The organism is Peribacillus asahii (assembly GCF_003570725.1).
GTDB lineage: Bacteria > Bacillota > Bacilli > Bacillales > DSM-1321 > Peribacillus > Peribacillus asahii.
This window is the reverse complement of the sequence record NZ_QWVS01000023.1, coordinates 57,672-115,342: the sequence shown is the minus strand read 5'-3', so window position 1 is coordinate 115,342 and position 57,671 is coordinate 57,672. Positions and strand designations below refer to the sequence as shown.

General features: G+C 38.6%; 52 protein-coding genes and 2 pseudogenes (2 of these 54 cut by a window edge). 13 read left to right on the top strand and 41 right to left on the bottom strand.

All coding sequences use genetic code 11. The annotated features are described in order from the left end of the window. Positions 1-1,097, bottom strand: the 5' end (the start) of a protein-coding gene (gene secA / locus D1953_RS13185) for a preprotein translocase subunit SecA (RefSeq protein ID WP_119117655.1). Its footprint begins 1,417 nt before the window's first position; 1,097 of the gene's 2,514 nt are visible here — the first part of the coding sequence; it begins with the start codon at positions 1,095-1,097; the stop codon falls past the left edge of the window. A gap of 264 nt (positions 1,098-1,361) precedes the next feature. On the opposite strand from secA, the gene D1953_RS13180 reads away from it, so the two are divergent. Continuing rightward, a complete protein-coding gene (locus D1953_RS13180) occupies positions 1,362-1,685 on the top strand; it encodes a helix-turn-helix domain-containing protein (RefSeq protein WP_119117703.1) in 324 nt (107 codons plus the stop codon). Between the two features lie 67 nt (positions 1,686-1,752). Here D1953_RS13180 and D1953_RS13175 read toward each other — a convergent pair whose 3' ends face one another. Further along, positions 1,753-1,878: an anti-repressor SinI family protein gene (locus D1953_RS13175; protein ID WP_119117654.1), complete on the bottom strand. Its 126-nt coding sequence runs from the start codon at positions 1,876-1,878 to the stop codon at positions 1,753-1,755. A gap of 408 nt (positions 1,879-2,286) precedes the next feature. Here D1953_RS13175 and D1953_RS13170 point away from each other — a divergent pair, with 408 nt between their 5' ends. Beyond that, positions 2,287-2,784 (top strand): L,D-transpeptidase family protein, encoded by a 498-nt coding sequence (locus tag D1953_RS13170; protein WP_119117653.1) that lies wholly within the window; start codon positions 2,287-2,289, stop codon positions 2,782-2,784. Positions 2,785-2,898: 114 nt separating this feature from the next. Here D1953_RS13170 and hpf read toward each other — a convergent pair whose 3' ends face one another. The 27 genes and pseudogenes from hpf to D1953_RS13025 all read right to left on the bottom strand — a co-directional run bounded on the left by hpf (position 2,899) and on the right by D1953_RS13025 (position 27,999). Continuing rightward, positions 2,899-3,444, bottom strand: coding sequence for a ribosome hibernation-promoting factor, HPF/YfiA family (hpf, locus tag D1953_RS13165; protein ID WP_119117652.1), 546 nt, complete (start codon positions 3,442-3,444; stop codon positions 2,899-2,901). A gap of 241 nt (positions 3,445-3,685) precedes the next feature. After that, positions 3,686-4,030 (bottom strand): flagellar protein FliT, encoded by a 345-nt coding sequence (gene fliT / locus D1953_RS13160; RefSeq protein WP_119117651.1) that lies wholly within the window; start codon positions 4,028-4,030, stop codon positions 3,686-3,688. Continuing rightward, a complete protein-coding gene (gene fliS / locus D1953_RS13155; RefSeq protein WP_119117650.1) occupies positions 4,030-4,431 on the bottom strand; it encodes a flagellar export chaperone FliS in 402 nt (133 codons plus the stop codon). The genes fliT and fliS (D1953_RS13155) overlap by 1 nt, the downstream gene beginning before the upstream one ends. 26 nt (positions 4,432-4,457) lie before the next feature. Further along, positions 4,458-6,005 carry a flagellar hook-associated protein 2 gene (locus tag D1953_RS13150; protein ID WP_119117649.1) on the bottom strand — a complete coding sequence of 516 codons (1,548 nt, stop codon included), beginning with the start codon at positions 6,003-6,005 and terminating at the stop codon, positions 4,458-4,460. Between the two features lie 12 nt (positions 6,006-6,017). Next, positions 6,018-6,374, bottom strand: a complete 357-nt coding sequence (flaG, locus tag D1953_RS13145) for a flagellar protein FlaG (RefSeq protein WP_119117648.1) — start codon at positions 6,372-6,374, stop codon at positions 6,018-6,020. A gap of 85 nt (positions 6,375-6,459) precedes the next feature. Beyond that, positions 6,460-6,897, bottom strand: coding sequence for a YaaR family protein (locus D1953_RS13140; protein WP_119117647.1), 438 nt, complete (start codon positions 6,895-6,897; stop codon positions 6,460-6,462). Between the two features lie 70 nt (positions 6,898-6,967). Then, positions 6,968-9,541, bottom strand: coding sequence for a flagellin N-terminal helical domain-containing protein (locus D1953_RS21975; protein ID WP_281271549.1), 2,574 nt, complete (start codon positions 9,539-9,541; stop codon positions 6,968-6,970). Between the two features lie 22 nt (positions 9,542-9,563). Beyond that, positions 9,564-9,986, bottom strand: coding sequence for a flagellar export chaperone FliS (gene fliS / locus D1953_RS13125; protein ID WP_119117646.1), 423 nt, complete (start codon positions 9,984-9,986; stop codon positions 9,564-9,566). A gap of 59 nt (positions 9,987-10,045) precedes the next feature. After that, a complete protein-coding gene (locus tag D1953_RS13120) occupies positions 10,046-10,345 on the bottom strand; it encodes an EscU/YscU/HrcU family type III secretion system export apparatus switch protein (protein WP_119117645.1) in 300 nt (99 codons plus the stop codon). After that, positions 10,342-14,916, bottom strand: coding sequence for a hypothetical protein (locus D1953_RS13115; RefSeq protein ID WP_119117644.1), 4,575 nt, complete (start codon positions 14,914-14,916; stop codon positions 10,342-10,344). The genes D1953_RS13120 and D1953_RS13115 overlap by 4 nt, the downstream gene beginning before the upstream one ends. Positions 14,917-15,526: 610 nt before the next feature. Further along, positions 15,527-15,727 carry a YjfB family protein gene (locus tag D1953_RS13110; protein ID WP_119117643.1) on the bottom strand — a complete coding sequence of 67 codons (201 nt, stop codon included), beginning with the start codon at positions 15,725-15,727 and terminating at the stop codon, positions 15,527-15,529. A gap of 20 nt (positions 15,728-15,747) precedes the next feature. Next, complete coding sequence (locus D1953_RS13105; protein ID WP_119117642.1) at positions 15,748-15,987, bottom strand: hypothetical protein; 240 nt, start codon at positions 15,985-15,987, stop codon at positions 15,748-15,750. 37 nt (positions 15,988-16,024) lie between these two features. Beyond that, positions 16,025-16,315, bottom strand: a complete 291-nt coding sequence (locus D1953_RS13100) for a hypothetical protein (RefSeq protein ID WP_119117641.1) — start codon at positions 16,313-16,315, stop codon at positions 16,025-16,027. 547 nt (positions 16,316-16,862) lie between these two features. Next, a complete protein-coding gene (locus D1953_RS13095; protein ID WP_119117640.1) occupies positions 16,863-17,528 on the bottom strand; it encodes an acyltransferase in 666 nt (221 codons plus the stop codon). A gap of 81 nt (positions 17,529-17,609) precedes the next feature. Next, positions 17,610-17,723: pseudogene (locus D1953_RS13090) on the bottom strand (flagellin); the annotation flags it as partial. 345 nt (positions 17,724-18,068) lie between these two features. Continuing rightward, the gene (locus D1953_RS21565) at positions 18,069-19,931 is read right to left on the bottom strand and encodes a flagellin N-terminal helical domain-containing protein (protein ID WP_281271547.1); all 1,863 of its coding nucleotides are present in this window, start codon (positions 19,929-19,931) and stop codon (positions 18,069-18,071) included. Between the two features lie 261 nt (positions 19,932-20,192). Beyond that, positions 20,193-20,420 carry a flagellin N-terminal helical domain-containing protein gene (locus D1953_RS13075; protein ID WP_119117639.1) on the bottom strand — a complete coding sequence of 76 codons (228 nt, stop codon included), beginning with the start codon at positions 20,418-20,420 and terminating at the stop codon, positions 20,193-20,195. 141 nt (positions 20,421-20,561) lie between these two features. Continuing rightward, positions 20,562-20,792, bottom strand: a complete 231-nt coding sequence (gene csrA / locus D1953_RS13070) for a carbon storage regulator CsrA (protein ID WP_119117638.1) — start codon at positions 20,790-20,792, stop codon at positions 20,562-20,564. Beyond that, positions 20,792-21,235, bottom strand: a complete 444-nt coding sequence (fliW, locus tag D1953_RS13065; protein WP_119117700.1) for a flagellar assembly protein FliW — start codon at positions 21,233-21,235, stop codon at positions 20,792-20,794. The genes csrA and fliW overlap by 1 nt, the downstream gene beginning before the upstream one ends. A gap of 16 nt (positions 21,236-21,251) precedes the next feature. Next, positions 21,252-21,803 (bottom strand): DUF6470 family protein, encoded by a 552-nt coding sequence (locus tag D1953_RS13060; protein ID WP_119117637.1) that lies wholly within the window; start codon positions 21,801-21,803, stop codon positions 21,252-21,254. 44 nt (positions 21,804-21,847) lie between these two features. Continuing rightward, positions 21,848-22,729, bottom strand: a complete 882-nt coding sequence (gene flgL / locus D1953_RS13055; protein WP_119117636.1) for a flagellar hook-associated protein FlgL — start codon at positions 22,727-22,729, stop codon at positions 21,848-21,850. 18 nt (positions 22,730-22,747) lie between these two features. Further along, positions 22,748-24,301 (bottom strand): flagellar hook-associated protein FlgK, encoded by a 1,554-nt coding sequence (gene flgK, locus D1953_RS13050; protein ID WP_119117635.1) that lies wholly within the window; start codon positions 24,299-24,301, stop codon positions 22,748-22,750. A 24-nt stretch (positions 24,302-24,325) separates the two neighbouring features. Then, complete coding sequence (locus D1953_RS13045; protein WP_182480604.1) at positions 24,326-24,796, bottom strand: flagellar protein FlgN; 471 nt, start codon at positions 24,794-24,796, stop codon at positions 24,326-24,328. A 76-nt stretch (positions 24,797-24,872) separates the two neighbouring features. After that, positions 24,873-25,136 (bottom strand): flagellar biosynthesis anti-sigma factor FlgM, encoded by a 264-nt coding sequence (gene flgM / locus D1953_RS13040; RefSeq protein WP_119117633.1) that lies wholly within the window; start codon positions 25,134-25,136, stop codon positions 24,873-24,875. Positions 25,137-25,337: 201 nt separating this feature from the next. Next, positions 25,338-25,748: a TIGR03826 family flagellar region protein gene (locus D1953_RS13035; RefSeq protein ID WP_425454276.1), complete on the bottom strand. Its 411-nt coding sequence runs from the start codon at positions 25,746-25,748 to the stop codon at positions 25,338-25,340. A gap of 99 nt (positions 25,749-25,847) precedes the next feature. Beyond that, a complete protein-coding gene (locus D1953_RS13030; RefSeq protein WP_119117631.1) occupies positions 25,848-26,540 on the bottom strand; it encodes a ComF family protein in 693 nt (230 codons plus the stop codon). Further along, positions 26,533-27,999: an ATP-dependent helicase ComFA gene (locus D1953_RS13025; RefSeq protein WP_119117630.1), complete on the bottom strand. Its 1,467-nt coding sequence runs from the start codon at positions 27,997-27,999 to the stop codon at positions 26,533-26,535. Before D1953_RS13025 ends, D1953_RS13030 begins: the two co-directional genes overlap by 8 nt. A gap of 39 nt (positions 28,000-28,038) precedes the next feature. Between D1953_RS13025 and D1953_RS13020 the strand changes: the two genes are divergently transcribed. Continuing rightward, positions 28,039-29,028 carry a nuclease-related domain-containing protein gene (locus D1953_RS13020; RefSeq protein WP_119117629.1) on the top strand — a complete coding sequence of 330 codons (990 nt, stop codon included), beginning with the start codon at positions 28,039-28,041 and terminating at the stop codon, positions 29,026-29,028. Between the two features lie 107 nt (positions 29,029-29,135). On the opposite strand, the gene D1953_RS13015 is transcribed toward D1953_RS13020, so the two are convergent. The 3 genes from D1953_RS13015 to D1953_RS13005 form a co-directional block, all read right to left on the bottom strand. Beyond that, positions 29,136-29,978 (bottom strand): DegV family protein, encoded by an 843-nt coding sequence (locus D1953_RS13015; protein ID WP_119117628.1) that lies wholly within the window; start codon positions 29,976-29,978, stop codon positions 29,136-29,138. Positions 29,979-30,108: 130 nt separating this feature from the next. Next, positions 30,109-30,792, bottom strand: coding sequence for a response regulator transcription factor (locus tag D1953_RS13010; protein WP_119117627.1), 684 nt, complete (start codon positions 30,790-30,792; stop codon positions 30,109-30,111). A 50-nt stretch (positions 30,793-30,842) separates the two neighbouring features. After that, on the bottom strand, positions 30,843-31,985 hold the full coding sequence (locus D1953_RS13005) for a sensor histidine kinase (protein WP_119117626.1): 1,143 nt from the start codon (positions 31,983-31,985) through the stop codon (positions 30,843-30,845). A 355-nt stretch (positions 31,986-32,340) separates the two neighbouring features. Here D1953_RS13005 and D1953_RS13000 point away from each other — a divergent pair, with 355 nt between their 5' ends. Together D1953_RS13000 and D1953_RS12995 are read left to right on the top strand one after the other, a co-directional pair. Then, entirely contained in the window at positions 32,341-32,982 is a 642-nt protein-coding gene (locus D1953_RS13000; protein ID WP_119117625.1) for a YigZ family protein, read from the top strand. A gap of 168 nt (positions 32,983-33,150) precedes the next feature. After that, positions 33,151-34,170 (top strand): LCP family protein, encoded by a 1,020-nt coding sequence (locus D1953_RS12995; protein ID WP_119117624.1) that lies wholly within the window; start codon positions 33,151-33,153, stop codon positions 34,168-34,170. Between the two features lie 243 nt (positions 34,171-34,413). Here the strand turns inward: D1953_RS12995 and D1953_RS12990 are convergent, their stop codons facing one another. The 6 genes and pseudogenes from D1953_RS12990 to D1953_RS12965 form a co-directional block, all read right to left on the bottom strand. After that, positions 34,414-35,469: a glycosyltransferase family 4 protein gene (locus D1953_RS12990; protein ID WP_119117623.1), complete on the bottom strand. Its 1,056-nt coding sequence runs from the start codon at positions 35,467-35,469 to the stop codon at positions 34,414-34,416. A gap of 182 nt (positions 35,470-35,651) precedes the next feature. Beyond that, entirely contained in the window at positions 35,652-36,380 is a 729-nt protein-coding gene (locus D1953_RS12985) for a WecB/TagA/CpsF family glycosyltransferase (protein WP_119117622.1), read from the bottom strand. Between the two features lie 313 nt (positions 36,381-36,693). Then, on the bottom strand, positions 36,694-37,491 hold the full coding sequence (tagH, locus tag D1953_RS12980; RefSeq protein WP_119117621.1) for a teichoic acids export ABC transporter ATP-binding subunit TagH: 798 nt from the start codon (positions 37,489-37,491) through the stop codon (positions 36,694-36,696). 16 nt (positions 37,492-37,507) lie between these two features. Continuing rightward, positions 37,508-38,317 (bottom strand): ABC transporter permease, encoded by an 810-nt coding sequence (locus tag D1953_RS12975; RefSeq protein WP_119117620.1) that lies wholly within the window; start codon positions 38,315-38,317, stop codon positions 37,508-37,510. 7 nt (positions 38,318-38,324) lie between these two features. After that, positions 38,325-39,581 (bottom strand): annotated as a pseudogene (locus D1953_RS12970) (CDP-glycerol glycerophosphotransferase family protein); the annotation flags it as partial. Positions 39,582-39,620: 39 nt separating this feature from the next. Continuing rightward, complete coding sequence (locus D1953_RS12965; protein WP_119117618.1) at positions 39,621-42,950, bottom strand: CDP-glycerol glycerophosphotransferase family protein; 3,330 nt, start codon at positions 42,948-42,950, stop codon at positions 39,621-39,623. 531 nt (positions 42,951-43,481) lie between these two features. On the opposite strand from D1953_RS12965, the gene D1953_RS12960 reads away from it, so the two are divergent. From D1953_RS12960 to D1953_RS12950, 3 genes are all read left to right on the top strand, one after another. After that, complete coding sequence (locus D1953_RS12960; protein WP_119117617.1) at positions 43,482-45,143, top strand: glucosaminidase domain-containing protein; 1,662 nt, start codon at positions 43,482-43,484, stop codon at positions 45,141-45,143. A gap of 287 nt (positions 45,144-45,430) precedes the next feature. Next, positions 45,431-45,823, top strand: a complete 393-nt coding sequence (gene tagD, locus D1953_RS12955; RefSeq protein ID WP_119117616.1) for a glycerol-3-phosphate cytidylyltransferase — start codon at positions 45,431-45,433, stop codon at positions 45,821-45,823. Beyond that, complete coding sequence (locus tag D1953_RS12950; protein WP_119117615.1) at positions 45,823-47,013, top strand: CDP-glycerol glycerophosphotransferase family protein; 1,191 nt, start codon at positions 45,823-45,825, stop codon at positions 47,011-47,013. The genes tagD and D1953_RS12950 overlap by 1 nt, the downstream gene beginning before the upstream one ends. A gap of 21 nt (positions 47,014-47,034) precedes the next feature. On the opposite strand, the gene D1953_RS12945 is transcribed toward D1953_RS12950, so the two are convergent. Continuing rightward, positions 47,035-49,257 (bottom strand): PA14 domain-containing protein, encoded by a 2,223-nt coding sequence (locus D1953_RS12945; RefSeq protein WP_119117614.1) that lies wholly within the window; start codon positions 49,255-49,257, stop codon positions 47,035-47,037. A 213-nt stretch (positions 49,258-49,470) separates the two neighbouring features. On the opposite strand from D1953_RS12945, the gene D1953_RS12940 reads away from it, so the two are divergent. The 5 genes from D1953_RS12940 (at position 49,471) to D1953_RS12920 (ending at position 55,614) form a co-directional block, all read left to right on the top strand. Further along, positions 49,471-50,928, top strand: coding sequence for a S8 family serine peptidase (locus tag D1953_RS12940; RefSeq protein WP_119117613.1), 1,458 nt, complete (start codon positions 49,471-49,473; stop codon positions 50,926-50,928). A gap of 334 nt (positions 50,929-51,262) precedes the next feature. After that, on the top strand, positions 51,263-52,108 hold the full coding sequence (locus tag D1953_RS12935; RefSeq protein ID WP_119117612.1) for a C40 family peptidase: 846 nt from the start codon (positions 51,263-51,265) through the stop codon (positions 52,106-52,108). Between the two features lie 71 nt (positions 52,109-52,179). Next, positions 52,180-53,946 (top strand): M14 family zinc carboxypeptidase, encoded by a 1,767-nt coding sequence (locus D1953_RS12930; RefSeq protein ID WP_119117611.1) that lies wholly within the window; start codon positions 52,180-52,182, stop codon positions 53,944-53,946. A gap of 96 nt (positions 53,947-54,042) precedes the next feature. Continuing rightward, complete coding sequence (locus tag D1953_RS12925; protein ID WP_119117610.1) at positions 54,043-54,972, top strand: LCP family glycopolymer transferase; 930 nt, start codon at positions 54,043-54,045, stop codon at positions 54,970-54,972. 234 nt (positions 54,973-55,206) lie between these two features. Continuing rightward, on the top strand, positions 55,207-55,614 hold the full coding sequence (locus tag D1953_RS12920; protein WP_119117609.1) for a hypothetical protein: 408 nt from the start codon (positions 55,207-55,209) through the stop codon (positions 55,612-55,614). Positions 55,615-55,684: 70 nt separating this feature from the next. Here the strand turns inward: D1953_RS12920 and D1953_RS12915 are convergent, their stop codons facing one another. Both D1953_RS12915 and secA2 read right to left on the bottom strand, forming a co-directional pair. Then, the gene (locus D1953_RS12915; protein ID WP_119117608.1) at positions 55,685-56,575 is read right to left on the bottom strand and encodes an accessory Sec system S-layer assembly protein; all 891 of its coding nucleotides are present in this window, start codon (positions 56,573-56,575) and stop codon (positions 55,685-55,687) included. Beyond that, positions 56,575-57,671 carry the final stretch of an accessory Sec system translocase SecA2 gene (gene secA2 / locus D1953_RS12910; protein WP_119117607.1) on the bottom strand. 1,291 nt of this gene lie beyond the right edge of the window, so 1,097 of the gene's 2,388 nt are visible here — the last part of the coding sequence; the start codon falls outside the window, past its right edge — the gene reads right to left on this strand; the stop codon is at positions 56,575-56,577. Before secA2 ends, D1953_RS12915 begins: the two co-directional genes overlap by 1 nt.

Genomic DNA, 57,671 nt, shown 5'->3' with positions numbered 1-57,671 from the left:
TTTTCATACATACGGAAGTAGTTTTGGAACGTAATCGTCGCAAGCGTCATGCTTTCATTTTGAATCTCCAGCCCTTCCTTCGCCTCAATCGCTTGGTGAAGTCCATCGCTATAACGACGCCCTTTCATTAAACGTCCTGTGAATTGGTCAACGATCACAACCTCACCATCTTGAACGACATAATCCACATCATTATGCATCGACGCATGGGCTTTTAACGCTTGATTAATATGGTGGTTCAGCGCTACATGGTTAATATCGAATAAGTTATCAATATTAAAGCCCTTTTCCGCACGGTTAATTCCTTCTTCCGTTAACTGAACACCTTTTGTTTTTTCATCGTATGTGTAATGTAAGTCCTTTTGCAGCGTTCGAACAAAGGCATTAGCTTGAATATATAATTGTGTCGATTTCTGAGCTGAACCTGAAATAATTAACGGTGTTCGCGCTTCATCAATTAAAATCGAATCGACCTCATCGATTACCGCATAATGCAATGGTCGCTGTACCATTTGTTCTTTATAAAGAACCATGTTATCTCGTAAATAATCAAAGCCTAATTCATTGTTCGTACTATACGTAATATCTGCCTCATAAGCAGCTCGTTTCTCTTCTTTAGATAGGCTATTTAAGTTCAAACCGACCGTTAAGCCCATAAATTCAAATAGCTTTCCCATTTCCGTCGCATCACGCTCTGCCAAGTATTCATTGACCGTGACAACATGAACACCTTTCCCTGTCAGCGCATTTAAGTAGACCGGCAATGTGGAGGTTAACGTTTTCCCTTCCCCTGTCTTCATCTCAGAGATGTTTCCATCATGAAGGGCCGCTCCCCCCATTAACTGAACGCGGAATGGAAACATACCTAAAGCTCGCTTCGCACCTTCACGAATGGCAGCAAAGGCTTCAACAAGCAAATCATCGACTGTTTCACCCTTTTGGTAACGCTCTTTAAATTCGTCCGTTTTTCCGCGCAATTGTTCATCCGTTAGGGCTGCCATCTGATCGGCTAACGCCTCAATTTGATCAGCTATTTTCTCTAAACGCTTCACTTCACGCTTATTCGGATCAAACACTTTATTTAATATATTAAGCATTCAAAAACGCTCCTCTTGTTATAAAAATATAATATATATAGTAGGAAGAAACTCATCATCAAAAAGAATATTCTCATTTATCTTACCACTTCTACCCTACTCGTACAACTTCATACCACTTATAACAAGGAACTCCCATATTTCTCATAAAAGCATTGGCGAAACGAACCATAACCTGTAAAATAGATACAACAATAAAATACATATTCAACTATGGCTATACTTACTAATAAAATAGAAAATGTCTCAGGATGTGGTTAAATGATAATCGGTGCACGAGTGAAAAAACTTCGTCAGGAAAAGAAAATATCAATGACTGAACTGGCAGAAAAGGCTGGGGTTGCAAAATCCTATTTAAGTTCGCTCGAAAGAAATTTACAAACGAATCCCTCTATTCAATTTCTTGAAAAAATCGCTGCCGTTCTCGATGTCCCCCTTGATGCGCTCCTTTTTGATAAGCCGAACAGAGAAAGCCTTGATTGCGAATGGCTCCAAATCGTCGAACAAGCGATGAGATCCGGTGTATCTAAACAACAATTTAGAGAATTTATTGAGTTTAATCAATGGAGAAGTAAACAAGAAAAATAACTTACTTTATAGAAAAAACCCGGAGCATAAATCGTTCATTTCCAACTCCATTTGCGTCCGGGTCCATTTATTCATTTGTTTCTTGTTCCTTATAACTCGTTAAAAAAAGGAGAATGTCTTCTTTCGTCATGCCTTTATTACGGGCCTCCACTATTAATTCCACCCATTCTGGATCTAGCTCTTGTTCGCTCACTCATAACACCCTCCTAAAGTACTTCTTGTATGTTAGGTTTTAGAATCTAACTTCTGAACTATATTGATTTTAATAAGCGGACCTTTTTAACTACTAAAGGATAGTTGGATAAGCCTATTATAATAGATTCATTCTTTTTCATCGAGCCATTTGCTGTCGCTAATCTGCGAAAATTACCACTTTTCCATCGACACTCTTTGCAACTATTCCTATTCTTTTACCAATTTCCGCGCCATTTATCATAAGGAAAAAAGGGAATATCTTCATTTTACGTAATAAAAAGGCGACTCTTGTTCTTTTTAAAGAATAAAAGTCGCCTTTTTCCTATTTTCACAGCATTAAAGACTTCCTACACAAATAGAAATTCTCTTTAATATATTATGATAAAAAAGGAAGGACTGAGCGATCATGTTCCATATCGTAAAATATGGTGAAACGCTGGCATCCATCGTCAGGGATTATCGTATTCCTTTTGCCCGGCTAGTGGCCGCTAATCCGCAAATCACAAATATAAACGTCCTCATGCCGGGACAGCGAATTCTTATCCCCGGCCTGCCAGATCCTAATACGATTCCTTTTCACTTAGTTGTGTCAAAAAATAAACGTACACTACAACTATTTCGTCAAAATCAACTCATCAAAACCTACCCGATTGCAGTTGGCAAAATGCTATCCCAAACACCCGTCGGCCAATTTGTCGTTGTAAACCGTGAGCCCAATCCAGGCGGCCCATATGGAGTCATGTGGCTTTCCTTGTCCAAAGCAGGCTATGGCATTCACGGTACCAATGATCCCTCCTCTATCGGAAAATCTGTATCAAAAGGGTGTATTCGTATGCATAACAAAGACGTAATCGAACTAGCCAGCCAAATCCCAAACGGAACTAGAGTGATGATTCAAGCTTAAGTTATACACAGGTTTATACACATGATATCCACAACCTGAAAAGTCGCTGTGACTTTTTTTAAAAACGACATAAAAAAACCGCTGAATGTCAGCGGCTTTTTTGGTCAATTCTATTTATTTCGTTTCAATCAATCCGTAACGGCCATCTTTACGGCGATACACAACATTTGTTGCATTTGTATCAGCGTTTGTATAGACGAAGAAATTGTGACCTAGCAAATTCATTTGCAAAATCGCTTCTTCACTGTCCATCGGTTTCAAATCAAAACGTTTATTACGTACAACTTCGATTTCTTCCTCTTCTGTTGCAACACTGGATTCAAGCCCTACAGCAAACAATTCTGCTGGTGATCCATTTGAACGGAATCTACGGTTTACTTTTGTTTTATGTTTACGAATTTGGCGTTCAAGCTTATCATTAATTAAATCAATAGCTGCATACATATCAGCATTTTCTTCTTCGGCCCGAAGAACCAAACTCGACATTGGAATTGTCACTTCTACTTTAGATGTATGATCTGGATTCACTCTTAAATTGACCGATACATTAGCATCTGGAGTATTATTAAAATAACGCTCTAGCTTGCCAACTTTCTTCTCTACGTATTCTCGAATTGCTGGAGTTACCTCAATGTTTTCACCGCGTACGTTGTAATTCATAAAGTGAGTCCTCCTTAAATTAAGACTATACATTAACATTCTATAGACCGTTTCCAAATTCCTCTAAAATTCGAGAAAAATTTACATCGAATGAGTGGAAAATGAATCGGAACCGGTAAGAAAGAGTTGTATCTTTCTATAGCTTTATTATAGCAGAATTTTCTGAAAAATAATAATGAAAAGACTGTGAACGATTACAAAAAATGACCGCCTGGAGTTCAAGCAGTCATAATCTACTTTATTAATTTCGTTTATCGTAAAACACGCCATCTGTTGCAAGAGATTCATAGGGATTCGTATATTTCTGATTCGATTTCTTCTGAAGACTAAGCTTCTTCATATCTTGTTGAATCTCTCGTTTCTGCTTTTGCAGCAACTGTTCTACTTGCCCATTCAATTGTACAAGTTGCCTACCTAATGTTTGTTCATGCTCAGAAAATGGCGGTTGAATAGACTTCAATAGCTCTTCTCGCTGATCAAGTAAAGCCTGTATCTGTTCAATCCGAACATCCCGATCGCTTTCACCTTGCTGTAACACTTGGATTAACTCATTTGTTGCTTCATAAAACGTTTGAAGAGCTTCCATTAAGCTTGTCCGCTCGTCGTAAATTGACTTTGACGATTCAATTGAATCGCTTCCTTCCATGTATCGCGAAACTCTGTGACAAAGCCTTCCACTTCCTCTAAAATAGCCAAATCACTTTTAATATTGGCTTCCACTAGTTGACGATGTAAGTAATCATACATGACCATTAGCTGCTTCGAAACGTTCACATCCATATTTAACGTAACCATCAGTTCATGAATAATATTTTGCGCCTTGATTAAATTTGTATTTTTCACTTCTACATTTCCATCACCGATTGCCTTTTTAGCCAATGTAATGAACTTTAAGCATCCATTATAAAGCATTAATGTCAGCTCTCCTGGGGATGCTGTGTTCACTGCATTTTGTTGATACGATTGATATGGGTTATTCATGACCATGATTCAATCATCCTTTCTATTGTTTCTTAACTAGAAAAATATGAAGATAAACTTGCACTTTGGCTATTAGCCTTATTAATAGCTGTTTCCATTGCTGTAAATTGTTTATAGTATCTTGTTTCAAGTGCAGTTAGACGATCATTAAAACTATCAATCTTCTTGTCATATTCATTCAACAATTTCCCTAATGTAAAAGAACTATTAACTGATGAAGCACTTCCGGCCTTTTCACTAATCGTTTTCATTCCAGCACTAAGTTCCGCTCTTAATCTTCTAGCTATTCCTTGTTTACCTTCTTTCGGATCACCATCCTGCATAAACAATTCATAGATGGCATTTGGATCCTCTGCAATCGCTGCTTTCAACTTTTCTTCATCAATCTCTAACTTTCCGCCCTCAAGATAGTTTTTCGTTGTGGTAATGCCGATTTTATCCAAAGTTCCTAAAGATGTACCTTCAACTTGTGTATAAAGAGACGTTCTCATTTTTGTAAGTAAACTTGTTAAATTAGAATCTCGACGCAATGTACCTTTCCGCGCCTGTTCCTCCCACTTTTTCACTTGATCTTCCGTCATTTCTTTCTTTTGCTCATCTGTAAGTGGTGGGTAACTAGAATTTTTCTTTTCGCTTGTTTTACTACTAATGGTAGCAATTAATCCATTATAGCTATCAACAAACTTCTTAACTGTATCAAAAATGGAGTCTACATCAGCTGTGGATGAGAACGTGACAGGCCCCGTCGTTTTTTCCTTAAGAGTAAATTCAGCACCGTTGATTCGGAATGTGTTAGAAGATCGTTCTATTGTTAGGCCATTATAAACCACTTCAGCATTTTCACCCACAGTTCCAGCCTTACCAACAACAATACCTGAATCATTTTTCAAATCGGCCGTGGCAGCCTCTGTACTTGTAGCGCTCATTTTTAATTTAGTGAAGAAATCACCACTACTAGACAACGCAATTTCATGTTCTGATACTGCTTTACCTGTATTTTTAGCAGTAATTGAAAACCGTCCCGACTTTTCATCAAAAAAAGCTGTAACCCCAGATTCTGCATTAATTTTAGAAATGATACTGTCTAATGTGTCATCTGATTTAACCTCATAAGTAAACACCTTATCTACTATATTTCCATCTTTATCTTTGACCTTATCAAAAGTACCATCTTTATTAATTGCCTTTATTGTAATTGTTTGCCCAGCAAATTTTGTTGCATTGGTTACATCCATTACTTTTTCAGTACTAACCATCGTCGCCGCAGTCGCAAGTTCTTTCACTTCAATCGTCCCTGAAAAATCAGTCGTTGAATTCACATTTTTAATAGACACAGCATTTGGATTCGAAACACTTACCGTCTTTTTAATAAAAGAGGCTTGCCGTCCAATTCCATCGCTAATCAATCTATCTAATTCCGATAATGCCGTATTTATCGTACGATAATCATCGCGTTGCCATTCTGTATACGTTTTCTTTTGATATAGCTTATCTAAAGGAACACGTTGAGCTGTCATTAGTTTTGATACAATATCATCAATGTCCATCCCGCTTGCTAACCCACTAACTCGCATTACCATACTATCACCTTCTTATATTTTCTTATCTACCATTAGTCCAACAAACTCCGTCATCGCTGCATAGAAATCTAATAGTTTCTTTGATGGTATTTCTCTTATTGTTTCTTCTGTTTTATCGTCGACTACTTTGACATAGTATTCATTTAACTGTTCATGATACTCAAAACGAATAGACGTATTGGTCGGTTGTAAAAATTGATTTAATTCATCTACTGCTTCTTGTACTTGTTCTTTACTTATTTTTTGTGGGCTGTATGCCGCTTCATTGATAACTCTTGCTTCATTTTGAAAATAATCGTTCATTCCTTCTAAGATAGCTGTTCTAAGTTGTGAGGAAAGAACATTTGTAGAAAGGTTCTCTAACATCATGTTCGCCTCCGATATGTGTCTCGTTATTATTTATATCGGAAAGAATACAATCGTTTTCAATTAATCGTTTGATTAAATTACAATGTCACGTATAAATATTGATTAACATCCCTTTAATTTCACCAACAATATTAAGGATATCTAATCCTTTTTTCTCTTTATCTAACACTTCGTTCGTTAAATCAATTAATTTCTTATCGACTTCTTTCACCAACTTATACACTTTCGTTGAACCACGTTGATTAAAACCGCGCTGCTCGGTTAATTCAAGGCCGTTCTTCACCGCATCTTCCATGAATTCCTTAACCATCTTTTTATATTTACGTAAGTTTTCAACCGAATGATTATCCGCTAGTTTCTTTCCTTGTTGTTCAATTTCAGCGACTTTCTTTGTTAAACGATCATACGTCGTCTCTTGGCGCTTTTTATCCATCATCGCTTGAAATTGAATCGTGTCTTTAGCTACTTCCCCTTTACCCTGTATACCGTTAAGAGTCGCTTTACTAATTCGTTGAACGTCCATTATCTATCACCTAATTTAGCAAGATATTGTAAAAAAGGAGAGGGATCTCCTCTCCTTTGACTTTATACTATTATTTTAATAATTGTAGCACGCCTTGAGGCATTTGATTCGCTTGTGCAAGCATTGCTTGAGCTGACTGAACAAGGATATTATTCTTTGTATAAGTTGTCATTTCAAGAGCCATATCTAAGTCACGAATACGAGACTCAGACGCTGTCACATTTTCACTCATATATTTTAAATTATCTATCGCATACTCTAAACGGTTTTGAACTGCCCCCATACGAGAACGTTCAGCAGATACTCTTTGAATCGCATCATCAAGAACAGTAATCGCCGCTGCGGCTTTTTCATTAGAAGAAATATCAAGCCCAAACTCAATAGCTTCTTTAGACATACCGTCATTGACTTGTTTTGTAGTTGTATACCAAACTTTTACTTTCTCACCATTTAGCAATTCAATCTCTTGCTCTCCGCCTTCTTCACTCGCACTTACACCAAGAGCCCCTGCACTCATATCTTTAATCTCAAGATTAACAGTTTGACCAGCATTTGCTCCAATTTGTAAAGTAGCAGAGTTATCTTCCTCAGCATTTTCGATTTCAAAGGTAGCAGAATCCGTAATGGCAGTTGATAAATTAGTTTGTACTTCAATACCTGATGTACCTAACGAAACTTTATCACCTAAGGTAAATGCTTGTTTATCTACTACAGTTGTTTCATAATTACCGTCACCATCAGTATCTTGTTTCAATGTCATTCTATAATCACTTGGAACAACATTCTCGATTTCAAATTCAATCTCGCCATTTTGAATAGTCAATCCGTCATAATCTAATTTTAGACCTGTACCCACTATGACACTCGATTCTTCACCGATTGAATTATCAAGAACAAACAAACTAGAAACTGAGTTACCGGAAGCATCTTTCAGTTGAACAGCTCGCTCCGTATTATTTGTTACATCAAAGCTCATTTTGACTTGCTCACTATCTGTCATGGATTCTAAGCCGTCACGTGTCAAGTCAACAAATACTCCATGTGCAGCCTCACCTAGTTGGACATTCGTAAGCTTAGATAAATCTGTAAGATCATTTTCTAATATTTCCTTCTCTGTCCCTAATAAATTATTAGATCCATCATATACGCCAACTGTATATTTATCATCCCAATGAATATCAGTAGTATACGAATTTCCTCCAACAAACTGGTTTGAATCATCAACTACATCTAACTTTAATTGCCCTTCTCCACCATTATTACTAAAATCAAATGCTAACTGATTTACGTTACTACCTTTAGCAAATGTTTGTGTAACGGTAACCCCAGTTTTTTCTTGTTTAACAGTCACTTCATTACCAATTGTTAAATTAAGGATTCCTCCATTATATGGTGAGTCAGCATTGCCATCGTCAAAAGTACTCCCTGATTTCAACTTATTTAAATCAATACTAATGCTCATGTCACCCAATTGAATAGTTAGAGGACCCGATGTACTAGTTATATCAACATTAATAGATGTATCATTTACTACACCATCGTGGGATAAAGCAAAAGTCCAAACTTCTTTTCCATCTGTAGCATCTGTATCAGATTGTGTTAACGTAATTTGATAATTATCATTTTCATAATCGGAGTCTTCAGCAATTGTTACCGCAGTAATGACACCATCAGCTTTTAATGTACTGCCAGTCGCATCGTTACCATTTACATTAACACTTGTTGTAATTTCGTATTTTCCCTCAGTTGCTGTGTCTAAATCTAAATTAGAAATGGAAGTATCACTAATAGAATCAATTGATTTGTCAATAGTCTTCTCTACATTAACATAGTAACCAGCCCCATTCAGACTAGAACCGGCATCAACTGTAATTGGTTTGTTTCCTGCAGTGGTTTCAAAAACATTAATATTAGCAGCAGATTGACCATTATCAACAGCTCCTAAATTAGCTGTGTTTTTTGCTTGTGTACTGGAAATTACAGCCTTATAAGAACCTGCAGCCAAGTCAATATCTGCTCCTGCTATTACTTGGCTAACCGTAGCGTTCGTACCTCCATCTACTTGGTTAGTATCTAAGTTTTGAATTGGGTTTAATGGGTCTGCTAAATCTGAAATTTCAACTTGGTATTTTCCTTCCGAGCTATTCATCCCGACTACTACTGAGTTACCTAATGTACCAGAGATTGAATCATTCTTTATTTGTTTTAAATCCCCAATAATCTCCAGATCCCCATTCAACAGCTTCTTCGTATTAAATTCCGTTGTATTAGTAATACGATTAATTTCATTTGTTAATTGATTCATTTCCTCTTGAATAGCTGCTCTATCAACATCTGTGTTTGAATCATTACCTGCTTGAACCGCTAATTCACGCATTCTTTGTAAAATAGAGTGCGTAGAAGATAATGCTCCCTCAGCTGTTTGAATAAATGAGATTCCATCCAGCGCATTTCGCTGAGCCATATCCAAACCTCGGATCTGTGAACGCATTTTTTCAGAGATAGCCAATCCTGCTGCATCATCTGAGGCGCGGTTAATACGTAATCCAGAGGAAAGCTTTTCTAAACTTTTTGCCGTAGTAGAGTTGTTTACCGATAAATTTCTATAAGCATTTAATGCTGTAATATTATGATTGATCTTCATGTATTTATCTCCTCTATGTAACTTATTGATTTATTCTCATAATGCTAGATTCATACGCTGCAACTTTTCGATTGATTTTTTGCGTTGGATTTGGAGTCTTTTTCAATGCGATACTCCAAGCACTTGCTATTTCTCCAACAATTTTGAGCACACCTTGAATTTTTTCCGTATCTTTTTTTAAGTTGGCTGAGACTAATTCATCCGCCATAAAGTTATACAGCCTATCCAATTGTTCGGCAATCGGACCTGCTTCATACTTTAAACCAACACCTAATCTATGGAGAATATCATTTGCTTTTTGTAGTTTTTTGTTTGATTCTATATAATCTTTCTTTTCAATTAAGGTCATAGCTTGTTCTAGGTTTTCGATTAACCCTTCATACAAAAACGCTGTTAGTTCTTGTGGTGTTTTTTGATAAATCATCTCTTCCGAAAGAAATTCCACTTTTGTATCTCCACCTTTTAACTTAGCTACTATAATTATCGGTAAAAGCTATCTAACTTTTAATAACTTTGATCGAGTTCTTCCAATAATATTAAAATCTCGGCCATCACCGCATATAATTGCGGCGGAATCGACTCCCCAAGATCAACGTTTAATAAGGCACCGACGAGCGATTCATCTTCTTGCATTTGAATGTTATTTTGCTTTGCTAGCTCCATAATTTTTTGAGCGACTTGACCGGACCCGTGAGCCACGACCGTCGGCACCGCTCCTTTGCTGTCATCGTATCGAATAACAGCCGCCGTCGGTCCACTCACCTTTTTTTTATTTTTTTGGTTAACATATAGTGAATTTCTCATATTGAAAAATCATATCCCTTCTCCGTAAAAGTCGGAGCTAATTGCGCTTTCTCCGTAACTCGTTCTTCTGTTGCCGCACTTGCCTGTGGTTCATTGAGAGGCTTCACATTCATCGTCTGTAACTGATAGCCAATTTCGCGGAACCGCTCTTGCGTTACTTCTGTAAAGTCCGCCAATTTCTCCGACAACTGTTCTTTATTACTGCGGAACGTAAGGCTCACATTTTTTTCAGAAGAAGATAGAAGAACTCCAATATCGCCTAAACGCTTCGTTTCCAACACAAAATAGATGCTGCAGTTCTCCCAATCTACCTTCTCGCCATCTTTTCGTGAATTCACATATATTTTGATGTTTTCTACTTGTTTTTCCATCATATATGGCAGCTGAAAAAATAAATTTTGCATCCCTGAAGAGTCTTGTTTATTCAAAAGCTGTTGACCGGTAATATTATTCACCGTTTGCTCTACTTGCTGCATAAGCTGCGGCTTCATCTCTTCATTTTTCATCATTTTCATTAATGCCGATTTTAAATTTTCTGTTTGCTGCGGATCAGCTGATGTTCCATCTTTGGAAACAAGTGAAAAACCGGCATCATTTTCATGCGTTAAGCCGAGTCTTCGAATCGTGTCATACATTTGACGTGCTGAAGGCTCATTGTTTGTAAAAGGTTGCACCGCTTGTTCAACGGTGCTAGCCATTTGACGCGCTGAAGAAAAGTTTTCTAAACCAAGCTTGTCTGAAACAAAATGCTTCACCTTTACATCCGAAGGCTTGAAGACAATGTTTTCGATATTTGCCTTCACTTCTTTCACAATTTTATTCGCTTCGCTAATTTCGCCTTTTGCTAGTAATTTTTTTGCTTCAGCCAGCTGAGAGCTTACGGCAAGCATTTTCTTTTCTGTCGACATATCTGTGTAAAGCAAATAGTCTCCCTTTAAAATCGCATTATCGAGCTTATGAATCGTCGACTCTAAAATTTGCTTTACATTGGCTTGTGGTAAAATATTTCGATTTTCAAGCATCCTTGAAATATTATCTAAATTTCTTGTAATCTCCCGCTTCAACGTTTTAAAATCAATCGCCATCTGTGACAGCTTCTTCGTAATTTCAGTCACCATGACATTTTGCGAATCCAATTTTAATGTTTGAACCGCCTCATTAATCTCATATTGTTCTGCTTGCGATAATGTATTTTCTTGAGAAGTAGATTGCTGAATGCCGAGATTCCGTTCGACTTTCGAAAGAGCAGTTGAAAGTTCGCGTCTGGCTGCTAATTCACGCCCATTTTCTTGAAGCTGTTGCGCTTTGTCATGTGCTTGTTTTAATTCATTCAATTCTTCATTTGTGCCCTGTTCAGCGAGCAATGCCGCTGTTTTATCAAGTACTTTCGCTAATGACGGATCTTTTTGTATATCTTTTACTAGATTACGTATTGTCTCTGCTATATTTGTATCTTTAGAGGCCACAGAAGGACTTTGTTGCTCATTCGCAGTTGTAGCACTAGCTTCAGTTGTTCCTACAGATTGCAACAACTGATTCAGGTGACCAGTTAGTTGAATTTTCGCTTGAGCATCTCGACCAATCGAGTGAAGTTTCGTTGCTTCCTGAACTGCTTGTTCAAGCTTCTGAATCACTTGCGTTGGCATTCCTGGTGTTTTTATAGCTTCTTTCGTTTGTTCAATCGCTTTAGAGATATTCGGTTCTTGCATGATTTTGTCTTTTAATTGATTTAGAGCCGCCGTTGACTTTGGTGATTCCTCGACTTGTAAATTTTGCTCGAGTTGATGTAACGTTTGTATTAACTGTGCTTTCGCTTGGATAGTTTGACCCGTTTGTGCGAGGCGTGTGGCTTCTTGCATCACCTTGTCTAGTTGTTCTAGTTCTATTGCTTTTGTTGGTAGGTTCGACGTTTTTACTACTTCTTTCACTTGTTCAAGCGCTCGAGCTATACTCGATTCTTGCGCCACTTTTTCTTTTACTTGACGAATTGCTTCACTTGGTTTCATTTCAGCTACGTGTAGCTCTTGTTCCAGTTGATTCAAAGCCTGGGTTAACTGCACTTTCGCTTGGACGCTTTGGCCTGGTTGCGCAAGACGTGCAGCTTCTTGTATTACTTTGTCTAGTTTTTCCGCTGCTTGCAATGGCAGGTTCGGAGTTTTCGCGACTTCTCTTACTTGTTCTAGAGCTCGAGCTATATTCGGTTCTTGCGCTACCTTTTCTTTCACCTGGCGAATGGCCTCGCTTGACTTTGTTTCAGCTATTTGTAAGTCTTGCTCCAATTGTACAAGAGATTGCGTTAATTGGACTTTCGCTTGGACGCTTTGACCTGTTTGGGCCAAACGGGTGGCTTCTTGTATCACTTTGTCTAGTTTTTCTACCGCTTTTACTGGTAAGTTCGTCGTTTTTACTGCTTCTTTTACTTGATCTAACGCTCTGGCTATATTTGGTTCTTGCGTGACTTTTTCTTTTACTTGGCGAATTACTTCGCTTGGTTTTATTTCGGCTACTTGTAACTCTTGTTCCAATTGATTTAAAGCTTGCTTTAACTGCGCTTTCGCTTGAACACTTTGACCTGTTTGAGCAAGTCGGTTCACTTCCTGCATCACTTTATCTAGCTTTTCTATCACCTTTGTTGGCAGGTTTGCACTTTTCGTTACTTCTTTTACTTGTTCGAGTGCTCTAGCCACATTCGGCTCTTGGGCTACTTTTTCTTTTACCTGATAGATTGCTTCGCTTGGTTTTGTTTCGGCTACTTGTAGTTCTTGTCCCAGTTGCGATAAGGCTTGTGTTAACTGCGCTTTCGCTTGGACACTTTGACCTGTTTCCACAAGCCGGATCGCTTCTCGCATCGCTTTGTCTAGCTGTTCTGCTACTTTTGCTGGTAAATCCACAGTTTTTACCAGTTCTTTTACTTGTTCAAGTGCTCTGGCCACATTCGGCTCTTGTGCTACTTTTTCTTTGACCTGACGGACTGCTTCGCTTGGGTTTATTTCGGCCATTTGCAACTGTTGTTCTAGTTGCGATAAGGCTCGTGTTAACTGCACTTTTGCTTGGACACTTTGACCTGTTTGGACAAGGCGTGCCGCTTCCTGTATCACTTTATCTAGCTTTTCTACCGCTTGTGCTGGTAGGTTTGCTGCCTTCGCTACTTCCTTTACGTGTTCGAGCACTCTGGATATATTTGGTTCCTGTGCTGCTTTCTCTTTTACCTGACGAATCACTTCGCTCGGTTTCATTTCTTCTACTTGCAACTCTTGTTCCAGTTGTTTTAAAGACTGCGTTAATTGCGTTTTCGCTTGAATGCTTTGACCTGTTTGGACAAGGCGTGCCGCTTCCTGTATCACTTTATCCAACTTTTTCACTGCTTTCACTGGCAGATTCTCCGCCTTAGCTACCTCTCTTACTTGTTCTAGCGCTCGGGCTACATTCGGCTCTTGCGCTACTTTTTCTTTCACCTGGCGAATCACTTCGCTTGGTTGCGCTTCCTCTACTCGTAGCTCTTGCTCCAGTTGACTTAAAGACTGCGTTAACTGAGCTTTCGCTTGAACACTTTGACCTGTTTGGACTAAACGTGTGACTTCCTCTATGACTTTATCTAGCTTTTCCATTGCTTTCACTGGCAGATTCTCCGTCTTAGCTACTTCTCTTACTTGTTCTAGTGCTCGGGCTACATTTGATTCTTGTGCTACCTTTTCTTTTACCTGAAGGATTGCTTCACTAGCACTTTTAGAAGCAGACATCTCCGCAGTGGTATTAGCCTTATCAGCATTCACTTGCTTCTCGACTGCTACTAAATGTTGAATCAACTGCACTTTCGCCTGAACGGTTTGTCCTGCTTGCGAGAGTTTCTTCGCTTCTGAAACGCTTTGTTCTAATTTCTTTTTGCTTGCTTCATTCAAATTCGTACTTTTTAAAAAATCTTCTACCATTTGGATAGACTTTGCTACATTCGGTTCTCGTTGTGCTTCTGTTCGCACTGTTGCTATACTTTTAGCCGGCGTAGAAGTATTTCTCGATTGAAGTTGTACACCTAATTCATCTAACACTGACATTAACGATGCTGATAACGTTTTACCATTTAACGCTTCATGCACCGCCTTGACCGTATGATTCGTAACGCCAATTTGCTTTTGAGCCATTACACGTAACGTCTCTGCTTTTTGTTCAGCTGTTCCTGGCCCTTTAGCGATAAACTCCTTCATCACATTCATTTGATCTTTCGTCAGTGACACTCCACGTGATGAAAAAGCTTTCACAATCTCAGTTAATTCGGAATCCGCACTATGCGACATATTAGTCTGAGCAGCAGGCATACTCGGAGTTTTATCAGACCTTTTAACCGTATAATATCCTTCCGCTGTTTTTCCTGTAATTTCAACAAACACTTGATCTTGCTTCGGAACATTGCCTTCAAATTGAACTTTTGTGGTCGTTCCCCTGATCGAAACAAAGGCTTCTTGATTACTCACTCGTTCCTTTACAGATACTTGAAGCAAATCCCCAACATCCGGCTGCGAAGAAGGAACTGCTGTTTGTGAAATTGATCTATAGTTATTTTGAATAATTTGCATTCAAGTTACACCCCGTTCTAATTAACCTACCTTTTGTATCGGTTAGAAACAAAGGATTTTCATTGGAAATCCTAGGGATATTTTCACAAAAACAAAGAAAAACCATAAACCCTAAGTAATACATAGGATTTATGGTTTTCCCACAAAGTTATACACAGGATATCCACAATTCAAAAAATCACAAAAAGTCACTGTGACACAACATCAATTTTTGAAAAGCGTCTCTAATCTTATTTCTCTCAATCTTTTCTTTTGAATGGATTGTTGGCTGATTGACCCTTTCTTTCATTTCGTCTAGAGAAATACTAACAATAGGTGGATTTTGGGCAATTGCTTTTAACAATAGATGATAACTATTTGCATCCTGCCCATTTTCTAACTGGTATTCCCTCCTTTTTTGCCCTCGTGTAGATGGTCCAGATACCTATTCGTTTACCACTTCCTAGAAAGTTAAATTAATAGTGGTAAAACGATAACTTTCCTTTTATACAGTCTTAAGTTCCAAAAATTAGTAGAGTGGGGGACAGGAACCGAAATTCAGTAGAACCGACATTGTGACTTATTCGTTAAAAAAGAGCAACCTCAGCTTGGCTACTCTAAAATGGTTCTTCTACAATTTCAAATCAATGTTTCCACCTAAATGTGGCTGAACAGCATGTTGAATTGCTGTTGCATCAGTCGTACTCATTAACTTCTGAAGAGCTTCATCCTGTTGTTCTGCATTTCCCATTGCCACCTTCATTACTGACATCGAAGCTTGTTGTTGAATTTGTCCTTGACTCAATGCCATTGACATTAATGCAATATCCATAAAACACCACCTTTCTCTTTCTAATGGACAACAGAGTGTAGTTGCTTTTCTAGAAAATGAACCTCAACTTTCAATTCGTTTAATTGAGCATTGAATTGTTCAATTTCTATTGCAGTAAGTTCATGATTGAGAGCGTATTGAGCTATTTTTTTCATTTCATGAAGCTTTATTTCTATCTCTGCTAAGACACAGTCTTGTTCTTTACACCATTGAAGCTGTTCTTCAAGAAACTCTTTATGTGCTTGTTCATCCTTATCCATCTAGTTACCTCCTGTCAAACAGCTTTTTTTATAACGACTACGAGGTTTGACCACTAGCCACGAGGTCCAAAAAATCATTGTTTGCAAAAAGTTCTATATCATCATGATTTAAAACTCCCCTATGATTTTTGTTAGCGCTGGAACAAAACACAACTGTACACTTACTAAAATCAATATTTTTCAAAGCGTTTTTTATAGCTTCTACTGCTTCAAATAAGGTCTCTTTCAACTCAAAATCTGAAATACCTGAAACAGCAAATGAACCGATAACATTAATAGAAGGTTCATAAGAGCCATCTATATAATCTATTTCTATAATAATATCCATAGTTCCCCTCCATTATCTTACAGAAACAATAATGTAAAAGAGACCCTAGCAAACCTAGAGTCTCCTGTATAAAATCTAAAATTAACGAAGAAGTTGTAAAACTCCTTGTGGTTGTTGATTGGCTTGCTTTGCCGCTATGTCTTTCGATCATAGAATAGACTATATCTTCATCCATGTTTTTCATGGAGCTGGGCGCTTCGAACAGACTAGCTGCCCTACGAGATTCATAGCCATAGCTTTTTACCTTAGACCGTGTTCTCTAGTCGTTGAACCTTCTCCACAGTTTCCTCACAGGAGCTTGGCTGCTGATTATCCATTGTTTCATCTTCATCATTTTCACACCTTCACGCTGACCGTTTCCAGTTACGTTGTGGTTGATGAAGCTTTAGGAAGTTCCAGCAATTCACTCAGTTATCCTCCAATGATATTCCCATTATGTACTAAAATAAAAGGCCGTGGATAAATTCCATGACCTCTGACTTTATTCTTAACGAAGAAGTTGCAGAACTTTCTATGGTCGTTGGTTTGCTTGCTTTACGACTGTATCTTACAGAATAGAACTATTCTTGATTTTTTCTAACTCTTTTTTGAGACTTGCTAAAATATAATCATCATTATATCCTTCAAAATTCCCTCGTTGTTGAAGAATCTCTAAAATCTCTTCGTCTGAATGAGGTTGTACCCATTCTCTCTTTTTATAATGATAGATTTTCAAAACTGATGCTGGATTACCGTATATAACACAATGTGAAGGAACACTCATTGTAACAACTGAATTAGCCCCTATTACACTTCCATTTCCTATAGAAATGTCACCTATTAAAGTAACATTTGCTCCAATCCAAGCTCCTCTTTTAACAATTAGCCTATTAACAATTGATTTAATACCTTGATTTGCGATCGGCAAATTAGGATTTGAGTATTCATGTTGAGAATCAGAAATAAAAACCCTAGGACCAATTAAGCAATCATCTTCAATTATAACCTGATTATAGGATTCAATTATTGTACCCATCCCAACATAGACTCTATCTTCCAATTTTATTCTTAAGTCTTGGTTTTGATTGCCGCGCTTACTTAAAGATAAGCATACATTTTGTCTCAACTTTACATTGTTGCCGATATAGATTTTAGAGGGATCATCAAGAGTTAAATTTTGTCCTATTTTAATACTTTCACCGAAATAATAAAATGCATTTTTCAATTCATCCATAAACCATCAATCCTTTTTAATTTACAAGAATAAAATAGAAAGACCTTAGAAAATCCTAAGGTCTTTCTATAAATATCTAAATTAACGTAATAGTTGAAGTACACCTTGTGGCTGTTGATTAGCTTGAGCCAACATTGCTTGTGCTGCTTGAGAAAGAATAGAATTCTTAGTTTGACTCATCATTTCTTTCGCCATCGTGCGAACATTTGCTTTCACAAATGACTAGACTATATCTTCACCCTATAGCCTTCTAATAGGGGTCGGGCACTTCGGATTCACAATGCTGATGATACATTGTTTCACCTATGGATTCATCGTCATAGCTATTGCCTTAGACGGTTTCCTAGTCGTTGAACCTTCTCCATCCTTTCGGAACAGGAGCTTGGCTGCTGATTGCCCACATCTTTTCTTTTTTCAAACCTTCACGCTTGTCGTTTCCAACTACGTTGTGGTAAGAAAAGCTCTAAGGGTTTTCCAGCAATTCACCCGATAATAATCGCTAGCCGTTACCAGCTAGGACGACTGTGCTTGTCACTGCTCTTAAGCAGCTAAAGCATAATCAACGTCACGGATACGAGATTCCGCAGCAGTTAAGTTTTCAGAAGATGTTCCTAAGTTGTTAATTGTGTGTTCTAGACGGTTTTGGTATGCCCCTAGTTTAGAACGTTCTGCAGATACATTTTGAATGGCATTATCAAGAACTTTGATAGCCGCAGATGCTGATTCTGTTGTCGATACATCTAATGCAAATTCTACACCCGTATCGTCAGTACCATTTGTTACATCTTTAGAAGTTGTGTATTTAGCTCCTACAACATCTTTATTAGTAGCACCCGCAGAATCACCAGTAAGTCCTAATGCACTAGAACGCATATCATTAATATTGATACTGAAGCTTTGACCTTGGTTTGCACCTACTTGGAAAGTTTCTTCAAAAGCTTTTCCACCATCTGCAAATGCATCAGTTCCTGCTGTTCCATTGGTTGTTCCTGCTGTTATACCAATAGCATTATCTACTGCTGCTGCATCACTTCCTGTTAATACAACAGAAATATTATCAGTACCTACTTCTTTTGCGTTAAATGTAAGAGTCTGAGAAGCTCCATTATCAAAACTTACATCTACTAAATCTGATAATTTTGTACCATCTGCAGCTGTTGCGTTTTTAAACGCATCTATTACAGTTGTTTGTTGAGCACTACCATAGGTAGCAATACCTGTTAAGTCGGTATTTAATGAAGATGAATCAACTGTAAATGTTTTAGAACCAACAGTTACTGATAATTGGAAGTCATCTGCTGCAGCACCGCTTAAGTCAGCATTTGCTGCTCCTGCAGCTGCAGAATAAACAGATTTAGTTCCTGCATAAGCATCAGAAGTAGTAACCTTAGCATTATTTGCTGATGCTGTTCCAGCTGTTTCGGCTGTAAAAGTAACTTTGTTTCCTACAGCTGTTGCTGTTGCACCATTTCCTGAATTCGTAAAGTCGAGTGCTGCTACAGCCGCTGCAATATCAGAAGTGTTTTTACCATTAACATCAATTACATGATCTGCACCTAATTTAGTTTGAGCATCTGCCGCATCTGAATAAGTACCTTTGCTGCTATCATAGAATGCAACATCTTTTCCGGCAACAGTAAAAGTAGAACCTTCAGTTGGAGCTTTATCGAATGTTAAATCATAAGATTGAGCTACCCCTGCAACTGCGTCAACACCAGCTGTGGTCAACTGAGCAGCATTAGTTGTATTAGTTTGTTTATTCGTTCCATCTGTAAGTTGATACGTAATAGCTTGAGTATTATTATCATCACCTGCAGATGCTGGACCTGTTATTTTTACTCCATTTGTATCTACTGCAAAAGTGAAATCTGCCAGTGGTGAACCTGCTTCAGCCTTCATGTCATTAAGGGCTTTAACAATATGAGCAGCCTGAGCAGCTGCTGTTGTAGCACCAGCTGTATCTAGTGTGATTGTTTGAGATGTAGCAGTTGCAGTACCAAAACCAGTATCATCCCCAGATGTTCCTGCATCATCGGCACCATTTATGGTAATTGTAGTACCCATAAACTCGAATGTAGCATCTTGTCCATTAGTCAAAGCAGTTAATGCACCTGTATTCCATTCAGCTTTTGTTGCAGTTACTGCATCAACTGCTGAAGTTCCAGCAGCTGCTGTTGCACCCACATCTGATTTACTATTGCTACCTTGCAATAATTTCTTTGTATTGAACTCAGTAGTGTTACCGATACGGTTAATTTCAGATGTTAATTGATTCATTTCTTTTTGGATTTCTCCACGGTCTGAATCTGTGTTTGTACCGTTGGCTGCTTGAGTAGCAAGCTCTTTCATACGTTGAAGGATATCATGTGTTTCGTTCAATGCACCTTCAGCAGTTTGAATCATAGAAATCAAATATGTTATCGCAGTGGCTTTTTATCCGCTACTTCTTTATGTTTCCATAAAGTTCAGGTCATATCTTCATCCCAATAGGATGCCCCGCGCTCGTGGGTGGGTTATCGGTACGGTTCCTCACCACCTGACCGTCACACCTTCCTAACTACTAATTACCGATTCATTAGGCTTGGCTCGGTATTGCCCACCATCCACAAAATGCTGGTTTGGGGTTCCACCGAATTCACGGAGTGTTCATCTAAGCATTACTGCTTAGAGCGGCATTTCTAGTCTACCGTCTTGAGCATTTGCTGAAGCTCTGTCTAAGCCACGAATTTGTCCACGCATTTTTTCAGAGATTGCTAGACCTGCTGCGTCATCTCCTGCACGGTTGATACGAAGACCTGAAGATAATTTCTCCATTGATTTGCCTTGCGCGGCATTAGCTGCACCAAACTGACGATAAGTGTTCAACGCCGCAATATTATGATTAATTCTCATTGTTATTTCCTCCTTGAGTTTTCAGTTCCCACATCCATGTGGTTATTTCGGTTGAATAGTGATTAAGTCGGCCGCCTATATCACTATTCAACCTTACATCCTTAATATCGGTGCTTTCACTGTTTTATTTAGAGAATACATTTATTTTTTTCGAAAAAACTCGCTTAAATTTGTCAAAGTGTTGACTTCGGTATTTAGGGCTTGGTTATTTTCTTGCTGAATGGACAAATATACTTCTTTCCGATGGATGTCGACATGCTTTGGTGCTTGAATGCCGAGTTTGATTTGCTCTCCTTCAACAGCTAATACCGTAATCTCAATATCATTGCCAATCATAATTGATTCATTTAACTTTCTAGTGAGTACAAGCATTATTTGGCCTCCTGCATAATTGGAGATGGGACAAGCTTATGGCGAGTTGTATAGCTGTCCGTTTTCATGATGTATTGTTTTCCTAATTTCTTCGTGTGATTGAGAATAATCGGTGCTTGCAGGTTGGCCGTTGTTTGTTCAAATGAATCTCGTACCGATAAAATTGTGAATACCGTCACGTCTTGTTCTGATTGAATTTGCAAATCAGCTAGTACTTCGTCAGAAAGATTCACTTCATACGTTGGAAACACTTCAAATGGATTCGTCATAATGAAAGCAACTTCTGGTGTTTTCAAAGATTGAAGAACGAAAAATGGTGTTTCATCAAGTGGTAGTAAGCCAAATTGCCTCTCCTCTAAAAATCCCGGAATCCCGCTCTCAAATGTATAAATCTCTTCCTCATTCATCTCTATTTCACCATGAAATTTTGTAGAAATCTTCATCTTTATCCCTACTTTCTTATACATTTACAACATCAATATTTAATGAATTTTCTTGGGTAACATTCATCTTCACACTACCCGGTGTGTAATCGTGAACTGGCTTTTGAATTTGCACGTCAATAATCGGTTTGTGCGTTTGCGCTTCGATATTCAGTTTGGCTTGTTCATAATATGTTTTGACACTGAATGGAGTTGGAATCCAGCCGATATTGAATTGTTTAGTTGGTCGTTCGCTATTTTGCTGGGCATGTGCACCTAGTACATTGCCGCCTCTTTCAATATGCATCATTTCATCGCCTTGCCTGGATCTTCGGGCGATTCCTTCTAATACTTTTTGCTTCCCTTCCTGAGCTAATTCTGCGGTCCTTTGAAAAATATGCTTAATATCCATCTGCTCCCATGCTTCTGTTTGATCGATTGTCAGCCTCCCTGGGGTTCTCTCGATATGAAGAGCCGCTTGCGGCTGTTCAATCGATTGAATCACCTTTGATGGCTCCATACGTTGAACTGGGTCTTCAATGGTTAAATCTGTTTGAATAAACGTAGACTGCATTCTAATTTGCTGCATGCTTTTCACCTCTTATAGAAAAAAGCTATCCATATAGAATAGCTTTACCTTAGAAAATCAAGTAAACTCGGCTGAATCACTTTAGCACCAACACTTAATGAAGCGGTATGAATACTTTCTTGTGTCGTGAAGTCGAGAATGACTTTTTCCATGTCTACATCTTCATTGCTAGAAAGGATTTTTTGAGCGAAGACTTCTTGTTGGCCTACACGATCGGTCATTAGATCGATTCGGTTTTGCTTGGCCCCGACTTTTGCTTGTTCTTTAATAAATACATTAATCGTCTCGTCCAACTCTGCTAATCGGTTCGTAATATCCGCTTCGTCTGTACTCTTTAAACTGGCCATTAATTGATCAATCGTACCGCCCGTTTTAAGTGCTTCTCCAAATGTGCTCTGTCCGCTTGTGTTAATCGGAATTTTAATTCCTGTAAACACTTCGACTTGTATTTCATCCGTTCCATAGCTTGGTGCACCGTCAACCATCGTATCTGACGGTCGTTTATTTGTATCATAGCCGTTAAAAATATACTTCCCGCCAAGTTGAGTATCCCCAATATCGACTAAATGTTGTCGTAATTGCTTAATTTCTTCGTTAACACTGTCCCTTTGGTCTGACTCATATGTCCCATTACTCGCTTGTACTGTTAACTCCCTCATTCGTTGAAGGGCAGAAATGGCTTGTCCTAATGCTGAGTCGGTACTCTCGACCCAGTTTGTTGCTTCACTAATATTACGTGAATATTGTTCCACTTGATTTAAGCTTGTTCGATAGTTCATCCCCATCATCGCCGCTACTGGATCATCCGATGGTTTAGAAAACTTTTTTTGCGTTAAAATTTGTTCCTGCAATTTTGCCAGTCTTTCATAGCTGTTGCTAATATTACGAATCATGTTATTTGAAAGCATCGATTGCGTTACGCGCATGTATCCTCACCTCACCTTTTATCTGCCGCCAGTGCCCATACCGTTAATAATTTTATCGAGCATTTCATCCACTAATGTAACCATTCGTGCTGCTGCATTGTAGGCTTGCTGGTACCTCACCATATCGGTCATTTCTTCATCTAAAGAAACCGCACTCACCGATTGACGATTTTTATCCACTGAAGTCGCTAAAATTTGTGCATTTGAATGGTCTTTTTGCACGCTGGCAGAATCGACACCGAGGTTTCCAATAACGCCTGCGTAATATGTATCAAACGTGCCATTTAATCCAGGAGGTATGTTCCCACTTTCATACTGAGTGAAATCCTTTGACTTAATAGCCGCTAAATGATGAGCGTTCTCATTATCACCAGCCGCATTACTTTTTGCACCAGAAGCAATCAAGGACGGATCTTTAATAATGTCTGCGTTGACTTTAATCGTTTGGGCTGCATTCTTTCCAGCTGTAATTTCAAAGAAATTTCCACCCTTGGTCGGCGGATCTCCTACTACGAACCCTTGACTATGAACATAGTTAAACTCATTCACAAAAGCTTCTGTCATATCATTCAGCTTTTGCAGCATATCAGGATATGCCCCTTTCACCGTACCATCTTCTACATACCCAGCACTTTCAATCAGCCCAGTAAGTGCACCGGCAAATTTATAGTCCTGTAAGGTCGTGCCGCCAATTTTCACACCGCTAATGGCGCCTGTCGCACTATCTGTTTGAACTTCAATAGTATTGGCCCCAACAATTCCAGTATGATTCACACTAATTAAGTTAATTGGCGGCATGTAAGAAGAACCGTCCTCTTGAATTAATTCAATGTTATACAGTCCTTCAGCGGCTGCTTTGTCCACAATCCCGTATTTTTCTGGAAACACCGTAGATACTTTCACATTCATGAACTGTGATAATTGATCAACTAGCGTATCTCGCTCGTCATATAAATCATTTGGGACATAGCCATGCGGTTCGACTTTGCTGATTTTCTCATTAATGCTTTGAATATTAGAGATAATCGTATTGATTCCGCTTTGTTCTACGCCAATTTGATAACGAAGGTCCTCTTGCACATTCGTTAAAGCATTATAGTAGTAGTTCAGCGTTTCAGCGACCATTTGCCCAGATGAAGCGACAACGGCCCGCGCCCCGATATTATCCGTATTTGTTGTTAAATCCTCCAACGAACCCCAGAATTTGTTCATCGTGTTTAATAAACCACTTTCTGACGGATCATTTAAAATCTCTTCCATTTTCGTCAATGATTCACTTAACGAACTATAGTAGCCTACTTTGCTGCTTTGGCTGCGATATTGACTATCTAAAAAACTATCGCGAATTCGCTGAATAGAACCCGCTTCCACACCTGTTCCTAGTTGTCCCGCTATTCGCGGGCTATTCAATGCTGGAGAAGGAAAACTCTCTGTTGCTGATAGATTGACGCGCTGACGTGAATATCCAGGTGTATTCGCATTCGCAACATTGTGGCCTGTAGTATATAGGGCGGATTGAGCAACGCTAAGTGCGCGCTTGGATGTTTCTAAGCCCATAAAAGTTGAAACCATCTATTTACCCTCTCTTTCTATGTATTATGCTTTTGAATCAAACATGCTGATGGATTGCTTCGGTGCTTGCTCGTTGCCATAATTATAGTTTCGGTCCTGCGGTCGCAATACATCTAATGATAGATTGACAAACTGCAAGGACTGAACGAGCAATTGCTGATTGAACTCATTTTGTTCTTTTAATTGTGTTACCTCTTCTAAAAGTTCCATTTTTAAACGCTGTAAAATCTCTGCTTCAAAAGAAGGTGCTTCTTCAATGACCTGATCAAACGTAGCGTTTTGTTGACTATCCAAGAACGTTTGAACAGCTTCTTGTCGTTTGATTTCTATTTGTGAGATAGCTTTCACATACTTCTGTTCATCCATCAAAAGAGCGGTAAGGGCGTCCGTGTCACCTTCTATGATGATGTTCTTTTTTTTACTCGCTAGTTTATTAAAGTCTTGGTGAAGCTTAATTAATTGCTCGAGTGCCTCGATGATTGGCTGTGCGGACATGTCCATTCCTCCTCTATACACAGATGATGGACGGATAGACATTCTAGCCATCCGCCCTTTTTAATCAAACGTTTGATTAACGTTTAAAATGATCGATAATTCCTTTCGCTGTGGCCTTTGAATCCAACGTATATGTGCCATTCTCTACTTGGCGCTTCAGCTGTTCGATTTTTGCCTGTCTTTCAGCTTGAATACTGGAGCCTTCCTGCATCACTTTAGCCTCCGAAGAAATCTCTAATTTATCAACTGCTTTCTTATGAGAAAGCTTCTGGTTGTTCATTTTATTCGCTTGCAGATTATAAGGATTTACCCTCGATACACCAAAAGAATGAATTTTCATTTTTCAAAGCCTCCCCCTTTGGTCAACTCGTTTTTTAGCAAACAATGTATATTGCGTTCATCATCGTTTGTTGATTCTCCCTACCTCTATTATCGGCCATATCTTCATTTTTTTTATTGTTTCAAAGCATCTTTCCATCGATACATCTTACCATTTTTATGGTAAGTAGAAATACCTAGCATGAATAAAAACTGTAAGTCTCTATTCTCGTAAATTCTCCTTCACAAAATAAGTAACTTTCTTTTCCTGCTCTGTCATTTCACGCTTGCGTTGCTCTTCTTTTTCAAGATTCTCCAAGTCCGTTCGTAATTTCTTTGTACATGCCTCACATATTCGGCCGTCACGGATTAACGTCCCACATTGCTCACAAGGGTAACCTAGATTAGGAAATTGCGATATTCGTAATCTCCCTGTTTTAATAAATTTAAGGATTAAACTTTCGTCAACGTCGGTTGCTTCTACTACTTGTGCCATCGTCGCTGTTCGATTGCTGCGCTTGCGAATAAATTGATACACTTCATCGAACTTTTCTTCTTCTTCATTATAACAAGCATCACATACATCTCTAAATTTCGATTTCACAAAAAGTGCCCTACAGTTTGGGCAATTCATTAAATCCACGTTCTTTCCCCCCTCAACCACCAAAAACGGTACATTTGTACTATTTATATCGAATAAAATACCGAATGCTTTAGACATTCGGCAAAAATATTATCTAGCAATGGTCATTGTTTCGATTTTTTCTGCTCCGGCAAGCTTCAATGCTTTAGCCGCATGCCGAACAGTAGAACCCGTTGTGTATATATCATCCACGATGACAACGCTTTTCCCTTGGATAGCTGTTCGGCTTGTCACTCTAAAAATTTGCGGTAAATTGATTCGTTCTTGACGCGATTTCTTTGATTGCTTTTCTGTATGAATACGCGTTAACAGCTCTGTACTGTTTATCTGCAGAATATCAAGCAATGCTTGGGCTTGATTGAAGCCACGCTCTTGCAGACGATCCTTACTTAATGGAATAACGGTAATGAGGTCGTACTCCAACTGTTGCAGGCATTCCTTCATAAATGGCGCTAATACTTCCGCTAAAGCATAGTCACCGCGATACTTATATTTCGCAATCAACTCTTTTAAAAAATCATTATAATGAAACAGCGAGACATTTTTCGTTAAATATCCCGCCCATTCAGGATTGTTCTCCCACCTTAGGCAGTCTAAACAAAGCTGTTCACGCCGAAATGATTCATCAAGCTCACGTGAACAAATCGCGCATGTTTCTCCAGAAATCCAAGCAAATTTCGCCTCACAATTTGAACATATACGACTTTTCGGCTGTCTTAAAAATAAACTGGTCCATGTTATCGGCTTCCTCATTTTTTCATAGCATATATAACAATTAGCCATCGAGAAGCCCACGCTTTCTCGCTTCCTCATTCATCGATGTAATATGCCTAATTGCTTCTACCATTGCCTTGCTTTTTCCATAATGAAAAAACGTAATGCTCCCTGTGGGGTAAGCGAAACTGCGTCCAACGCGGCCGGCAATTTGGACAAGGGCGCTTTCCGTAAAAACTTCGTGCTCCGCTCCAATGACCGCAACCTCTAAACGCTCAATCGTCACGCCTCGTTCTAAAATCGTCGTCGTTAATAAACCCTGCAGTTCACCGTCCCGTAATGCCTGCACGCGTTCCTTCCGGCTTGGGTGCTCCGCATAAACGGCTGGTAGGTTTTGAAAAAGAGGGCGTGCCGTTTCCATTACGGCAATGCTTGGAAAAAATAATAAAATGGGTGTTTTGCTTTGTAGGCGTTCATTCACCCAAGCTTGAACGGGACGCGGAATTTTCTTTTGCTGAAACTGCTTGGCCCAGTTGCCGCACCATTTCATCTCTGGGACCGGAATCGGCTGGCGATGATAGCGCGCCGGGATAGTGACCGCTTGAAGTTTGCCGCTTCGATATTGCTTTTTCATTTGCCTCGATGGTGTAGCCGTTAAATAAATAGTCGCGGCCGTCTGCTTCTTTGCTTTTTGTACCGCATAGTGAAGCGAAGGATCCATCGAATACGGAAAGGCATCAACTTCATCGATAATCATGGCATCAAACGCTTCTTTAAAGCGAAAGAGCTGATGTATCGTCGCCACGGTAAGCGGCGCTAGCTTATGTCGATCATCACTGCCTCCATAAAGAGCGGCTACTTCGATAAAGGGGAATGCTTTTTTCAACCGAGGTGCTAATTCCAGTACGACATCTGTTCGCGGTGTTGCAATACAGATCCGCTTTCCAGCAAGCAGCCCTGCTTCAATTCCCGCAAACAGCACTTCTGTTTTTCCAGCTCCACAAACGGCCCAAACGAGAAGCTCTTCTTGATGAAGAATGACTTGCTTCACTCGGTCCGATGCAGTTTGCTGCCCTTCGGAAAGCGTACCTGACCAATTCATCACGCTTTTCGGGACATGGAAATCATAAGCCGGGCCGGTCCACGTATACAGCGGCGTACATTCGCTCACACGACCCATCATAATGCACGAACGACAATACGTGCAGAGCTGCCGGCATATCGCACACGGAAACGTATAAAATAACTGCTTGTCTTGGTTGCCGCATCGAATACAATGATCCAATTCAATTCCAAACGTTTTTGCGACATAACCTTGTTCAATATGTGTCTCAAGTACATCGAGGGAAAACGGAATTTCAGCCGCTAACAATTGACGGCCAAATAAATGATGCTGAAGTTCAGTGGAATAAGCTTGTTGAGGGATAGAAAGCGGGGAGTGAGAAATAGGATTCACATGTTCAACCTCCTTTTTTAAAGAGTTCGACGTATTGTGACAGATTCCTTTTTCATCCAGAAGGATTTTCATGTATGAATGCTGAATGTTGTTTAGGAAAGGAGTGATAATTTGATTATAAAACCGTGTGAAATTCCGATTAAAGCAAGGCTGCTTGAAGCGTTGCTCTGTCGATTACCCGTCGCTCATCCAAAGCGCCCGGTGTTAGAGTCAGAGCTCGGCAAATGTATGGCAGGTTATCGCGGGGAACAATCGATTGATTCCGTGTTAGCAGTGCTTCCCGAAAAAGAGTATCTCCTCTTTCATGACCTCCGCATCCCCAGTACCCCTTACCCATTCCAATTGGACATCCTCATTCTTTCTTCATCATTTTTTCTCATTCTTGAGGTGAAAAATATCGCGGGCGAAATATACTTCGATGATGATTTTCATCAGCTGATTCAAACCAAACATGACCAAGCACAAGCCTATGATGATCCGATTTTGCAAGTGAACCGCCAGCGTACACAACTTCTGCAGTGGCTCACGCCTAAAAGGGCACCTACAATTCCGGTTGAAACATTAGTAGTCAGCGCCAATTCCCTAACAATTGTGCGTGCGAAAAATAAAGAGGTCACGGAAAAAGTCGTAAGGAGAAATAGTTTAGCATTGAAAATCAATTCACTTGCCAAAAAGCACCAAGAAGACATTTTATCTAAAAAAGAGTTGAAGCGACTAACAAATTTACTGTTAAAAGCGCACACTCCTTATATTCCAAAATTGCTTACAACTTATAAAATTTCAGCAACTGAGCTGTTAACCGGTGTGCAATGCCCAAATTGCAGAGCATTGCCAATGAAAAGAAAGTGGGGCAAGTGGCACTGCCAAAGCTGTTCCTATTGCTCAAGTGATGCACATCTAGCCGCCATTCGCGATTACGCGCTCCTCATTAAGCCGACGGTTACGAATCGTGAATTGCGGGATTTTTTGAGGCTGGATTCTGCATCTGTTGCTGCAAAATGGCTTCATTCTATGAACCTGCCCTATACCGGTTCAACAAGAGATCGAGTGTATCATCTTAATTGGCATGATTTTGCAGCGGATTGGCATGATTATTCGTAAATTCCGCATGATTTTTACCGAAATTGGCATGATTCTGAATGATTTCCGCATGATTTCCGCCCCCGCCACACAAAAAAAGAAACGTCTCCACACAAGACGTTTCTTTTTCACACTTTATACCAGCCTAATCCTAATGATCCTTCGCCAAGGTGCGTGCCGATGACGGGACCGAAGTAGCTTAGGTCAAATTCCACATTTGGAAGCTGCGATTCAAGTTCTGCTTTCCATGCTTTTGCTTCTTCCTCACGTTTGGCATGAATGATCACAGCTTTGTAAGGTTCTCCGCTGGCTACTGCTTCTCCTAATAAATCCGCGATTCGTTTCATCGCTTTTTTGCGGGTGCGGATCTTTTCAAAAGGAACGATCACTTTGTCTTCAAAATGCAGCAATGGCTTTACTTGCAGTAAGCTGCCGATTAAAGCTTGGGCACTGCTTAGACGGCCGCCGCGTTGCAGGTGGGATAAGTTATCCACCATGAAATACGCTCGCATCGATTGCTTCATTTCGTTAAGTCTTGCGACAATCTCGTCTGGTCCCTTACCGTCTAAAGCCATTTGTGCAGCTTCTAATACGTAAAAACCTTGAACATGACAGCTTACTTCCGAATCAAACGCAAAAACATCGATGCCATCGACCATTTCACCTGCGGAAATTGCTCCTTGGTACGTACCGCTAATGCCACTAGATAAATGAATCGAAACGACCGCGTCATACTCGCTTGCTAATTGTTCAAACTTCTCTACAAATTGTCCAATTGGTGGCTGTGAGGTTGTTGGAAGCTTCTCTTCTCGTTTGACCTTGTCATAAAAATCATCCGTATCTAGATTCACTTCTTCCTCGTATACCTCTCCCCCCATAATGACCTGCAGAGGAATCATATGAATATGCAAGCGCTCTCGGACTTCCTTAGGGATATAGGCCGTGCTGTCAGTTACGACTGCCGTTTTCATAAATTAAAACCATCCTTATTAAAAGTTTTCTATATAGTAGTTCATATTGTAAAGGAAAGCATAATAGTTTGCATAGTAAAAAGCCTGGCCCATTCACAGTATGAGCCAGGTTTATCAAGTAGACTGTATTTTACTTTACTTCTACCCAACCGTTTTTAATCGCTAAGACAACAGCTTGTGTACGGTCGTTTACGTTCATTTTTTGTAAAATATTACTTACGTGGTTTTTCACTGTTTTTTCGCTAATGTACAATGTTTCCCCGATTGCACGGTTGCTTTGTCCGTCAGCTAAAAGCTGAAGAACTTCACATTCACGTCTTGTTAATAAATGAAGCGGTCTTCTAATCTCTGGTGCGTGAATTGTATCTTGGTTAGCATTTTCATCTGAAACTAGACGACGATACTCTTTTACTAGATTATGTGTCACCTTCGGATGTAAATAAGAACCTCCATCCGCTACAACACGTACAGCTTCAATAAGAGCATCCGCATCCATTTCTTTTAATAAATAGCCTTGAGCACCTGTTTTAAGTGCATGCTGTACATAGTTTTCATCATCATGAATCGATAGGATGATTACTTTTGTCTCTGGGTACTGTTGAATCAACTGCTGTGTTGCTTCTATCCCATTTACATTTGGCATATTAATGTCCATAATGACAACATCCGGATGATAGGTTTCAACTAGGTTCATCGCCTCGCTGCCGTCGTCACCTTCTGCTACCACATCAAAAGACGCTTCAAAATCTAAAATACGCTTAACACCTTCACGGAAAAGCTGATGGTCATCAATAATAACAATATTCGTTTTCATCGGCTTCTACATCTCCCTACATTCTATTTGTTATATGTTATTTTTTCTGTTTACTCTATAAAAGGTATTTGAATAAGAACAAGTGTACCTTCTTTAGGAGATGAATGAATAGTGAGTTCTCCTTCTAATAAATCGACTCTTTCTTTCATACCAATTAAACCAAATGAGTTTTCCTTTTGAACTGCCACATCGAACCCTTTTCCGTTATCTTTCACAGAAACACTCACCATTTCTTTACCAATTGATAACTTTACTTCAATAAGGGTCGGCTCTGCATGTTTTAAAGCATTTTGAATAGCTTCCTGCACAAGCCGGAATAAGGCAACCTCCATGTTAGAAGGCAATCGCTTCTCTTGTCCTAAATTAATAAAACTTAATTTGGCACCTTTATTATACTCTTCGATTGTTTGCAAGTATTTTCTGAGGGTAGGTACTAAACCTAAATCATCAAGTGCCATAGGACGCAGGTCATAAATAATGCGACGTACTTCATATAAAGCACTGCGAACCATACCCTTTAAGCTTTTAATTTCAACTAATGCAGCTTCAGGACCATTTTCACGCTGCACACGCTCAATTAAATCTGAACGCATCATCACGTTTGCAAGCATTTGCGCTGGACCATCATGAATTTCTCTAGATAGCTTCTTCCGTTCCTGCTCTTGTGCTTCAATGATTTTTAAACCAAAATCTTGCTTGCGTCTAGCCTCTTCCAAAGCTTCGCCAACAAATCTAAAATCTTGTGTTAAATAATTCATCACAACCGTTATTTGTGAAACAAGGTGAGAAGCTCGATCAATCGTTTGCTGTATATTTCTTAATCGAAATTCTAAATCATCACGACGATGGCGCAACTGCTTCTCCAATTGTCTATTCATTTCTAAATCAACTTGAAGCTGATGGGCCTTTTCATAGGCTTCACGCACTTGTTGTTCGGAAAATTCACTAAAGTTCCGGCTAACCTCTGAAAGCCGCTTTCTGGCCAGTCGAGCCTTCTTATCTAGAAGGTCGTTCTCAGTAATCACAAAGGCTACACGGACTCGAATATCTTCAAGCTCTTTCGTTAATGCTTCAAAATCACGGCGGCACTGCTCTTCAATCTCAAAAACTTCATCTTTGCTCTCACCAACCGTGCTAATCATCGTTTCCAGGATGATGTCCAAAGATTGAGTCTTGATATTTTTTATGGACATATCGACTCCTCCATTATACATCATAGGTATAGCGCCTCATTAAAATTTCAGTAGAATATGACCTAGACACTATAGTATGATAATCATATTGTACCAAAAAGCTACGAAAAATACGCTCCGTTGAAACATTTACCCTAAATCAAATATGATACAATATCTTTACCTAATTATAGACTATAAATAATTATCCTAATACAACAAGATAATACCATCCTAAACATTCAGTATATACTGCTATACCAACAGCTTTTATTATAGCATGTAGGTTTTTCGTCATACATTAAAGTTTGTTTACTGTTTTATGACAAAGAACAGGTACTAAGACCCTTACTCAAATAATGGAAGGAGAAATAGCATGTTACCGTATTATTTGACTGTCCAGCATCGAGGCGAGCATGAAATCGTCATTGAGAAATCGCGCTTCATTGCCCACGTTGCTCGTACAGAAACAGAAGAGGAAGCTCAAACATTTATCGCGGAAATTAAGAAAAAGCATAAAGATGCAACTCATAATTGCTCTGCTTATCTTATTGGGGAGCGTGATGAAATTCAGAAAGCACTCGATGATGGAGAACCAAGCGGCACGGCTGGCGTTCCTATTCTTGAAGTTCTCAAAAAGAAAAACTTGAAAGATACAACCGTTGTCGTCACACGTTATTTTGGCGGCATTAAGCTTGGAGCTGGCGGTCTTATTCGCGCTTATAGTAAATCCACCTCGGAAGGCATTGAAGCAACCGGAATTGTCGAACGAAAGCTTATGCGTGTGATTTCCACAAAAGTCGACTACACATGGCTCGGTAAGCTCGAAAATGAATTGCGCGCTTCCATCTATACGATTAAAGAAATCGAATACCTCGATCAAGTCATCATTCACATTTTTGCGGAAGAAGAAAAGAAGCAGGACTACATCGACTGGATGACCGAACTCACTAATGGACAAGCGATTATTCAAGAAGGAGATATCCTATATTTGGAACAAAAAATCAGCAAATCCTAGTACACCTTGCTCTCTTCTACGTGTAATTTTTTTGAAAAGAAATTTTTATTTTACGAATATCTAAAATCCATGTAAAATTAAGTTCGGCCTATCTTTTCAAGAAAATTATCAAATACACTCGAAAAATAGCATCTATGCACTAGGCTATTTTTAAAAGGAGAAGAACAGATGTCTACTACTAGACGTGTTTATAAAATCAAAAAGACAAAAAAGAGGCGGCGTAGAAGAGTTTTTCTATTCCTTATCCCTCTGCTCGTTCTTATATTAGGCACATCCGCTTACGGAGCGAAATTAGTATTAAAAGCGCAAAATGTGTTTCAGGAAGCCTACAACCCTGTCGAGGTTTCTTCCAAACGTGATGGGGAAGCCGTCAATCCGCTTGAAGACAATTTCTCGATACTTTTTATCGGAATTGACGATAGTGATGAACGTGATTTTAAAGGCAACTCTCGTTCAGATGCGCTTATACTTGCTACGTTTAATAAAGATCAAAAGTCTGTTAAACTACTAAGCATTCCACGTGATTCCTATGTATATATACCAGCTAAAAACACAACAACAAAAATTAACGCAGCTCATGCAGCAGGCGGTCCAAAAGCAACGATGGATACGATTGAGGAATTATTAGATATTCCTGTCGATTACTACGTCCGCATGAACTTTAATGCCTTTATTGAAGTGGTCGATGCACTCGGCGGAATTGACGTAGATGTTCCATATGAGCTTAGTGAAATGGATTCACATGATAAAAAAGGAGCGATTCAATTACAACCTGGCTTACAAAGCTTAACAGGTGAAGAAGCTTTAGCACTTGCTCGTACGCGACACCAAGATAGCGATATTCAACGCGGGGAGCGTCAACAAGAAATTCTAAAAGCCATTATGGCAAAAGCCATGTCTGTTAACGGCGTGACGAAATATACGAATGTGATAGAAGCAGTTGGCGACAATATGTCAACAAACCTTCAATTCTCACAAATTAAAGGATTCGTAAACTATGTTACAGCAGATCAAGGTATCAACCTTGAATCTGTAAAGCTTAAAGGAAATGATTTATATCAAAACGGCGTCTACTATTATCAATTAGACGAAACATCTGTTGAAGAAGTGCGTTACGTTCTACAATCGCATTTAAACCTTGCACCAACGTCCACACCAACAGAAGCTGTACAATCGCCTGTACAATGAAAAAAGCCCTCCATTGCCGGAGGGCTTTTTTCTGAATTCCGCTTATACTCTCGCAGATTTGTCTTATACTCTCACTAAATTCGGGAGGAATCCCGCCAATTTTGCTTATAATCCCGCCAAATCCGGGGGAAATCCCGCCAAATTGCTTTATAATCCAGCCAAATTCAAGAGAAATCCCGCCGATTCACCTTAAAATCATGCCAATAGAAAACCTCCATATTATAATGGAGGTTTTCTACAAATCTATGATTTATCCTTCACATTCTTCAGATTAAGAATCTTCAATAATGGTTGATAATTCGAGCTGACAAGCCCAATCTTCTCTACGATAATCTCAATCGTAATGAGTAAAATAGCTATGATTAACAAAGCTCCCCATAATGTCGCATAGGAGAAAATAATCGCAGCTAAACCGAACGATGCAGCTAATGCATAAATAAGAATAACCGTTTGTTTATGCGTAAATCCTACATTTAATAGACAATGGTGTAAATGAGATTTATCCGGAGCAGAAATCGGTTTTTTGTTCACGACCCTGCGAATAATCGCAAAGAACGTATCCGAAATCGGTACACCTAGAATGATAATTGGAATAATTAACGAAACCATCGTTACGTTTTTGAACCCTTGTAAAGACAGCACGGCAATGACGTACCCTAAAAACATGGCCCCTGTGTCACCCATAAAGATTTTTGCTGGGTGAAAATTATATTTCAAGAAGCCAACTGTTGCTCCTATTACAATTAAAGCAACCGTCGCTACGAAAATATCTTGTTTAATGACCGCCATAATCGCAATCGTAATTAAAGCAATCGTTGAGACACCGCCAGCCAGTCCATCTAATCCGTCAATTAAATTAATGGCATTAATAATCCCAACAATCCACAAAATAGTAATAGGGATACTCAATACTCCGAACTGTAATGGTTCACCAAATGGTAGATTAATAAACTCTACTTCCAAACCGCCCCAAAGTACAATAATCAAGGCCGCTCCAATTTGTCCAAGAAACTTAGGTGCTGCGCGCAACTCAACCATATCATCGGCAATTCCAATGATAATAATCAAAATGGCACCAATGAGTAATGGCAGCTGCTGCATCACTTGGTCGCTAAAGATTAAGAAAGTAAAGAGAAAGCTTAAAAATATCGCTAAACCGCCCATACGCGGCATAATTTTACTGTGTACCTTTCGTGCATTTGGTTTATCTGTTGCGCCTAGTTTAAATGCTAACTTCCCAACGTAAGGAGTTAAGAACATAGATAGTAAAAAAGCGATCAACAAGGCCCCTAATAGCATAAGACCCACCTCTTTTTCGACATAAAACACACGTACTTGCAAAAAAAATTCACATTCGCTGTTTTATTGATTTGATACTCACTTCCCCAGTATATATGTTTTCAATGAAAATCTCTATAAAAAAATTAGCTTATGGAATTATTTTGCAAGAACAAGAGTTTTTTGTCAATTTATGTTCTGGATTATCCTTTTTCTTTTAAGACGTTTAACATAAACTTTGGTAACACCATCATACGCTGCCATCGAGTTGGCTGCTGAATAAGACGGTATAGCCATTCTAGGTTCACTTTCTGCCAAATAACAGGTGCACGTTGTACTTTTTCAGCCAGCACATCAAAACTGCCGCCGACTCCCATAAACAGCCCTTTTTCAAATAGATGCTTATGCATATTCACCCATTGTTCCTGCTTTGGAAAACCGAGCGCTGTTAAAATAATGTCTGGCTTCAGATCAGCAATCGACTTGGCTAATTCCTGATCCTCAATATTAATATAACCATGATGGTGCCCAACAATCCGTGAATGTGGATACTGCTGTTTGACCTTTTCTACAGCTGCTTCAATGACCGCTTCCTCAGCACCAAGCATATACACTTTCAATTCATGCAGATTAGCCAGTTCGAATAAGTCATGCATCATATCGTAGCCTGTAATTCGTTCTTCCAGCGGCTGCTTTAACCACTTCGAAGCATAAATAATTCCAATTCCATCCGGTGTAATATAATCTGCTGACAAAATAATTTGCTTATATTCTTCATGTTTATTCGCATATTCCACAATTTCAGGATTTGCTGTAACTACAAAGGTTTTTTGTTCATTCATAAGCCTAGGATAGATGATTCGATTCACAAATACATCTTTTGTCGTTCGAATAAAAGGAATCGTTAAAATCTCTACAAACTTCTCTGTCATGTCTGCCAGCCTTTCTTCTGTCCACTAGTTTTAAAAAGCTCCAGGCACCTATAAGACGAGCCGCTGGCCTTGAGCTAGACACCAAAAACTTTACCCCACTCTTAACGGGCAGTAAGACTCCCACCTCCAGCCTATGAGGAAACAAAGAAGATAGGTGGGAGACAACTGCCCGTTAAGGTCCGATTGGCTCAACTAACCATCAGCGGGATCCCGCTGATGGAAGTTTCACTTTATAAAACAAGGCTGTCCCAAAAGTATATACTTTGGTGCAGCCCCGTTTTTTTTGAAATAAAAAATCTCACTCATACACGATTTAAACAGTCGCTTGACTACGTTGTTTCATTTTATCCTCGCGGAATTTCTTTTGTTCCTTTTTGGACATGGCTTTATAGTCTTTCAAAAACTGTTCATATTGCGGCATTACTTCTTCAATCGTTCCATATGCCTTTAGCTCACCATATTCAAGCCAAACCGCTTTTTGACAAAATTTCTTCATTTGCCCAAGTGAATGACTAATGAAAAACATCGTCTTCCCTTTCGCTTTGAACTCGTTCATTTTATCTAAACACTTCTCAGCAAAGTTCTTGTCGCCAACAGACAAGGCTTCGTCGATAATTAATACATCTGGATCAATATGAACCGAAATCGAAAAACCTAGGCGCGACTTCATTCCGCTTGAATACGATTTAACCGGCTGGTCAATAAACTTTCCAAGCTCTGAAAACTCGATAATTTCTGGTTCCAGCTCTTGAATTTGTTTTTTATCAAAGCCAAGCATCAGCATTTTTAACTCGATATTATCTCGGCCTGTTAATTTATTATTCAGCCCGGATGATACTGCGATTAAGGCTGATTTCCCTTCTACCTGCACCGTACCTTCTGTGGGCGGGACAATCCCCGCGATAATATTAGAAAGCGTTGATTTACCGGAACCATTGATACCGACAAATCCAATGACATCGCCTTTTTCCGCTTCAAAACTAACATTTCTTAGCGCAAAATACTCTTCTCCATACTCTTTTGGCAGCAATAAATCCAAAAGCTTGTCGGAGTTCTTTTTATATAATTTATATTTTTTCGTTACATTTTTAACGACTACTGATTTTTCCATCCTTATCACGTCCCGTTTACTTGAAGTCCACAAAGCGATCTCTAAATTTCACATGTAATGAAGAACCGATGAGGAAGAAAACAATCACAACCAACCAGAAATACATCGTATATTCCCAGTTTTCAATGAAATACCACGATTCTCCAAGCAGTGAAGCGCGATAGCCTTCCACGATATAATATAACGGATTCAACTTCATAATCTGAACAATCAATGGATGGTCTTTCGCATCCAATACCCATAGAATCGGCGTTAAATAAAACAAAATCCGCATTAAAGATGTTACCATATTTTGCACATCACGGATAATGGTCGCTAACGTTGACGTAATTAACCCGAATGAAACGAGTAAAATAAGCACAGCCAATATATAATAAGGAAGCTGAATAATATACACTGTAGGAAAATAGCCGGTTGTAGCTAGAAGAACGATGATGACACCTAATAGCATAAAATGTTGATACAGCTTCGCAACAATAACATAAGTAGGAATAACGCTCATTGGAAAGCTCATCTTCGAAACCATCGCTAAACGCGAATAAATGGATTTCGAGGCTTGTGTCGTTGCTGGATTTACAAAAAACCACACAACAATCCCTGCCATTAACCAAGGAAGAAAATCATGACCATCTACTTTCTCACGATTAAAAATACCAAACCCAAATACAAACCAAAAGATTGCAATTTGAATCATGGGATTAATGATTTCCCACAAAATCCCCAGATAGTTACCGCTATTGGCACTTTTCATCTCATACGCCGACAAGCGCCTCACTAAATAGAAATGATTGATTTGTTCTTTTAAAACAGTCCACGCTGCACTCATAAGTTATTTACCCAGACCTTCCTAAAAACACTTTTTCTACGACACGACGAGAAGCTTCGCCATCTTCCAACGAACAAAATTTATTGTAGAAGGAGTCATTGTTGGCATCTGCATCAGCTAAAGAGCGAATGCTTGCAATTACCTCATCTGTCGTTTTCACTAATGGACCTGGTGCTGTCGCTTCAAAGTCAAAATAAAATCCGCGAAGCTTGTCTCGATACTTGTCAATATCATATACATAAAACAGCATCGGCCGCTTTAAATTGGCATAATCAAAGAATACCGATGAATAGTCGGTTAAAATTAAATCAGAAATTAAATACAGGTGGCTGATATCGCCATAGTTTGAAAAATTATAAGCAAATCCTTCGTAGGAAGATAAATCTAAGTTTTCGGCAATCAAATAATGTAAACGTAAAAGAATTACATACTCTTGTCCTAATTCTTCACGCATTTTCTGAAGATCAAGCTGCAAATCAAATTTATATTTGCCTTTGCCATAAAACTCATCATCTCTCCACGTTGGTGCATAAAGAATTACCTTTTTATCTAACGGAATCCCCATTTTTTGCTTCAATGCATCGATTGTATCACGATTGTTCCCATTGTACAGTATATCATTGCGTGGATAGCCAGTTTCAATAATTTTAGACGGGCTTACATTGAATGCACGGGCAAAAATTTCCGTTGAGTATTCATTCGGTGAAATTAAATAATCCCACTTACTCGATTCCGCGTGAAAATTCTTCTTATATTTTTCCGTATCCGTGCCAGGCATATGTACTTCTTTCATATCCGCTGCTAATTTCTTCAGAGGTGTTCCATGCCATGTTTGTAAATAGGTAGTGTGCTTTGGCTTTGGAATCCAAAGCGGCAAACGACTATTCGATACCCAAAAGCGGGCACGTGTCATTTTGAACAGCCAAGGAATCGTAAAACGGGCCACATAAGGAATACCTGCCTCCTCAAAGGTTTTCGTATACCGTTTATCCACACTCCAATACATCTTATATTCCGGATGATGGGTTTGCAAATACTCATAAATCGCCCGCGGATTGCAGCTATACTGCTTGCCAAGAAAGCTTTCAAACATCACAAGCTTTCTGTCAACAGGCAGCACTTTCCCAGCAATGCCAAAAGCGACTTTATATGTATTCGTAAGCATCGTCTTTAGTTTATGTGTCAATGATGCCATATACTTCTCCTTCCTAACCAAAGCGTAAGGCGCCCGCTGTTCCTTACCTTCCGAAGCAAGGCGCCTGCAGCTAGACAACGAAACGTGCTGAACTTCCAGAACAATATATTAATCCTTAAAAACCAAATCTACTGCTCTCTCACTTGCTTTTCCATCTTCTAAGCCGCAATATTTGGACCTAAAAGCACGATACTTTGTCTCGTATTTCTTATTTACTTCATCTAAATGCAGCACTGCATCAATAATGTCTTCTGTTGTTTTCATTAATGGACCTGGGGCTTCATCTTCAAAGTCGATATAGAATCCTCGCAGGTTATCTCGGTAATCATCTAAATCATACGTATAATACAGGATTGGTCTATTCGTATTAGCAAAATCAAACATAACGGAAGAATAATCGGTCATTAATATATCACTAATTAAGTAAAGCTCTTGGATATCAGGATATTTCGATACATTTATCACAAAGTCTTGATACTCTTCTGGAATCGTTAAATTATTGCTAATGACAACGTGCATACGCAAGAGCAGAATATATTCATCGCCAAGCGCTTGTTTCATCGCTTCTAAATCAAAATTAAGTTCAAACACAAATTTATTATTTTTCGATGTTTGATTATCGCGGAACGTTGGGGCATATAAAATGACTTTCTTATCAGTTGGTAATTTTAATTTACGAATAATCTCCTGCGATAATTCATCGACGTCGTCGCGGTAAAACAAATCATTTCTCGGATAACCAATTTCAAGGATTTCCTTCTCATAGCGAAAGGCACTTCTAAATGCTTTTGACGCATAAGGACTAGGTGAAATTAAATAATCCCACGTTTTCGTCGCATGATGCACTCTATTTAAATATTCATCGTCTCTTCCTTGAATATTTTCAATATCGAATTGCATTTTCTTCAGCGGTGTTCCATGCCACGTTTGAAGATACGTCGTTTCCTTCCGCTTACTTAAGTAAGTTGGGAAGTTTTGATTGTTCACCCAATAGCCCGCTTTGGCTAAATAATAATAATATTCGGGGCTCAATCGCTTAATCCGTTTCGTCTGCTTATCCTTAACCGGTAGATTATTATTATAGACCCATACTTTTTTATAAGGAGCATCCCTTTTTAACAGCTCTTCATAAATATATTTTGGACTATCAGAAAACTGTTTTCCAAGTCCGCTTTCAAACAGGATTAAATTTTTATCAACCGGAAGAACCTTAGACATTACTTTATAAGCTTTTTTCATAATTGGGAAATAGTGTTTACTCTTTCTAAAGCGATTTTTCAACACATTGGAAACAGGGTGATGAACGACTTTTTCGACTAAGCCCTCTTCTTTTTCAGCTTCCTTAACCGCTTCATATATGCGCTCACTTGAATTTAAATCTCGATATTTAATAAAACGATCAGCTCTTTCAATATACTCTTCCTTCATGATGAAATCACTATTAGCCGACTCTTCAAGCTTCGCAAGCAAGTCCTCAAGCTCATTCACAATGTCTCCCGGAAGATCTTTATCTAAATTCAAATGTGACGGGCGTTTCCCAATAAATCGACTTCTATCAAATTGATAATAGATAACTGGTTTATGTAGAAAACTAAAGTCAAAGGCCACACTTGAATAATCCGTAATCATAACCGCACTTTCTTTAATCAAACGCTGTACATCCACTTCTCCTTGACTGATGACTTTAACAGGAGCATCTTGGAAATAGTGCGTAAACTTTTGCATATTCGGATGCAAGCAAAAGATAATTTCAAACTGATGTGTTTTCGCAAGTGCATGCAAATCAGGATGATGAATCAGCTGTTGATAGCGCTCAAAATATTCACTTTCCAAAAACGCCTCGTCCGATGTAATCCAGTCTCTCCAAGTCGGAATGACTAATAGCTGCTTTTTCACAGGGACGTCTTTTTCAAACAGCTTATCAAAACGCGAAAGTCCCGTTACAAACACTTCATTTTCATCATAGCCAAAGTCCGTGACAATCATATCTTTTTCAAAATCAGAGCTCACGAGGAAAATATCCGTATTAAAACCTGAAGTCGAATTTTTTCCATAATTGGCGACCATATTCTTCGTCCCCATAACCCCGTGCTGAAGAAATACTTTTAACGCCTTCACTTTTCTTTTAAAAGAACCTGTACGGATTGGATATAAATAATCCGGATGATGCGATGAAATGACTCTCGTTGAAATAAGTGTCTTCATAATATGTTCTTTTGATTTAAAATATAAAACATTGCCTAACGGTTCTACATTTTTTGCTTCTGGAGAGTCTTTTTCAATCACATAGTAGACTTCTTTGTCAGGGTAATTCTGTCTCATATGCTTAAAGAAATGATATCCCGTATCTTGCGCTTTATAAGTTCGTTCTCCAACGATCCACACATCATCTTTCTTATGAGTAGCGCGCAGAAGCTTCGACCAGCGCATTTTCTTTTTCAAGAAACGATACGTTTCCACAGGAAAGTTGTACACTTCTAAAGAAAGATTGGAGGCTTTAAATGTGAAATAAGGATTAATGACCGCCACTGCATCATTTTTTTGTACAGAATCTTCCTTAATAAATAACTTCACTCTTGTCGTCGGACGGCCAATCCGTACTAATTTCTCTTCTTCTTGATCATGCAAATCTAAATTTAAATAAAAATCGTATATGTCATCTTCCCATTGATTACTCACTAAATGTTCACGATCAAACTCCACTACATATTCGTAACGATTTAAGCCATACTTCTTTATCGTAGCCTCTTCTTTGTGAAGGAAAGAAACATGTGCAGAATACTCCTTCTTATTATTTCTGCCTTTAACAATCGCTTCTCCAGATACAATTCTAGAGTTCTTCGTAAACATTTTTCCTTCGATAATCATCTTACTTGCTTGATTTTGAATTTTATCAATCTGTAACTTAACAGAAGGAGCTAGAATGACATTATAAGCAAAGGAGATATTCCCTTTTTTGGTTATAATAAATCCGCCTTGCTTCTCTCCCGATTGATGCGTCTGTGTATGTTGAATAACTGTATTTTGAAAACGTCCAAAACGAATAAAGTATTCCGCTATTTTTACTCCATTTTCCTCGAAAAACTCCGCTGTCTCTTCAATTCGTTCTAACGTTTTTTCTCCTAATTCTTCAACAGGAACCCGTACTTTGAGATAGCAATCGTATATCGTTGGTTCAAGGTCTTGAAACTTGTTCAGCAACTCTTCCAAATTAACCTGAAATAGAAAGTGAGGAGTTGGAGCAATTTCTGCAACCTTTATGACATCGTCTTCCTCTTTTCTAGATTTAAACCACAGTTCCTTGGCACAGTAATACTCTTTAGAAAACTCTCCTTGGATTGTAACGTTTTCTTTATCTTGCACAATTGATATATTGTGCTTCAATTTCACTTTAGGTCTTTTCTTATATAATAAATTTCGAAAAGAACTCCATTTCATAGAAATCACCCATAATTCTTAGTTTAAGTTAGGCTTTTTACCGTTGTTTAGTACCTTTAAAATCATATACGTTTTTTTATTTTTTCTCAATAGTGCTATACTTTTGTGCCATTTGTTTCATCTTATTATTTCATACCGTTACGAGAAGTTGCAGAAAGCGTTCAGCCTTATTCAAAAACTTCTCGTTTTTCTTCTATAATATATCCATTTAGAAGCGAACTACTTCTCCTTTATTTTTCACACACTTAACGGGCAGTAAAACTCCCACCTCAAGCTTATGAGGAAACAAAGAAGATGGGTGGGAGTTAACTGCCCGTAAAGGTCCGATTGGTTCAACTAACCATCAGTGAGGGATGAAGGAAAACCCTCACTGATGGAAGTTTCACTTTATCTGCGCTATTTTACAAGTTCATTACAAATTCGTTACAAAAATGATTCTCTCTCACTTACTTTAAATAACCATGCTAGAATTAATAGGTTAATAGATAAATTATGGATAACCTAGCAATTTTAACGAAATGAGGAGAATGTATGCTGCAAAAGATTCGCAACTATTTTTTCACGCTGCTATTTGCACTCGCTCTGCTGCCTCTTTCAACTTCTATCGCTTCCGCTGCTACTACCTTGCAAGGTATAGCGTTAGATAGTTCAACGAAGGTGTACGAGCAAACAAACACAAGTTCAACAGTTTTAAAAAGCTATAGTCAAGGAACGATTCTTAGCTACAAAGAATATACGGATGATTGGTATAAAGCATCGGTATATGTAAATGGAAAAGCCGTCACTGGTTATATCCATCAAGACGATGTTGAAACTGTGACAACATCTCCAGAGTCTGTTTCTGGAATTGGTGTAGAAAGCCCAACAAAAGTGTATTCGAAAGCTTCTGAAAGCTCTACTGCGTTAAAATCCTACGCTCAAGGAACGGTTCTTAAAGTGAAAACTTTCACATCTAATTGGTATACGGCAACCGTATATGTGAAAGGTGTAAAGAAAACAGGCTATATTCATGTCGATGATCTTGAAGATATTTTCACATCTACCGAGTCTGTTTCTGGAATCGGCTTAAAGAATCCAACAAATGTATACGAGAAGGCTTCTGCAAGCTCTTCTAAGTTAAAATCCTATGCTCAAGGAACAATTCTTAAAATGCAAACCTTCTCACCTAATTGGTATACCGCTACCATCTATGTGAAAGGTGTAAAGAAAACGGGCTATATTCATGTCAATGATATTGAGAAAGCTTGGACTTCCAAGCAGCAGCTTCTTGAAGGAGCAGCCTTAAAAGCACCAACAAAGGTATATAGTAAAGCATCTACGAATTCTTCTGTATTAAGAAGCTATACACAAAGTAAGGTATTAAAATATCGAACATTTTCTGAGAATTGGTATACGGCAAACATATACATATCAGGAACAGCAACAACCGGTTACATTCATAAAGACGATGTCAAAGGTTTATCTTACTATAACTTAACAGTAGATGAAGCAACAGCAATGCAAGTAAAAGTGAAGCCTATGACAGATGAGTCTGGCTCTTGGAAAACAGCCAATGCAACACAAGTTAAATATTACGTAGATCCAACGAACTTCTTAGCGAATGACACATCTTCCTACCAGTTCTTAGTTCTATCAGACCTCGCAGACACAAAGGCTACAGAACTTAATAATGCTTTATTAAGTGGAAAAGGCATTCTAGCTAATCAAGGAGAAGCCTTCATTGAGGCTGCCAAAACACACGGCGTCAATGAAATTTATTTAATTAGCCATGCCTTGCTTGAAACAGGAAATGGCTACTCTGCACTTTCAAATGGTATAAAAGTAAGCGAAGTAGACGGCAAAGCGGTTACACCGAAAGTCGTTTATAATATGTTCGGAATCGGCGCTAAGGATGCTTGTGCCCTGCAATGCGGTTCTGAATACGCCTATAAAGCTGGCTGGACAACTCCTGAAAAAGCGATTATCGGCGGTGCACAGTTCATCGGAAATGGTTATGTAAATGCTGGCCAAGATACGCTCTATAAAATGCGTTGGAATCCAGCAGGTATGGAGAAATACGGATATGCAACGCACCAATATGCAACAGATATTGGCTGGGCTGTTAAACAAACCGATCGAATTGCGAAGATGTATGATGCCCTTTCTACATACAACCTTCAATTAGATGTAACAACATATCTACCAACTTATTAAACTATGAAGAAAGCAGGATTGCCCCGAATAGGACACCCTCCTATTCGGGGTTTTCTACGTAAAAAAGGTTATTTATATTGAATATCCACTAGATAAATTATAAAATGAAGGATAAATCCGAACGCATTGTAATATTTGAACAACTGATGTTAAAATTTTGTTGTTTCATTGTAAATATAATAGGTTATAATAAGGTAGGCTTATCTCTTCTCCACTATGATGGACTTTTTCGTTCATAAATATTCTATTGATTATAGATTGAAACGACCTACGGGAGGAAATAAAACATGAAAAAAGTAATCACATATGGAACCTTTGACTTACTTCATTGGGGACATATTAATTTATTAAAGCGCGCTAGAGAATTAGGCGATTATTTAATCGTGGCGATTTCAACAGATGAATTCAACGCATTAAAAAATAAAAAAGCGTACCATAGCTTCGAGAACCGAAAAATGATTTTGGAATCCATTCGCTATGTCGATAAAGTCATTCCAGAAAACAATTGGGAACAAAAGAAAGAAGATATTATTCGTGAAGGCGTCGACATCTTTGTTATGGGAGACGATTGGAAAGGCAAATTCGACGAATTATCCGAAGTATGTGAAGTCGTATACTTGCCAAGAACAATTGGTATTTCTACTTCTCAAATTAAAGAAGATCTTTTGCAAGTTAAATAATGGCTAGGGAACTTTTTATAGAAGGATATTTACTTTTCATTAAAGTGGTATTCTCTATCTGTAAACTCTTTCCTGTACGAAATAAGATTGCCTTTGTTTCTTCGTTCGGTGATAATTGCCAATTTCTTTTGGATGAAATCAATCAACGAAACATTCCCATTCAAAAAGTATTATTAAAAAAATCAGGCAGCAATCTTGATGCAAAGGGCGATGGACATACCATCGTCCTTCCGTTTGAAACGAAGAATGTCTTTCATATGTTACAGGCTTTTTATCATCTTGCTACGTCCAAATGGGTTGTCATCGATAATTACTTCGGCTTTCTTGCTGCCGTTACCTTTAAACGAGAAGTAACCTGTGTACAAGTATGGCACGCAGCAGGAGCGGTTAAACAGTTTGGCCTGCGCGATCCATCTATCCAATATCGTTCAGCACGAGCTAAAAAGCGTTTTTTAGAGGTGTACCGCCGCTTTCATTATGTGACAACCGGCTCGGAGATTATGGCTGACATTTATAAAGAAAGCTTTCAAGTAGAAGATCGCCAAATTTTACGGACAGGTGTACCGAGAACGGATTTCTTTTTTGACGAACAAGCAAAAGAGCGCTCACGCCGTGCCTTTTACGAAGCGTTCCCAGAGCTAAAAACGAAACGAATTATTCTCTATGCTCCAACCTTTCGCGATGAAGAGTTACATGCTGACACCATTGCGTTAAATCTGGATTTGCTGTATAAGGAGCTGTACGAGAAAGATTATGTTGTTTTATTAAAGCTTCATCCCGCTGTAACAATGAATCCAAATATGACGCAGCAATTTCCTGGCTTTGTTTATCAAATAAAACGCGGGCTGCATATAAACGAGCTATTAGTTATAACCGATTTATTAATTACGGACTACTCGTCGATTCCTTTTGAATTTTCTTTCTTCCAAAAACCAATGCTCTTTTTTGCTTATGATTTAGAACAATACGCTGAGCGTCGCGGCTTTTGGGAAGATTATACAGAGAGTATGCCCGGCCCAATTGTGTATAATACCGAGGAAATCCTCGAAAAAATCCATTCGCATGATTTCATGCTTGAAAAAGTGGCGCCATTTAATGAGAAATGGAATACCTACTCTAATGGACAATCGAGTAAACAGCTTATAGACCTTTTACTTTCAGCAGAAATGAAAAAAAATGCTCGTGCATAACGCACGGGCATTTTTCGTATCCTAGTTATAACGTGGTACATCATATTCCACTGTATAGCTATCAAGCAATGAATACAGCTTCTCAAAACTGCCTGTTTGTTTAACGGCCCAGCCGATATCTGTTGCATATTGGTGATACGGAACTCCCTTTGTAACAAGAGCTTCTGGATTCCATCTCATTTCATAAAGCGTATCTTGTCCGGCATAAATATAATTTTCAGCGGCAAATTTTGCTCCTTCAATAATCGCTTTATCTGCCGTTGTCCAGCCTTCATTGAACGCACGTCTTGCTCCACATTCAAGTGCACAATCATCATAAGCACCGATGCCGTACATATTATATACTTTTGCTTCATACGACTTAGCATCATTATCTAGCACAACAATTTCTTTCTCGCCATTTTCGTTATAGACGATGTTACCTTTACTATCTTTTTTCGTTTTGACTTTCACCCCTGTTGCTAATCGGGACGTACCATTCCCCGTTTCAAGAGATGAATGAGAAATTAAGTAAATTTCATTCACATCGTACTTAAATCCAGCTTTTAAATACGCATCTGCTCGATTTTTTAAAATCCCTTTATTGTAAAGAATTTTTTGATTCAACTCATTTTCATTTAAAGCAGAGAACGCAGAAAGCTTCACATATTGATAATACTCTTTCTCGTTTTTATTCGTAAAACTATCTGGATTTAAGTAATACTTCGTATCAGTTTTTGAAGCATTTACCCAGCCCGTCAAAATTTTATAATAGTCGGCATCATTAAATGACTTTTCCCCTTGAATCGTCACGTTCGTATTCTCTTTTAGATTTCCTAATACGCGGGATGAAGTCGTAATAATCTCAACGTTATCGACCGTTTTTCCACTCGTTCCTGTAGAAGCTAGTTTCACACTGCTTTTTGGAACATATGCGCCATATTTCTTATCGGTTTGTGGTGAAGTCTTCATTTGCTTCGTTAACGCTGTATCCAGTGTAATATTATGGCTACTGTAGGCAACCGACTTCTTTTTTGATTTCTTTGTTACATTCATCTGAATGCGTGCATCGCCTGTATTGTCATAATAACGCACTTCAATAATCGCAATACCAGGATCTAGCTTGATTTCTTGATTAAACGTATACGTTCCGTTTTTCCAATAATCAATCTGTTTTTTTCCGTTTACATACACGCGGATACCGTCATTCGCTCCACCAGAGATAATATAAGTACCGCCGCTTAGATCAGTTCGCTTCACAAACTTCGCTGAAAACCCATTGCTTGGAATGCCTGAAGCAGGAGATGCCGTTCCCCACTTATAATTCAACTTACTCGCCGTTTGTTTTACTTGTTTTCCTTTTAATTCTTTTTGATCATAAAATGTAACATCCCATTTTCCTAAAGGTGTCACAGTGGAGGCGTCTTTTAAATCAACCTGTAATCTTGCACTTCCACTCTCATTGTAGTACTGTACTTTGATTGTATGCGTCCCTTTCTTCAAGGTAATATTTTTCTCAAAGTTTCTCGTATCAGGCTTCCAATAATCTACTTGTTTCTTACCGTCTACATAAATTCGGATGCCATCATTGGCTTTTCCCATCAATATGTACTTCGTATCTTTTGCCACAACCACTTTCTTTTGATACACAGCAGAATACGTTCCTGCTGGAATCTTTGTATGCGGCGCTTTAGACCCCCATGAAGCATTCAACGACTTGACGGACGTACTAACTGGTGTTCCAGTGAAGTTTTTACTTGGAAAAAACAATCCCGTCCACTGCTCTGTTGATAGTTTCACAGCCACTTTATTCACATCTACTGTAATATAGGCCGTCCCTGTTTGATCATAATAGTGGACTTCAATCTTATGCTCTCCTTTTGAAAGCATCACATCTTTGCTAAATGTGTGTGAGCCAGACTTCCAATAGTCAACTTTTTTCTTCCCATCTACATATACTCTCACGCCATCATTTGCTTTACCAGAAATTCGGTAAGCTCCCCCGCTTGAAACGGAAATTGTTTTTGTCATTTTTGCAGAAAAACGATTTTGCGGGATTCCTTTAACAGGATTTGAAGTTCCCCATGAGTAGTTTATACGGTCTGCTTTCTTCTGTACCGTTGAACCTGTAAAATTCAGCTTTGAATAATACGTCACCGTCCACTTACTTTCGCTTGCCTCCGCTTTTGAAATCGCATATTCACTGCTAGTAAATAGACACATAAACAAAGCAAACACACTAACGACTAACCATTTTGATTTCACTAAACTTTCACCTCTTAGCTCTTTCCTTTTACAAATTTTATAATTATAATTTTCTATAATTATAATATCGTAGAATAAGAGGAATTTGTGAACAAGTTTTGTACATTTTGGTATAACTTATTTTACTAATAGGATTCTACTCATGCTACAATTAAATATTATCAAACTAGTTATTATGCGAATATATAACTGACTAGTACAAGGAGGCTTGTGATGAGAACTTTTCTTTCCTTTTTACTTATTTTCACCATGTATTTAATTAGTGGATCTTTAACAGAAGCAGCCAATCCTTCAGCTAACCAATTAATTATTAAATTCAAAGATTCAACAAGTTCGATTCAAAAGCAAACCATTTTTCAAACTGTTCACGCCAATGAGCTTTCAACCATTGAAAATGGGAACTTTTCACTCATATCACTCCCGGAAGGAAGCGATTTAAATACGGTCACTGATACTCTTTCAACATTCCAAGAAGTAGAATTAGTCGATCGAAACTATGAAGTGACGACGAATCACACGCCATCTGACCCTTACTATTCAAAGCAATGGAATCTAAAAAAAATCAATATGCCAAAAGCGTGGAATGTCACATTTGGAAGTCCCGATATCAAAGTAGCGGTGATTGATGCCGGGGTTCAAACGAGCCATCCAGACTTAAAAACACATATCATTGCTCCTTACAATGCACTTACCGGCGGAAAGTCGATACCAGCTAGCGCTCATGGAACCCATGTTGCTGGCATTATCGCTGCCTCAATGAATAAAACAGGTATTACCGGTGTTGCACCGAAAGTAAAGATTATTCCTATTAATGTATTTGAAGGTGAAGAAGCCGATATTTATACAGTCGTTGATGGCATCGATTATGCGGTTCAAGCAGGTGCTGATATTATCAATTTAAGCTTAACAACAGAAGATTACACCGATGTGTTGGACTATGCTGTTCAAGAGGCCTATAAAAAAGGCGTAATCGTTGTCGCTGCTGCCGGAAATGATAACACAAGCCGCCTTCAATATCCTGCATCTCATAAGCACGTCATTGCAGTGAGTGCGACGACACAAAAGGATACGCGAGCTTCATTTTCTAATTTTGGTTCCTATATTGACCTAGCTGCTCCTGGTGTCGACATCTACTCGACAGTTCCAACGAGCCGCTACGCAAAAGACAGCGGAACATCCATGGCTGCACCAACTGTTAGCGGAGCTTGTGCTTTAATCTTATCGAAGAATCCGTTCCTTGCCCCAACAGAGGTCGAAAATATTTTGAAAAAATCAAGCGTTGATTTAGGAGCTAAAGGACGGGACAACTATTATGGCTACGGAAGAATCGATGCCTATGCAGCCTTAAAACAAACACCTGCACTGCCGATGTCAAAGCTTAAACTATCTAGTCGTATGATTGCTTTCAATGGAACAAATAATCTACCTATATCCTTTAGTGCTAAAAAAGGAACAAAGATCTCTTTATATATTAAAAATGCAAAGGGTCAGGTCATTCGAAGACTAGCTACAAATAAAGCATGGACAGGTGGTACATACGCAAGAAAATGGGACGGAAAAACAGATAGCGGCTCCTTTGCACCATCTGGTCAAGTAAAAGTCACAGCTAAAATGAGCAATGGAAAACATTCCGTTTACAGAGTCGCTTACGTAACGGTTCGAAATACGTAAACAAGTCATCACAAATTCAGCTAAAATGAGACAAATTCAAACAACATACAAGTACAAAATGGCATATATAGCGTAACCACGACAGCAACCGACTCAAATAAACAAAAAGCAACCGTGACTATTAAACTAATCATCAACTAAAAAAATACTTTACTCTAAAAACTTCCCATATTCACGGGAAGTTTTTTTAGAAATTTGTAATATTTTCTTCAATAAAATCAGTTATATCTACCTATTGAACCACTTTGTAATATAACTGTAATATAGTTCCCACTCTTTTGTCTGATAGAATAGGAAAAAAGGTATATGAGAGATTTATGGGAGGTAAATGTTCGTGAAAAAAAGTATTGTCGCTTTTTCAGCAGCAGCTCTGCTATCAGGTCTATTTGTTTCATCTGCTTCAGCCAGTACTTATACTGTCAAAAAAGGCGACACACTGACAAAAATCGCCAAAAAGTATGATCTGACTGTAAAAAAATTAAAAGAACTAAATAACTTAAAGTCTAATACGATCTATGTAAACCAAAAATTAGTTACATCCAAAAAAGAAACGACAGCAGCAAAAGCAACTGTTTCTGTCAAAAACGAAAAAACGACTACTTACAAAGTAGTAGCTGGCGATACATTAACAAAGATTGCAAACAAACATAATTTAACATTGGGTGAGTTGAAGCAGCTAAATAACCTGTCTTCTACTGTCATTAAAGTTGGAGACACATTAATTGTATCCAGTTCATCACCGGAAATGATTATTGAATTACCAAAAGAAACAAAGTCATCAGCTAATACATATGAGACAGAAAATGATCCAAGCATCGAAAAGGTCATTGCAGAAGCCAAAAAGGTAATTGGTACACCTTATTCATGGGCTGGTTCAACTCCTGCAGGCTTTGATTGCAGCGGTTTAGTTTATTATGCGTTTAAACAAGCTGGATATAACATTTCTAGACATTCTTCTTCTACTTACTACGCTCTTGGCAAAAAAGTATCCTCACCACAGCGAGGCGATTTAGTCTTTTTCGCTACAGGCTCAAACCGGTCAGTTATTAACCACCTAGGCATTTACTTAGGAGATAACCAATTTATCCATGCAAGTTCAAGCAAAGGTGTCATGATTAGCTCTGTCAACGAAGCTTACTATAAAAGTAGATTAATAGGCTATAAAAAATTAAACTTTTAAACCACCGAGCTTATTACCAAGCTCGTTTTTTTTATGAAATAACTCAATATTCTATCAAAAAGGTGGCTCGTATGAACAAATTAAAACTACTCCTATCCGTATTGATTTGTTTCGGACTGTCTTTTCTGTTCTCAGAAATGGCTTCCGCACAATCGTACATTGTCAATCCAAATCAAACGTATACGTATTCTAAAATGGTCAAGGATATTAAAAAGTTAGAACAAACCTATCCCGATTTAGTGGATGCCAAAGTGATTGGGACCTCTGAATATGGACGGGATATTTATGCTGTCGCTCTTGGAAAAGGAGATGCAACTGTCTTCATCAACGGCTCTCATCACGCTCGCGAATGGATTACAACAACTGTTAATATGAACATGATTGACAAATATGCTAATGCTTATGAAGAAGGCAGTAAAATAGATGGGTATGATGCTAAGAAAATTTTAAACAGTACAACGCTTTGGTTTATCCCAATGGTTAATCCGGATGGTGTAACGCTGCAGCAAACTGGACTTACATCCTTTCCTAAGCAGGATCATGCTAAGTTGATTAAAATGAATGACGGAAGCAAAAACTTTAAGCGTTGGAAAGCTAATGGAAAAGGCATTGACTTAAACCGACAATATGATGCTCGCTGGAATTATCTTGGCGGCGGCTCTGTACCAAAATTTAAAAATTACAAAGGCACAAGCCCCGAATCAGCAAAAGAAACACAGGTGGTCCTTGATTTTGTCAAAGATACGGACCCGGAAATGGCCATTTCCTATCATTCAAGCGGGCAAATCATTTTCTGGAAATACGGTCAAACAGGCAGCCGCTATACAAGAGATCGTATACACGCCCGTAAAATCAGCAGTATGACAGGCTATCGTTTAATCTCCCCTTCGAGCTATACAGGCGGCGGCGGGTTTAGCGACTGGTTCTCCACTGCCGAAAAGAAGCCCGCTTACACAATTGAAGTAGCACCATACGCGGGAGAAACACATGTACCAATTAAGTACTTTAAGAAGATTTGGCAACAAAACGCAGCTATTGGTTTATATACTGCCCAAGAAGGAGCCAAACTATATAACACAGAGCAGCTTGCCAAAAGCAAAGCTCTAACAACAGATATTCAAACTTTTAACAAAACAGCGAAGAAACTTTCAGCGTATTATTTCACGTCTGTAAACAAAACAAGTGATTTACGCATTACAAATGCACAAACAACCCTTTATAATAAAACAAAGCAAGAGATTACGAAGCAAGAAAAAGCTATTACCAAGCTTCCTAAAGCTTACCAATCATCAGCGAATGCATCTTTACGCATAACTAAACTATATCGCGATCGCTACCTGACTTATCAAACAGCAGTAAAAGCTGGTGAAGGCTTAGCAGATACTCATGAAGAGCTAATTGGCACTCTTACAAAAGGAACGTTCAATACAAAGACAAACAGTTTGTTTACAACATGGAAAAAATCAACAAGCACGACAGAAACAAAGATTTCGAACATGTATAGTAAAAAAGTACGTACACTCGCTCAAAAGAAATATATCGCACCTGTAGAAAAAGAATTACCAGCTGTTACAAACTTAATGGCTCGCTATACTTTACTGACTACAATTGATAAACAAGCAGATAATAAAGAATATGAAGCCGTTAAGGAACAGTTAGTGAAGCTTGAGCAGCTGAATCAACAAGCTGTTGCAACAGAGAAATTTGAACAAGCAGAAGCCTTCTTAAAGCAGTGGCAGTCCGAGATTGAACAAGCTCTCCCAGTTGAAGAGCCGATTGAAGAACCGACTGAACCGACTCCATCAGAAGAAACGAATGAAGATGAAATAGCTGCTTAACACAGCTAATAATAAAGGAAAAAGCGAAGGTAGAACCCCCCTTCGCTTTTTCCTTAAATCATCCCTTTTCATAGTAACGAACTAGGAGGTGTTGGAATGAGACAAGAACGTAAAAAGAAGAAAAGAAAAAATAAATGGCTGAAATTTTTCGGCATTCTATTCCTTCTGTTCCTCATTGGCGGCGCTGTATATGGTGCGATGGTTTACCAATCGCTCAAAGGAGCCGTCAACAGTATGCAAGGAACCGATCATAAAAGTGAAAAACGACTAGAAGATATTAAATTCAAAAATAAAGACCCTTTTTCTGTGCTCATATTAGGTGTGGATGAACGAGCAAATGATGTTGGACGCTCGGATACGATGATTGTTGTTACAGTCAATCCCAAAAAGGAATCGGTTGAAATGCTCAGCATTCCTCGTGATACACGGGCAGAAATTGTAGGACATGGGACAATCGATAAAATGAATCATGCTTATGCATATGGCGGTATTCCAATGTCTATTAAGACCGTTGAGGCTTTTCTAGATATCCCAATTGATTATTATATCAAGATGAATATGGAAGGCTTTCAAGATATTGTCGAGGCAGTCGGAGGAATTACGGTTAAAAATGATATGAACCTTTCCCATGGCGGCTATAGTTTTCCAAAAGGTACGATTACGTTAAACGGAAAAGAGGCTCTTGTCTATTCAAGAATTCGTAAAGAAGACCCACGAGGTGATTTTGGCCGCCAAATGCGCCAACGCCAAGTGATTGAAGCGATTGTGGAAAAAGGAGCCAGCTTATCATCCTTAACAAACTATCGCAGCATTTTCAAAGCTCTCGGTAAAAATGTAGAAACAAATTTAACCTTCGATGAAATGATGAGCATCCAAAACCATTACAAAAAGGCTCTAGGATCCATTAAACAGTCGACTATTGAAGGAAATGGACAACGAATTAATGGAATTTGGTACTTAATTGTCCCAGAGGAAGAACGACTGAAAGCACAAAATAAATTAAAAGCGCATCTTGAAATTCAATGATTGCGCTTTTTCCTTCTTAATCAATCGTTTGATTAATAACAACTATGTTACAATTATTAAGTTCTAGCAAAACTTTATAAGATGTTTTACCTGCAAATGAAAGAAAGTGTATCATATAAAATAGAGCGAAAGAAAGTGTATTATATAAAATACAGCGTGTATAATAAATAATAATTCACTCAATCAACTAACGCTGCTCGAACACTTAATTTTATTGGAGGGAATACGGAATACATGACTACTCAGGAACAAATGAATGAACTTTTAGAGCAATTAAAGGAGAACCCTCCTAAAATTATCGGAGGTTATAAAAAGCAAGGATGGGCTGTAAAGGCACTAGAGAAAATCAGCAATCCTGCTGTTGAAGAGGAAGAAAACAATTTGATTACAGCAAAGGCTGTTCTTAAAGCTAAGGACGAAACGTATTATCCAGCCTTTGTAACTTTAGATATGACAAATAACGGCCAAGTTGTTGGTGTTTATTTGATTTCTGAAACTGAGGAACAATTTGAGTTAATTCCTTATGAACTAGCTCAACCATTTACAGATAAATCAGAAACTGAACTTATTCCCTTTACATATCGTACGCTCGAAAAGATTACGGGAGATCAAGTTCAAACAAATTGGCCAGAATTTTCTTGATTCCTCCATGTAAAATTAATGATAAAAAGACTCCTCATCCATCGATGAGGAGTCTTTAGATTCAAGCTGATTAAGCATTCGGTACGTAGACTTTCCAGCTTGATAAATTCGGATTTTTCTTGTGAACAAGCGGCTCAGGAAAAATAAACGTCCATGGCTTTGTCGTATTCGGCTGTACAGCAAAGTCATTAAGCGCAAAGCTGCCTTGACAAACTCGGTCGCCATCCGCATCTTCCACAATTAATGGCAGCTGTTCAATGCTAATAGCGTTCGAACTTCCATTACGGATGAATACAGTAACAGCGAAGCTAGCATCTTCCTTCAACGCAGCTTCCAGCCCCATAAAATTAACCTCGTCTTTCTTCAACTCTGGAAGACCTGCGACAATCTGCTGCAAATGTTCAATTTGCGCTTCAGATAATTGCTCTTTCCAGTTAGGCTCTAAATCTAGCTGATGTTCTGCTGCTTGAGATTTTAATTCAAATGCAATCGTCCAGCCTTCTTCTGGAATCGTATCTGTTAACAGCGACTCTTCCTCAAAGAAAAATCTCCAAGGCACACATGATAACGCCGGCATTTCTCCCATCTCTGATAAATCAAACGAACCTTTTACAATCGGTTGACCCTCTTCATCCAATAATACTAAATCAACCATGTCAAATTCCACAGCTCGAGATAGCGCGTTACGAATAAATGCTTCTACAAGAATATCTTCCTCAAAACGTGTCAAACGAATCCCTGAAATGGAAAGTTGATTCGGTTTTAGAGTTGGCAGCTGTTGATGACGGAACATTAATACATATTTTTCTTGTGTGGAAGGCTGCCACTCCTCATGAAATACAAGATTTGTTTGGACCGCATCTGAATCTGTTGAAACGGCTTCTTCCGCTGTAGCCGTTTCGATTTTCTCTTCAACAGCTACATTGTCTGCTTTTTTCTGTTTCTTTCCGAATAAACCCATTACTCCTCTTCCTCCATCTGTTCTTCGAGCTCTTCTTTCACGTGATCCATAAAATGAATACTAATGCCAGATTCGATTTCATTCATTAACATGTTAAATTCGTTTAGTGCTTCTTTATCGAATATTTGATACGGATCTTGCTGTCCATATCCGCTCAAGCTAATTCCTTCTTTAATGTTGCTCAAGCGATCTAAATGGCTCATCCAATGCGTATCAATTTGCTCAAGCATGAAGCTTCTCAGATGTTGACCAAGCTCCTCATTTTCTTGAAGCGTTAAAATATAGGATTTCAACTCTTCAAATTCTGCCATTGCTCGTTCTTCTACTTGTTCCCGCTCCGCATCGATTAACTCTTCTTCCTGCCAATCTAATGATAGGAACACTATAGAAAGCTCTCTAATAAACGATTCTGGACTACGGTCTACACCATCTTCAAGCACTTCTTCTTCCGGATAATAAACCGCAACAAGTCGACGAATGTATTTTTCCATATATTCTAGTAAGATAGAAAACATTTCTTCTGTCTCAAGGTCTAAGATGCGATCGCGCATAGAATAAATAATTTTACTTTGTTCATTTAATGGGTTTTCCAGCTTTAATAAGTGGTTACGAGCAGATTGATGCATATATTCAATCGTTTCTTGCACTTTCTTCATATACTTATCAGGTGCTGGTGATAATACAAGCCCCTCTGCGTCTGTTTTTACTTTACTTAAATAACGTTCATGTTGTTCTTCGTCATAATACGTAAATAAATCATCTTCTAATGAAATAATAAATTGTGAATTCCCTGGATCTCCTTGACGTCCAGCTCGACCGCGAAGCTGCATGTCAATTCGTTCACTTTCATGACGCTCTGTTCCTAGAATATACAAGCCACCTAATTCTTTTACTTCATCATCTAGTAAAATATCCGTACCACGACCTGCCATATTAGTCGCAATCATCACTTGGCCTTTTTGCCCTGCCTTCACGATAATTTCCGCTTCATCTGCTTCTGTTTTAGCATTCAAGACAAGATGTTTAATGTTTTCTTTCTTCAAGTGAACCGACAGCTCTTCTGATTGCTCAATAGACGTTGTTCCAATTAAAACTG

Coding starts and splice junctions, on each gene's coding strand:
- D1953_RS13075 (WP_119117639.1), bottom strand. CDS start 20,420: ATGAGAATTAATCATAATATTGCGGCGTTGAACACTTATCGTCAGTTT.
- flgM (WP_119117633.1), bottom strand. CDS start 25,136: ATGAAAATTCATTCTTTTGGTGTATCGAGGGTAAATCCTTATAATCTG.
- D1953_RS12965 (WP_119117618.1), bottom strand. CDS start 42,950: ATGAAATGGAGTTCTTTTCGAAATTTATTATATAAGAAAAGACCTAAA.
- D1953_RS12940 (WP_119117613.1), top strand. CDS start 49,471: ATGAGAACTTTTCTTTCCTTTTTACTTATTTTCACCATGTATTTAATT.
- D1953_RS13030 (WP_119117631.1), bottom strand. CDS start 26,540: ATGGCTAATTGTTATATATGCTATGAAAAAATGAGGAAGCCGATAACA.
- D1953_RS13170 (WP_119117653.1), top strand. CDS start 2,287: ATGTTCCATATCGTAAAATATGGTGAAACGCTGGCATCCATCGTCAGG.
- fliW (WP_119117700.1), bottom strand. CDS start 21,235: ATGAAGATTTCTACAAAATTTCATGGTGAAATAGAGATGAATGAGGAA.
- D1953_RS13140 (WP_119117647.1), bottom strand. CDS start 6,897: ATGGACGTTCAACGAATTAGTAAAGCGACTCTTAACGGTATACAGGGT.
- hpf (WP_119117652.1), bottom strand. CDS start 3,444: ATGAATTACAACGTACGCGGTGAAAACATTGAGGTAACTCCAGCAATT.
- D1953_RS12990 (WP_119117623.1), bottom strand. CDS start 35,469: ATGCTATTAGGGGCCTTGTTGATCGCTTTTTTACTATCTATGTTCTTA.
- D1953_RS13110 (WP_119117643.1), bottom strand. CDS start 15,727: ATGGATATTGCATTAATGTCAATGGCATTGAGTCAAGGACAAATTCAA.
- flgL (WP_119117636.1), bottom strand. CDS start 22,729: ATGCGCGTAACGCAATCGATGCTTTCAAATAACATGATTCGTAATATT.
- D1953_RS13100 (WP_119117641.1), bottom strand. CDS start 16,315: ATGGATATTATTATAGAAATAGATTATATAGATGGCTCTTATGAACCT.
- D1953_RS13060 (WP_119117637.1), bottom strand. CDS start 21,803: ATGCAGCAAATTAGAATGCAGTCTACGTTTATTCAAACAGATTTAACC.
- D1953_RS12915 (WP_119117608.1), bottom strand. CDS start 56,575: ATGGGTTTATTCGGAAAGAAACAGAAAAAAGCAGACAATGTAGCTGTT.
- fliS (WP_119117650.1), bottom strand. CDS start 4,431: ATGGTCATGAATAACCCATATCAATCGTATCAACAAAATGCAGTGAAC.
- D1953_RS12920 (WP_119117609.1), top strand. CDS start 55,207: ATGACTACTCAGGAACAAATGAATGAACTTTTAGAGCAATTAAAGGAG.
- D1953_RS13000 (WP_119117625.1), top strand. CDS start 32,341: ATGTTACCGTATTATTTGACTGTCCAGCATCGAGGCGAGCATGAAATC.
- tagH (WP_119117621.1), bottom strand. CDS start 37,491: ATGGAAAAATCAGTAGTCGTTAAAAATGTAACGAAAAAATATAAATTA.
- D1953_RS13105 (WP_119117642.1), bottom strand. CDS start 15,987: ATGGATAAGGATGAACAAGCACATAAAGAGTTTCTTGAAGAACAGCTT.
- D1953_RS12985 (WP_119117622.1), bottom strand. CDS start 36,380: ATGACAGAGAAGTTTGTAGAGATTTTAACGATTCCTTTTATTCGAACG.
- D1953_RS13095 (WP_119117640.1), bottom strand. CDS start 17,528: ATGGATGAATTGAAAAATGCATTTTATTATTTCGGTGAAAGTATTAAA.
- D1953_RS13045 (WP_182480604.1), bottom strand. CDS start 24,796: ATGTCCGCACAGCCAATCATCGAGGCACTCGAGCAATTAATTAAGCTT.
- D1953_RS13120 (WP_119117645.1), bottom strand. CDS start 10,345: ATGAGAAATTCACTATATGTTAACCAAAAAAATAAAAAAAAGGTGAGT.
- D1953_RS13115 (WP_119117644.1), bottom strand. CDS start 14,916: ATGCAAATTATTCAAAATAACTATAGATCAATTTCACAAACAGCAGTT.
- D1953_RS12995 (WP_119117624.1), top strand. CDS start 33,151: ATGTCTACTACTAGACGTGTTTATAAAATCAAAAAGACAAAAAAGAGG.
- tagD (WP_119117616.1), top strand. CDS start 45,431: ATGAAAAAAGTAATCACATATGGAACCTTTGACTTACTTCATTGGGGA.
- D1953_RS12975 (WP_119117620.1), bottom strand. CDS start 38,317: ATGAGTGCAGCGTGGACTGTTTTAAAAGAACAAATCAATCATTTCTAT.
- D1953_RS21975 (WP_281271549.1), bottom strand. CDS start 9,541: ATGAAGATCAATCATAATATTACAGCATTAAATGCTTATAGAAATTTA.
- D1953_RS12930 (WP_119117611.1), top strand. CDS start 52,180: ATGAACAAATTAAAACTACTCCTATCCGTATTGATTTGTTTCGGACTG.
- D1953_RS13035 (WP_425454276.1), bottom strand. CDS start 25,748: ATGAATTGCCCAAACTGTAGGGCACTTTTTGTGAAATCGAAATTTAGA.
- D1953_RS13005 (WP_119117626.1), bottom strand. CDS start 31,985: ATGTCCATAAAAAATATCAAGACTCAATCTTTGGACATCATCCTGGAA.
- flaG (WP_119117648.1), bottom strand. CDS start 6,374: ATGATGTTAGAGAACCTTTCTACAAATGTTCTTTCCTCACAACTTAGA.
- D1953_RS13015 (WP_119117628.1), bottom strand. CDS start 29,978: ATGAAAACGGCAGTCGTAACTGACAGCACGGCCTATATCCCTAAGGAA.
- D1953_RS13025 (WP_119117630.1), bottom strand. CDS start 27,999: ATGAAAATCCTTCTGGATGAAAAAGGAATCTGTCACAATACGTCGAAC.
- D1953_RS12925 (WP_119117610.1), top strand. CDS start 54,043: ATGAGACAAGAACGTAAAAAGAAGAAAAGAAAAAATAAATGGCTGAAA.
- D1953_RS12960 (WP_119117617.1), top strand. CDS start 43,482: ATGCTGCAAAAGATTCGCAACTATTTTTTCACGCTGCTATTTGCACTC.
- fliT (WP_119117651.1), bottom strand. CDS start 4,030: ATGGAAGCTCTTCAAACGTTTTATGAAGCAACAAATGAGTTAATCCAA.
- csrA (WP_119117638.1), bottom strand. CDS start 20,792: ATGCTTGTACTCACTAGAAAGTTAAATGAATCAATTATGATTGGCAAT.
- D1953_RS21565 (WP_281271547.1), bottom strand. CDS start 19,931: ATGATTCAAACTGCTGAAGGTGCATTGAACGAAACACATGATATCCTT.
- D1953_RS12950 (WP_119117615.1), top strand. CDS start 45,823: ATGGCTAGGGAACTTTTTATAGAAGGATATTTACTTTTCATTAAAGTG.
- flgK (WP_119117635.1), bottom strand. CDS start 24,301: ATGGTTTCAACTTTTATGGGCTTAGAAACATCCAAGCGCGCACTTAGC.
- D1953_RS13150 (WP_119117649.1), bottom strand. CDS start 6,005: ATGGTAATGCGAGTTAGTGGGTTAGCAAGCGGGATGGACATTGATGAT.
- D1953_RS13010 (WP_119117627.1), bottom strand. CDS start 30,792: ATGAAAACGAATATTGTTATTATTGATGACCATCAGCTTTTCCGTGAA.